General features: G+C 74.1%; 56 protein-coding genes and 1 pseudogene (2 of these 57 cut by a window edge). 28 read left to right on the top strand and 29 right to left on the bottom strand.

The window, feature by feature from the left end; all coding sequences use genetic code 11:
• The 4 genes and pseudogenes from ACZ7EC_RS12430 to ACZ7EC_RS12415 form a co-directional block, all read right to left on the bottom strand.
• A protein-coding gene (locus ACZ7EC_RS12430; RefSeq protein WP_471061519.1) for an MMPL family transporter crosses the window boundary here: on the bottom strand, positions 1–600 show its 5' portion. It extends 1557 nt beyond the left edge of the window; only the first 600 of its 2157 coding nucleotides appear in the window; it begins with the start codon at positions 598–600; its stop codon lies beyond the left edge, outside the window.
• Positions 601–785: 185 nt separating this feature from the next.
• Positions 786–1145, bottom strand: a complete 360-nt coding sequence (locus tag ACZ7EC_RS12425) for a hypothetical protein (RefSeq protein ID WP_471061516.1) — start codon at positions 1143–1145, stop codon at positions 786–788.
• A gap of 133 nt (positions 1146–1278) precedes the next feature.
• Positions 1279–1488, bottom strand: a pseudogene (locus ACZ7EC_RS12420) (class I SAM-dependent methyltransferase); the annotation flags it as partial.
• 91 nt (positions 1489–1579) lie between these two features.
• Complete coding sequence (locus ACZ7EC_RS12415; RefSeq protein WP_471061513.1) at positions 1580–2254, bottom strand: ScbR family autoregulator-binding transcription factor; 675 nt, start codon at positions 2252–2254, stop codon at positions 1580–1582.
• Between the two features lie 176 nt (positions 2255–2430).
• Between ACZ7EC_RS12415 and ACZ7EC_RS12410 the strand changes: the two genes are divergently transcribed.
• The gene (locus ACZ7EC_RS12410; RefSeq protein ID WP_471061510.1) at positions 2431–3324 is read left to right on the top strand and encodes a TIGR01777 family oxidoreductase; all 894 of its coding nucleotides are present in this window, start codon (positions 2431–2433) and stop codon (positions 3322–3324) included.
• An 80-nt stretch (positions 3325–3404) separates the two neighbouring features.
• On the opposite strand, the gene ACZ7EC_RS12405 is transcribed toward ACZ7EC_RS12410, so the two are convergent.
• Positions 3405–3908, bottom strand: coding sequence for a lamin tail domain-containing protein (locus ACZ7EC_RS12405; RefSeq protein ID WP_471061507.1), 504 nt, complete (start codon positions 3906–3908; stop codon positions 3405–3407).
• Positions 3909–4106: 198 nt separating this feature from the next.
• On the opposite strand from ACZ7EC_RS12405, the gene ACZ7EC_RS12400 reads away from it, so the two are divergent.
• Positions 4107–4976, top strand: coding sequence for a class II glutamine amidotransferase (locus ACZ7EC_RS12400; protein WP_471061504.1), 870 nt, complete (start codon positions 4107–4109; stop codon positions 4974–4976).
• Between the two features lie 11 nt (positions 4977–4987).
• Here ACZ7EC_RS12400 and ACZ7EC_RS12395 read toward each other — a convergent pair whose 3' ends face one another.
• From ACZ7EC_RS12395 to ACZ7EC_RS12380, 4 genes are all read right to left on the bottom strand, one after another.
• On the bottom strand, positions 4988–6718 hold the full coding sequence (locus ACZ7EC_RS12395) for an LCP family protein (protein WP_471061501.1): 1731 nt from the start codon (positions 6716–6718) through the stop codon (positions 4988–4990).
• Positions 6719–7019: 301 nt separating this feature from the next.
• Positions 7020–7382 (bottom strand): ArsR/SmtB family transcription factor, encoded by a 363-nt coding sequence (locus ACZ7EC_RS12390; protein ID WP_471061498.1) that lies wholly within the window; start codon positions 7380–7382, stop codon positions 7020–7022.
• Positions 7383–7536: 154 nt separating this feature from the next.
• Positions 7537–8697 carry a TerD family protein gene (locus ACZ7EC_RS12385; protein ID WP_471061495.1) on the bottom strand — a complete coding sequence of 387 codons (1161 nt, stop codon included), beginning with the start codon at positions 8695–8697 and terminating at the stop codon, positions 7537–7539.
• A 100-nt stretch (positions 8698–8797) separates the two neighbouring features.
• Complete coding sequence (locus ACZ7EC_RS12380) at positions 8798–9382, bottom strand: TerD family protein (RefSeq protein ID WP_471061493.1); 585 nt, start codon at positions 9380–9382, stop codon at positions 8798–8800.
• A 158-nt stretch (positions 9383–9540) separates the two neighbouring features.
• Here ACZ7EC_RS12380 and ACZ7EC_RS12375 point away from each other — a divergent pair, with 158 nt between their 5' ends.
• Genes ACZ7EC_RS12375 through ACZ7EC_RS12360 form a run of 4 tightly spaced genes read left to right on the top strand, consistent with a single transcriptional unit; the run spans position 9541 to position 12242 of the window.
• Positions 9541–9918, top strand: a complete 378-nt coding sequence (locus tag ACZ7EC_RS12375; RefSeq protein ID WP_471061490.1) for a BlaI/MecI/CopY family transcriptional regulator — start codon at positions 9541–9543, stop codon at positions 9916–9918.
• Between the two features lie 6 nt (positions 9919–9924).
• A complete protein-coding gene (locus ACZ7EC_RS12370) occupies positions 9925–10860 on the top strand; it encodes a M56 family metallopeptidase (RefSeq protein WP_471061487.1) in 936 nt (311 codons plus the stop codon).
• Positions 10861–10882: 22 nt separating this feature from the next.
• On the top strand, positions 10883–11818 hold the full coding sequence (locus ACZ7EC_RS12365; protein WP_471061485.1) for an ADP-ribosylglycohydrolase family protein: 936 nt from the start codon (positions 10883–10885) through the stop codon (positions 11816–11818).
• Between the two features lie 52 nt (positions 11819–11870).
• The gene (locus ACZ7EC_RS12360) at positions 11871–12242 is read left to right on the top strand and encodes an STAS domain-containing protein (RefSeq protein ID WP_471061481.1); all 372 of its coding nucleotides are present in this window, start codon (positions 11871–11873) and stop codon (positions 12240–12242) included.
• Positions 12243–12281: 39 nt separating this feature from the next.
• Here the strand turns inward: ACZ7EC_RS12360 and ACZ7EC_RS12355 are convergent, their stop codons facing one another.
• Positions 12282–12575, bottom strand: coding sequence for a hypothetical protein (locus tag ACZ7EC_RS12355; RefSeq protein ID WP_471061478.1), 294 nt, complete (start codon positions 12573–12575; stop codon positions 12282–12284).
• Between the two features lie 478 nt (positions 12576–13053).
• On the opposite strand from ACZ7EC_RS12355, the gene ACZ7EC_RS12350 reads away from it, so the two are divergent.
• Together ACZ7EC_RS12350 and ACZ7EC_RS12345 are read left to right on the top strand one after the other, a co-directional pair.
• Positions 13054–13512: a Crp/Fnr family transcriptional regulator gene (locus ACZ7EC_RS12350; protein ID WP_471061475.1), complete on the top strand. Its 459-nt coding sequence runs from the start codon at positions 13054–13056 to the stop codon at positions 13510–13512.
• 62 nt (positions 13513–13574) lie between these two features.
• On the top strand, positions 13575–14186 hold the full coding sequence (locus ACZ7EC_RS12345) for a CBS domain-containing protein (protein ID WP_471062054.1): 612 nt from the start codon (positions 13575–13577) through the stop codon (positions 14184–14186).
• A gap of 93 nt (positions 14187–14279) precedes the next feature.
• Here ACZ7EC_RS12345 and ACZ7EC_RS12340 read toward each other — a convergent pair whose 3' ends face one another.
• From ACZ7EC_RS12340 to ACZ7EC_RS12315, 6 genes are all read right to left on the bottom strand, one after another.
• Positions 14280–14879, bottom strand: coding sequence for an Rv1733c family protein (locus tag ACZ7EC_RS12340; protein WP_471061472.1), 600 nt, complete (start codon positions 14877–14879; stop codon positions 14280–14282).
• 31 nt (positions 14880–14910) lie between these two features.
• Entirely contained in the window at positions 14911–15612 is a 702-nt protein-coding gene (locus ACZ7EC_RS12335) for a CBS domain-containing protein (RefSeq protein ID WP_471061469.1), read from the bottom strand.
• Between the two features lie 192 nt (positions 15613–15804).
• On the bottom strand, positions 15805–17523 hold the full coding sequence (locus tag ACZ7EC_RS12330) for a sensor histidine kinase (RefSeq protein WP_471062052.1): 1719 nt from the start codon (positions 17521–17523) through the stop codon (positions 15805–15807).
• Positions 17524–17822: 299 nt separating this feature from the next.
• On the bottom strand, positions 17823–20201 hold the full coding sequence (locus ACZ7EC_RS12325; protein WP_471061466.1) for a phosphoketolase family protein: 2379 nt from the start codon (positions 20199–20201) through the stop codon (positions 17823–17825).
• Positions 20202–20304: 103 nt separating this feature from the next.
• Positions 20305–21162 (bottom strand): universal stress protein, encoded by an 858-nt coding sequence (locus ACZ7EC_RS12320; protein WP_471061463.1) that lies wholly within the window; start codon positions 21160–21162, stop codon positions 20305–20307.
• A gap of 158 nt (positions 21163–21320) precedes the next feature.
• A complete protein-coding gene (locus ACZ7EC_RS12315; protein WP_471061460.1) occupies positions 21321–22217 on the bottom strand; it encodes a universal stress protein in 897 nt (298 codons plus the stop codon).
• A gap of 207 nt (positions 22218–22424) precedes the next feature.
• Here ACZ7EC_RS12315 and ACZ7EC_RS12310 point away from each other — a divergent pair, with 207 nt between their 5' ends.
• Positions 22425–23075, top strand: coding sequence for a CBS domain-containing protein (locus tag ACZ7EC_RS12310; RefSeq protein WP_471061457.1), 651 nt, complete (start codon positions 22425–22427; stop codon positions 23073–23075).
• 125 nt (positions 23076–23200) lie between these two features.
• Positions 23201–23902, top strand: a complete 702-nt coding sequence (locus ACZ7EC_RS12305; protein WP_471061454.1) for a response regulator — start codon at positions 23201–23203, stop codon at positions 23900–23902.
• A gap of 175 nt (positions 23903–24077) precedes the next feature.
• Here the strand turns inward: ACZ7EC_RS12305 and ACZ7EC_RS12300 are convergent, their stop codons facing one another.
• Positions 24078–24518, bottom strand: a complete 441-nt coding sequence (locus ACZ7EC_RS12300) for a universal stress protein (RefSeq protein WP_471061452.1) — start codon at positions 24516–24518, stop codon at positions 24078–24080.
• Positions 24519–24692: 174 nt separating this feature from the next.
• On the opposite strand from ACZ7EC_RS12300, the gene ACZ7EC_RS12295 reads away from it, so the two are divergent.
• Positions 24693–24923: a hypothetical protein gene (locus tag ACZ7EC_RS12295; protein ID WP_471061449.1), complete on the top strand. Its 231-nt coding sequence runs from the start codon at positions 24693–24695 to the stop codon at positions 24921–24923.
• A gap of 114 nt (positions 24924–25037) precedes the next feature.
• Here ACZ7EC_RS12295 and ACZ7EC_RS12290 read toward each other — a convergent pair whose 3' ends face one another.
• A complete protein-coding gene (locus ACZ7EC_RS12290) occupies positions 25038–25781 on the bottom strand; it encodes a TIGR03943 family putative permease subunit (protein WP_471061446.1) in 744 nt (247 codons plus the stop codon).
• The gene (locus tag ACZ7EC_RS12285; protein WP_471061443.1) at positions 25778–26821 is read right to left on the bottom strand and encodes a permease; all 1044 of its coding nucleotides are present in this window, start codon (positions 26819–26821) and stop codon (positions 25778–25780) included. The genes ACZ7EC_RS12290 and ACZ7EC_RS12285 overlap by 4 nt, the downstream gene beginning before the upstream one ends.
• 194 nt (positions 26822–27015) lie before the next feature.
• On the opposite strand from ACZ7EC_RS12285, the gene ACZ7EC_RS12280 reads away from it, so the two are divergent.
• The 3 genes from ACZ7EC_RS12280 to ACZ7EC_RS12270 all read left to right on the top strand — a co-directional run bounded on the left by ACZ7EC_RS12280 (position 27016) and on the right by ACZ7EC_RS12270 (position 29897).
• Positions 27016–27879: a serine hydrolase gene (locus tag ACZ7EC_RS12280; protein WP_471061440.1), complete on the top strand. Its 864-nt coding sequence runs from the start codon at positions 27016–27018 to the stop codon at positions 27877–27879.
• Between the two features lie 83 nt (positions 27880–27962).
• The gene (locus tag ACZ7EC_RS12275; protein ID WP_471061438.1) at positions 27963–28376 is read left to right on the top strand and encodes an SRPBCC family protein; all 414 of its coding nucleotides are present in this window, start codon (positions 27963–27965) and stop codon (positions 28374–28376) included.
• Positions 28377–28589: 213 nt separating this feature from the next.
• On the top strand, positions 28590–29897 hold the full coding sequence (locus ACZ7EC_RS12270) for a hypothetical protein (RefSeq protein ID WP_471061435.1): 1308 nt from the start codon (positions 28590–28592) through the stop codon (positions 29895–29897).
• Positions 29898–29929: 32 nt separating this feature from the next.
• Here ACZ7EC_RS12270 and ACZ7EC_RS12265 read toward each other — a convergent pair whose 3' ends face one another.
• Positions 29930–31447, bottom strand: a complete 1518-nt coding sequence (locus ACZ7EC_RS12265; protein ID WP_471061432.1) for a hypothetical protein — start codon at positions 31445–31447, stop codon at positions 29930–29932.
• A 590-nt stretch (positions 31448–32037) separates the two neighbouring features.
• Between ACZ7EC_RS12265 and ACZ7EC_RS12260 the strand changes: the two genes are divergently transcribed.
• The 8 genes from ACZ7EC_RS12260 (at position 32038) to hypA (ending at position 38519) form a co-directional block, all read left to right on the top strand.
• Positions 32038–33612, top strand: coding sequence for a hypothetical protein (locus ACZ7EC_RS12260; RefSeq protein ID WP_471061429.1), 1575 nt, complete (start codon positions 32038–32040; stop codon positions 33610–33612).
• On the top strand, positions 33609–34682 hold the full coding sequence (locus tag ACZ7EC_RS12255) for an NADH-quinone oxidoreductase subunit B family protein (RefSeq protein ID WP_471061426.1): 1074 nt from the start codon (positions 33609–33611) through the stop codon (positions 34680–34682). Before ACZ7EC_RS12260 ends, ACZ7EC_RS12255 begins: the two co-directional genes overlap by 4 nt.
• A 97-nt stretch (positions 34683–34779) precedes the next feature.
• A complete protein-coding gene (locus tag ACZ7EC_RS12250; protein WP_471061423.1) occupies positions 34780–36573 on the top strand; it encodes a nickel-dependent hydrogenase large subunit in 1794 nt (597 codons plus the stop codon).
• Positions 36566–37135, top strand: coding sequence for a NifU family protein (locus ACZ7EC_RS12245; RefSeq protein ID WP_471061420.1), 570 nt, complete (start codon positions 36566–36568; stop codon positions 37133–37135). The genes ACZ7EC_RS12250 and ACZ7EC_RS12245 overlap by 8 nt, the downstream gene beginning before the upstream one ends.
• A complete protein-coding gene (locus ACZ7EC_RS12240) occupies positions 37132–37728 on the top strand; it encodes a DUF5947 family protein (protein ID WP_471061416.1) in 597 nt (198 codons plus the stop codon). The genes ACZ7EC_RS12245 and ACZ7EC_RS12240 overlap by 4 nt, the downstream gene beginning before the upstream one ends.
• 26 nt (positions 37729–37754) lie before the next feature.
• Positions 37755–37961, top strand: coding sequence for a hypothetical protein (locus ACZ7EC_RS12235; protein ID WP_471061413.1), 207 nt, complete (start codon positions 37755–37757; stop codon positions 37959–37961).
• A gap of 59 nt (positions 37962–38020) precedes the next feature.
• Positions 38021–38170 carry a hypothetical protein gene (locus ACZ7EC_RS12230; protein ID WP_471061410.1) on the top strand — a complete coding sequence of 50 codons (150 nt, stop codon included), beginning with the start codon at positions 38021–38023 and terminating at the stop codon, positions 38168–38170.
• 7 nt (positions 38171–38177) lie between these two features.
• On the top strand, positions 38178–38519 hold the full coding sequence (hypA, locus tag ACZ7EC_RS12225) for a hydrogenase maturation nickel metallochaperone HypA (RefSeq protein ID WP_471061407.1): 342 nt from the start codon (positions 38178–38180) through the stop codon (positions 38517–38519).
• 72 nt (positions 38520–38591) lie between these two features.
• Here the strand turns inward: hypA and hypE are convergent, their stop codons facing one another.
• The 7 genes from hypE to ACZ7EC_RS12190 form a co-directional block, all read right to left on the bottom strand.
• Positions 38592–39680 carry a hydrogenase expression/formation protein HypE gene (gene hypE, locus ACZ7EC_RS12220; protein WP_471061404.1) on the bottom strand — a complete coding sequence of 363 codons (1089 nt, stop codon included), beginning with the start codon at positions 39678–39680 and terminating at the stop codon, positions 38592–38594.
• Positions 39673–40815, bottom strand: a complete 1143-nt coding sequence (hypD, locus tag ACZ7EC_RS12215) for a hydrogenase formation protein HypD (RefSeq protein ID WP_471061401.1) — start codon at positions 40813–40815, stop codon at positions 39673–39675. Before hypD ends, hypE begins: the two co-directional genes overlap by 8 nt.
• A complete protein-coding gene (locus tag ACZ7EC_RS12210) occupies positions 40812–41117 on the bottom strand; it encodes a HypC/HybG/HupF family hydrogenase formation chaperone (protein WP_471061397.1) in 306 nt (101 codons plus the stop codon). Before ACZ7EC_RS12210 ends, hypD begins: the two co-directional genes overlap by 4 nt.
• A 3-nt stretch (positions 41118–41120) precedes the next feature.
• Positions 41121–43454 (bottom strand): carbamoyltransferase HypF, encoded by a 2334-nt coding sequence (gene hypF, locus ACZ7EC_RS12205; protein ID WP_471061395.1) that lies wholly within the window; start codon positions 43452–43454, stop codon positions 41121–41123.
• Entirely contained in the window at positions 43451–44182 is a 732-nt protein-coding gene (hypB, locus tag ACZ7EC_RS12200; RefSeq protein ID WP_471061393.1) for a hydrogenase nickel incorporation protein HypB, read from the bottom strand. Before hypB ends, hypF begins: the two co-directional genes overlap by 4 nt.
• Positions 44183–44246: 64 nt before the next feature.
• Entirely contained in the window at positions 44247–44828 is a 582-nt protein-coding gene (locus ACZ7EC_RS12195; protein ID WP_471061390.1) for a hydrogenase maturation protease, read from the bottom strand.
• Positions 44825–46594 carry an enoyl-CoA hydratase-related protein gene (locus ACZ7EC_RS12190; RefSeq protein ID WP_471061387.1) on the bottom strand — a complete coding sequence of 590 codons (1770 nt, stop codon included), beginning with the start codon at positions 46592–46594 and terminating at the stop codon, positions 44825–44827. The genes ACZ7EC_RS12195 and ACZ7EC_RS12190 overlap by 4 nt, the downstream gene beginning before the upstream one ends.
• Positions 46595–46769: 175 nt before the next feature.
• On the opposite strand from ACZ7EC_RS12190, the gene ACZ7EC_RS12185 reads away from it, so the two are divergent.
• Complete coding sequence (locus tag ACZ7EC_RS12185) at positions 46770–47264, top strand: DUF1360 domain-containing protein (protein WP_471061384.1); 495 nt, start codon at positions 46770–46772, stop codon at positions 47262–47264.
• 70 nt (positions 47265–47334) lie between these two features.
• Here ACZ7EC_RS12185 and ACZ7EC_RS12180 read toward each other — a convergent pair whose 3' ends face one another.
• Complete coding sequence (locus tag ACZ7EC_RS12180) at positions 47335–48072, bottom strand: MgtC/SapB family protein (RefSeq protein ID WP_471061381.1); 738 nt, start codon at positions 48070–48072, stop codon at positions 47335–47337.
• 201 nt (positions 48073–48273) lie between these two features.
• On the opposite strand from ACZ7EC_RS12180, the gene ACZ7EC_RS12175 reads away from it, so the two are divergent.
• The 3 genes from ACZ7EC_RS12175 to ACZ7EC_RS12165 all read left to right on the top strand — a co-directional run bounded on the left by ACZ7EC_RS12175 (position 48274) and on the right by ACZ7EC_RS12165 (position 50798).
• Positions 48274–48744, top strand: coding sequence for a DUF2267 domain-containing protein (locus tag ACZ7EC_RS12175; protein ID WP_471061379.1), 471 nt, complete (start codon positions 48274–48276; stop codon positions 48742–48744).
• 105 nt (positions 48745–48849) lie between these two features.
• Complete coding sequence (locus ACZ7EC_RS12170) at positions 48850–49218, top strand: ANTAR domain-containing protein (RefSeq protein WP_471061377.1); 369 nt, start codon at positions 48850–48852, stop codon at positions 49216–49218.
• Between the two features lie 410 nt (positions 49219–49628).
• A complete protein-coding gene (locus ACZ7EC_RS12165) occupies positions 49629–50798 on the top strand; it encodes an AI-2E family transporter (RefSeq protein ID WP_471061374.1) in 1170 nt (389 codons plus the stop codon).
• A 338-nt stretch (positions 50799–51136) separates the two neighbouring features.
• Here the strand turns inward: ACZ7EC_RS12165 and ACZ7EC_RS12160 are convergent, their stop codons facing one another.
• Positions 51137–51694, bottom strand: a complete 558-nt coding sequence (locus ACZ7EC_RS12160; RefSeq protein WP_471061371.1) for a TetR/AcrR family transcriptional regulator — start codon at positions 51692–51694, stop codon at positions 51137–51139.
• A 92-nt stretch (positions 51695–51786) separates the two neighbouring features.
• Between ACZ7EC_RS12160 and ACZ7EC_RS12155 the strand changes: the two genes are divergently transcribed.
• Both ACZ7EC_RS12155 and ACZ7EC_RS12150 read left to right on the top strand, forming a co-directional pair.
• The gene (locus ACZ7EC_RS12155) at positions 51787–52962 is read left to right on the top strand and encodes an FAD-dependent monooxygenase (protein ID WP_471061368.1); all 1176 of its coding nucleotides are present in this window, start codon (positions 51787–51789) and stop codon (positions 52960–52962) included.
• Positions 52963–53174: 212 nt separating this feature from the next.
• Positions 53175–54027, top strand: the 5' portion of a protein-coding gene (locus ACZ7EC_RS12150; protein ID WP_471061365.1) for an FUSC family protein. 308 nt of this gene lie beyond the right edge of the window; the window shows 853 of its 1161 coding nt (coding positions 1–853); it begins with the start codon at positions 53175–53177; the stop codon falls past the right edge of the window.

The following is a 54027-nucleotide window of genomic DNA, read 5'->3' as shown; positions in this document are numbered from 1 at the left end:
GATCGGCGCCCGGAAGATGATCAGCAGGGTGACCAGGATGATGGCGAAGGTGCCGAACCCGATCAGCGCCTGGCCGCGTTGGGAGGAGTCCTGCTGGTCGAGGGCCTGCGCGGCGGAGCCGCCCAGTCCGACGTCGAGGTGGGTGCCCCTGGCCAGTTGCTTGACGTCCGCGCGCAACGTCTTGGCGGCGTCGGCCTGTTTGGGCTGTCCCGCGTTCTTGCTGTCCATCTGGACCAGGGTCATGGCGTACCGGCCGTCCTTGGACGGCGGGCCGGGGACCACCTTCTGTACCTTGTCGATCTTCTTCCGGCCCAGCTCGGCGGTGATCCGGGCGACGTCCTTCTGGTCGGCGGCGGTCAGCCGGCCGCCGTCGGTGCGCTGGTAGAGCGCGATCGCGGACGGGGTGAAGGCGCTGGGGAACGCCTTCTGCTGGAGGTCCGCGGCTTTGATCGACTCGTAACTCTTGGGCAGAAAGCTGCTCTCGTCACTGTTCGAGGGCAGGCCGGGCGCGGTGGCGACGATCGCCACCGCGGCGATCAGCCATGCGACTATCGTCCAGACGGGATGTCGGACGACAGTGGCGCCAATACGTCGGAACATGCGGGAGGGTCCTCCTGTGAAGGAAGATCACCGCAGCCCGGGGAGCGGTCCCTGGCATTGATGACCCCGACCGGCTCAGGTCCGACGAGCCGGTCGAATGGTTGTCTTTGAGGATCACATCGTAATGACCGACGATGCGATCTTCGTACCGGATATTGGGGTGCGCGTACCGTGTCTCAAGCGGATCAAACCGCTCCGGAAATCCACCAGATGAACACCTCGGTGCCGGGCACCCTCTCGGCGAAGCGACCCGCCGGCGAGACACCGCCGGAAGCCGGCCGCCGACAGGATCTCCGCCTCGCCGCCGGGGGTGCCGTGCGGCAGCACCCCGCGCCCCGCGCGGCGGACCGGCCCGAGGTGTACTCCCCGACCAGTGCGGCGATGCTCGCGCGGGGCACGGCGGGGTACGGCGACTCCCCGGCCGGGCGCCGCTCGCCCTTCAGGTCGGCGAGGTGGACCAGCGCGCCGCCGGGCCGGAGTATCGCGCCGACGGTGCGGGCCACCCGCGCGCGGTCGGTCCAGTGGAAGGACTGGGCGAAGACCACGGCGTCGAACGCGCCGAGCCCGGCCGGGAGTCCCTCGGCGCGCAGCCGTGCCCAGCGGGTGTGCCCAGCGGGTGTGCCCGCCCATCCCCGCGGCGGCGGCCCGGCGTTCGGCCACGCGGATCATCTCCGGGTCGGGATCGATGCCGAGGGCCTCGCGGAACAGGGCGGCGAGCGGGAGAGTGACGGTGCCCGGACCGCAGCCCACGTCGAGCAGCCGGCCGCGGCCGCCGGCGGGCAGCGCCCCGGCGAGCAGGGGCACCAGGCCGGGGGCGTACGGCAGCCTGCCGCGCTCGTAGTGTTCGGCGGCTCCCTCGAACAGGGTCTCGTCCCACTCCCAGGTCATGCCACAGCCTTTCCTGCGGAGGCCGTTCGCAGGGAGCGGCTCGGGCCGGGGTCGCTTCGGACGGCGGTGGACCGGGCGGGGGCGGCGGAGGCTACGGCGTTTCGGCCGACGCGCCGGCGAACGCGGTCCGGGACCGGTGCCGGGCCTCGGCGATCACCCGCGCGCCGCGGTCCGGGGCGGTGTCGAGGCGGGCCAGGACGGCCGGGGTGGCGATGGCGGGCAGCAGGTGTCCGAAAAGCACCGACATCCGCTCATTCAGATCGGCCCACCCGGCGACGGCCCGCGAGACGACCTGGACCCCGGTCCACGCCCCGAAGAAGACCTGCGCGGTCTCCTCCGGCACCACCTGCGGCAGCACCTCGTCCCTGGCCCGGGCCTCCGCCAGCGAGGACGACGCCCGTTCGATCCAGACCGGCCAGGCGCTGCCGAAGACGTCGCGCCCCTGGAGGTCGGCCGAGAGCCGGACCGCGGCGAGCAGCAAGGGCTCCCGCGGCAGGCGCTCGGCCAGGGTCATCCCCGCGTCCACGAATTCCTGGAGCTTGAGTTCCCGCGGGACGTGGTACTCGGCCGTCCTCTGCTCCTCCAGCACGCCCCGCGCCAGGGCCGCCTTGGAGTCGAAGTGGAAATAGAGCGCGCCCTTGGTGACACCTGCCCGCTCGAGTATCTCGGCGATGGTCGCCGCGGTGTAGCCACGCTCGGCGAACACCTCGGCGGCGGCCCGCAGTACGACACGCCGGGTCCGCACAGCTCGCTCCTGCCGAGCCATGGACCCTCCTCCAACTGAACGTTCAACCAATCAGCCCGTACCTTACCCGACGCCCTCGCGGCCACCGGTTCCGCACGGTCGTCGTGGAGACCGGGCTGTCGTGCGAGGCGAAAGGGGCGGGTCCGGGGTTCAATCCGGGGAGAGACCGCGTTACTTCGCCGCATCAGGAGGACGCCATGCGCGTCGCGATCACCGGGTCCCATGGGCTCATCGGTTCCGCCCTCGTCCGTTCGCTGTCGCGGGACGGGCATCAGGTCGTCAGGCTCGTCCGGGAGGGGGCGGGACGCCGGCCGGGGGACGGCGGCGAGACGGTGACGTGGGATCCGGCCGGGGGCGGGGTGCGGCTGCCGGAGGTGGACGCGGTGGTGCACCTGGCGGGGGCCGGAGTCGGGGACCGGCGGTGGAGCGCGTCGTACAAGCGGGAGATCCTGGAGAGCCGGGTGCGGGGGACCCGGGCGATCGCGCGGGCGTGCGCCGGGGCGGAGGTGCCGCCGCGGGTACTGGTGTCGGCGTCCGCGACCGGCTACTACGGGGACACCGGCGAGCGGATCGTGGACGAGAGCGCACCGGCCGGGGACGACTTCCTGGCGACCGTCTGCACCGCGTGGGAGGCGGCGGCCGACCCGGCTCGGGAAGCGGGGATCCGGGTGGTGCATCCGCGGACCGGGCTGGTGGTCGCGGGCGAGGGCGGGGCGTTCGGGAGGTTGCTGCCGCTGTTCCGGCTGGGGCTGGGCGGGCGGATCGGGTCCGGCGCGCAGTACTGGCCGTTCATCTCGCTGGCCGACCACATCGCGGCGCTGCGGTTCGCCCTCGACGCCGGGGCGCTGTCGGGGCCGGTCAACTTCACGGCTCCCGAGCCGCTGCCGGAACGCGAGATCACGCGGGTGATGGCGCGCGTCCTGCACCGCCCGGCCGTGCTCCCCGCCCCCGCCGCCGCACTCCGCGCCGCGCTCGGGGAGTTCGCGACGACCCTCATGTACAGCACCCGCGCCGTCCCGGCGGCGCTGACGCAGGCGGGCTTCGTCTTCGCCCATCCCACCTTCGAACAGGCGCTGCGGTCCGTGCTCTGAGCCGCCATCACACCGACGGGCGGTGCGCCGCTCACGGAGAGCCGCGCACCGCCCGCACCGTTCACCTCAGCCGGTCACCTTCAGTGGCGGCCACCTCCGTGGCGCGGGTGGCCGGGGGCGCGGTGCCGGTTCCAGGAGACCTGGTCGACGAGGCGGCCGCGGTCGTTGCGCAGCTTGGCGGTGTCCGACTTGTCCCACACCTGGGAGCGTCGGTCCTGGTAGAGGTCGGACCGGGTGTCGCGGCCGACGCCGGTGTGGACGCGGACCGTGGCGCGGGCGCCGAGGGAGTAGTGGTGGAAGGTGAAGGTGTGCCCGGCGGCGTCCGACAGCGTCCAGCCGTTCAGGTTCACCGCCTTGCGCGACTCGTTGCTGACGGCCACCCACTGCTGGTTCAGCGCGGTGTTGGTACGGGCGCCCCGGCCCGTGCTGTCGTACCGCACGGTGCTGATGTACACCACGCCGTGCGAGCGGCCCGCGTGGTGGCCGGCGGCTGCGGCGGGCAGCGCGGCGGCGCCGACGATCGCCGCGGCGACGGCGGTGGCGGCGGTCAGCCGCCGGACGGTCGTGACAGAGGAAACGGACACAGAGGTCCCCCTTTTGCGCATGGTGCTGTGCTGGTAGTACGGGTGACGGCCGGGTGACCGCACCTCCACACTGTGCAAGCCGCCGGAGGCATCCCGAGCGGAAAACAAAATGCATTGCCCTTCCGGTATCTTCCTTTTGCCTGGGGTATGAACGGATTGACCCTTTGTTCGGAGCACGCCTTCTGTTCGGAGGACCCCGTGTGCCGCTTGTTCGGGCTGACCAGCGCTCCCCGTCGCACCCGTGCCACCTTCTGGCTGCTGGAGGCGCCCGACAGCCTCAGCGCGCAGAGCCACCGCGAGCCGGACGGCACCGGCCTCGGGTACTACCGGGCCGACGGCACACCCGAGGTGCACAAGGCGCCGATCGCCGCCTACGCGGACCGGGCCTTCGCCGAGGAGGCGCGGGAGGTGGAATCGGCCACCTTCCTCGCACACATCCGGTACGCCTCGACGGGCGGCCTGGACGTGCGCAACACGCACCCCTTCGAGCAGCGGGGCCGGCTGTTCGCGCACAACGGGGTGATCGAGGGGCTCGATCTGCTGGACCGTCATCTGGGCGAGGACCGCGCCCTGGTGCACGGCGACACCGACTCCGAGCGGTTCTTCGCCCTCGTCACGCGGGAGACCGAGGCGCGCGGCGGTGACGTGTCCGCGGGGCTCGTGGCCGCGGCGCGCTGGGTCGCCGGGAACCTGCCGCTGTTCGCGCTGAACGTCATCCTCGTCACGGACCGCGAGCTGTGGGCCCTGCGCTATCCGGACACCCATGAGCTGTACGTGCTGGAGCGGCCCGCGGGCGGCCATCACGGGTCACGTCATCTGGACCACACCGGCCGGCACGGGCGGCTGCGGGTGCACTCGGCGGCGCTGGCCGATCTGTCGTCCGTCGTCGTGGCCAGCGAGCCCCTGGACGAGAGCCCGCACTGGCGGCTGCTGGCCCCCGGCGAGCTGCTGCACGCGGGCCGCGACCTGGGCGTCACCTCGCGTGTCGTGCTGCCCGATCCGCCGGCGCATCCGCTCACCCTCGCCGATCTGCGCCCCGACGCGGCGGCCTCGCAGCGGCCCTCCTGACGACCCCCGGCTCAGGAGTCCGAGTCCGGCTTGTCCCTGGCCTCCGCGTACGCCTCGGACGGCGTCATGGAGACCCCGTTGAGGGTGACGGTCCTGTAGGGGCTGACCTTGGCGCACGCCTTGGCCTGGTCGGCGGTGGAGGCGTGGGCGTTGGCGACCGCCGTCTTGGTGTCGGAGGTGCCGCCGGAGGAGCCGCCGGGGAAAGTGGTGCCGCTCGCCCAGTCGTCGCCGATGACCAGCGTCAGGCCGGTGCCGGTGCCCTGCTTGAGGTGCGAGCCGGACAGTCCGAGCGCCTTGGCGACGGTCTGGGCCTCGCCCTTCTGCCCGGTGCCGTAGGTGAGCGTGGTGGTCGCCGACGGGCTCGGCGCGTTGGCCGTGGTCGTACCGGAGCTGAAGCCCTGGTCGGTGAGCGCGGTGGCGATCGCGGAGGCGCGGCCGGTGACGGCGGTGCCGTTCTCGACCGTCACAGCGATCTGTGCGGCCGGCACGCTCGGCGCGGTGGCCTTCTTGGTGGCGGAGGCCGCCGCGCTCTTGCCGCCGGAACCGGTGGTCAGGGACTGGTCGTCGGCGATGGCGGCGAACAGCGCCTTGGCGCCGGGGCCCACCACCACGCGGTTGTCGTTGGCCGGGTCGGCCGCCGTCTGCATGGTCGTGAAGGTCATCCGCTTGGTGGGGACCTTGTTGACGTCGGCGGCGAGCCCGATCAGTTTCTTCACGCTGTTCAGTCCGTTGTCCACGGTGAGCGCCTTGGTCGCGGCGTCCGCGAGGTCGTAGACGGCGCCGGGGTCGGTGAGGGTGCCCGCGCTCTTGAACTTCCGGATCATCGAACTGAGGAAGATGTGCTGGGAGATGGTGCGGCCCAGGTCGCTGCCGTCGCCGAAGCCGTGCCGGGAGCGGACGAACTCCAGGGCCGCGACGCCCTTGAGGGTGTGGGTGCCCTTGGACAGCTTCAGGTGCGAGTAGGTGTCGTAGACGTTGTCGCTGACGCACACCGGGACGCCCCCGACCGCGTCGGACATCTTGACCACACCGGAGAAGTCGAGCTTGACGAAGTGGTCGATGGTGATGCCGGTGAGCTGGTGCACGGTCTGCGCCTGGCAGGCCGGACCGTACTGGAGGGCGCTGTTGATCTGGCCGTAGTAGCCCGCCGTCGACTGCCCGTTCAGCGGGTTCTTGCAGGCGGGTACCCGGGTCATGGTGTCGCGCGGGATGCTCATCACGGTGGCGTTGGAGCGGTCGGCGGATATGTGCACCACCATCTCCACGTCCGCGTTGCTGCCGGTCTGCACCCCGGTGTGCGCACAGCCGCCGCCCAGCTCGCAGTCCGCCGTGCTGGTGCGCCCGTCCGATCCCATCACCAGGACGTTGATCGGGGTGCGGCCGAACGCGTCGGGCTTCTCCGTGCCGCCCTTGCCGTCGAGGGCGAAGCTCTGGATGTTGCCGTTCAGGTGGTCGTAGAACCACCAGCCGGCACCGGCGGTGACCACGATCAGCGTCGACACGGATATCGCGGCGACCTTCAGCACGCGCTTGGCGCGCGGCACCGGGCGGGCCCTGCGGGCGCGCTTCGCGCCGCGGGAGCGGGCGGCCGCGCGGGCCGCGGCCCGGCCGCCCTGGGGGCGGCCCTCGTCGGGTGCCCCCTCGGCACGGGCGGAGTCCGGCTCGGGGTCCCGCTGGCCGGGCACCCGTCGGTCACGGCGGCGCGTGGCCTGGCCGGCCGGCCCGTCCCACGGGTCGCTCATCTCCCACTCCCCTGAACGGTAGGGCCGGGCCGTCGACGCTGCGGCCTGGCATGCGCGGTGGTGTACGAGGCGGTGACGTGCCGCCCCACCTTGATTGCGTAGTTGCGCAATCTAACAAACAAAGGTTCCGGAACGGCAGGGATGCACACGAGATTCACAGGTGAGGCACCTCATCGCACCGGCGAGCCCTGGGCGGGGTGGTACGGCAGCCGGAGTCTACGCGCCCCGCCTGTGAGCGGAGCGTACAGGCGGGCGCTCTTACCCGAGCCCGGAGCCCGGTGAGTGGAAGGGCCGGTGACGCTCAGCCGCCGATCCCGTGCAGCCGGCGACCGGGAGCGGTGGTGTGCCGGGCGCGGGCGGTCAGCTGGCCGACCATCGCGCGGACGAGGGTCACGACGTCGGGATCGTCGATGTAGTAGACCTGCCGTCTGCCCTCGCGCCGGGAGCGGACGAGTCCGGCGAGCTTCAGCTTGGCCAGATGCTGGCTGACCGCGGGCAGGGCGCCGCCCACCCGGTCGGCGAGGTGCGTGACATCGCTCTCACCCTGTGACAAGGCCCACATCAGATGGAGCCGGGCTGAGGAGGCGAGCAGTCCGAACGCGGCGGCGGCCTCGGCCAGCACCTCGGCGGGCGGATCGTCGTACCCCCCGGCGTTGTCCGTCACGATCCTCTCCCGTCCCCGCCCTCAGCACAGCCGACGCAGATGCGCGGCCCCAGTGTAGGCGTCCGGAACCGCCGGCGGTCCGGGGCCGGGTCCGGACCGCCGTGGGGCGGGGGCGCGTCGTGCGACGGGCGGCGCTGGCTGCGGGGAGCGGGTGTCAGTCCTCGTAGAAGTTGTTGACGACTTCCGGTTCGTCGTCGTCGAACGCCTCGTTCAGCAGGGCGCCGCCGATGAGACCCGCCGCGCCGGCGCCGATGAGCGCGCCGGTGCCGAACCGGCGGCCGCCGCCGTGCTCCTCGTGGTCGTGGTGGCGGTAGTCGTGCGGGCGGTCGTCGTACGGCTGGGCGTATCCCTGCTGCGGGTAGCCCTGCTGGGGATAGCCCTGGGGGTAGCCCTGCTGCGGGTAGCCCGGTGCCGCCGGCTGGGGGTAGCCCTGCTGGGGCGGGGTGTAGAAGGGCGGCACCGTGGTCTGCACCCGCTGGGCGCAGGCGCCGCACGTCTGGACGGGGCGGGGCACGCCCCACTGCGGGGACCAGGTCACGGTCGTCACACCGGGGCCGTGGTTGGGGTCGAAGAAGCAGGTCATGGGGGAACTCCCGGTGGGATGCGGGGAAACGGCGGAGACGGATGCCCCCGGCGGGGCGGCCGGGGCCGGGTGGACGGGCGGGGCCGGGGCCTGGCGAGGCGCCGGTTCGGGCGCCGCCGGAGCCTTCTGCGACACCGGCACGGGCTTCGGCTCCGGCTCCGCCGCCTCTTGCAGCACCGTCACCCCGTAGTCGCCCGCGATGCCGGCGAGGCCGGAGGCGTAACCCTGGCCGACGGCGCGGAACTTCCACTCCGCGCCGTGCCGGTACAGCTCGCCGAGGACCAGCGCCGTCTCCTGGGAGAGGGCGGCGCCGGTCACCTCGTAGCGGGCCAGTTCGGTGCCGCCGTCCTGGTCGAGGACGCGGATCCGGGCGCGCCGCACCTGTCCGAAGGTGTGGCCGCGACGCGCCGCGTCGTACAGGGAGACCGGGAAGACGATCTTCTCCACGGCGTCCGGGAGACGCGTGAGGTCGATCCGGATCCGCTGGTCGTCCTCGCCGGTGGGGCGGCCCTGGCCGTCGTGCCGGACCGAACCGTCCGGGCTGCTGGGGTTGTTGAAGAAGACGAAGTGCTCGTCGGACAGGACCCGGCCGCTCGCGTCGCACAGCAGCGCGCTGCCGTCCGGCTCGTAACCGGGGTCGGTCTGCCAGCCCAGCCCGACCGTCACGGCAGTCAGGCCGGGGGCCTGCCTGCTCAGCGACACATTGCCGCCCTTGGTCAGGGTCGTGCTCATGCATGTCCTCCACAGCCACCGCGGGAATCCGCGTCCATGATGATCAACGAGTTCCGCCCGCCGGCGGTTCCACTCGCACGCAATGATTCGGCCAAGAAGGTCACAGGTGCGCGCTGATCGCGGGCAGCAGGTCCTGGAAGGTACGCCCCGAGGCCGGTGCGCCGATGGCCTGCAACTGCCAGCCGCCGCCGGTGCGATGGAGCTTCGCCATGATCTGCGCCGTGTACGCGCCGCCGCCGCTGAGGGTGTAGCGGGCGAGTTCCGCGCCGGTCCGCTCGTCGACCAGGCGGCAGAAGGCGTCCCGGACCTCGCCGAAGGTCTGCCCGGTGAAGGAGTTGACGGTGAACACGATCTGGTCGACATGGCCGGGCACCCGTGCCAGGTCCACCAGGATGACCTCGTCGTCGCTCCCGGCGCCCGCACCGCCGACGAGGTTGTCGCCGAGGTGGCGTACGGAGCCGTCGTCGCTGGCCAGATGGCGGAAGAAGACGACGTCCGCCAGCCGGCCGCCCGCGAACAGCAGGGCGGAGGCGTCCAGGTCGATCTCACGGGCGCCGGCCAGCTTGGCCAGGAACCCCTTGCGTGCCGCGGCCCGCCAGCCCAGGCCCATCCGCACGGCGTCCAGTGCGCCGCCGTCCGCCTTGTCGAGGCTGATCCGCTGACCCTTGCTCAGGTTGACCGACACGGGTCCGCTCCCTTGCTCTCGTCGCCCTCACCGGTTCGCCGATGTGAATCTACAACACTGTAGAAGAAAGCCGGCGCAGGTCCGCTCTGTACGATGTGACGCCCCTCGGGCACGAGGGGTTGAGGCACACGGGCGGCAGGCAGGAAGGGAGCACACGGGTGGCGGAGCCGGACGCGCACCGTCGGCGCAGGGCGCAGGGGGCACTGGAGACACGGGTGCTCACGGCGCTGCACGAGGCCGGCGGCCCGGTGACCGCGGGCTGGGTGCGGGACCATCTGGCGGCGGGGCTCGCCTACACGACCGTGATGACGGTCCTGGGCCGGCTGCTGGCGAAGAACGCCGTCACCCGCAGGCGCGAGGGCCGCTCCTTCGTGTGGCTGCCGGCCGCGGACGAGGCGGGCCTGGCCGCGCTGAAGATGCGCCGGGTCCTGGACGGCGAGCAGGACCGGCACGCGGTGCTGGCGAGCTTCATCACCGCGCTGCCCGAGGGCGACGAACGGCTGCTGCGCGAACTGCTGGAATCCGGCGAAGACTGAGCGCACATGGGAATCTTCGTCTTCCTGCCCCTGGTCCTGCCGCTGACCGCGTGGCCGATCGCCCGGCTGGCCGAGCAGCGGCTGCACCCGCGCACCGCGACCGTGCTGCTGACGTCGGTGTCCACCGTGATGGCGCTGTGCAGCACGGTGTGCCTGGCCCTGCTGATGGTGGTCGGCACCGCCCAACTGCCGGGCAATCCGCTGCCCGACGGCTGGTCGGACCCGGAGGTGCGCGCGAGCGTGCCCCGGCACGAGATCGCGGGCAAGGCCGCGATCCCCGCGCTGCTCGCGGTCCTCGCCGCGTGCGCCCGCACCCTGGCCCGCCATGTACGGGTACGGCGGAGGGCCCACCGGGCGCTCGCCGGGTTACCGCGCACCGGAGTGGCCGTGCTGGCGGACCCGGCGCCGTACGCCTACGCGCTGCCCGGCGGCGGGCGGGACCGGATCGTGGTGTCCACGGGGATGCTCGGCTCGCTGGCCGCGCGGGAGCGCCGCGCGCTGTTCGCGCACGAGCGGGCCCATCTCGCCGCCCGGCACCACCGCCATCTGCTGCTGGTCCGGCTGGCCGCCCGCGCCAACCCGTTCCTGCTGCCGCTGCGCACCGCGGTGGCGTACACGGCGGAGCGGTGGGCGGACGAGGAGGCCGCGCGGGCCGTGGGCAGCCGCCGGGTGGTGGCCCGTGCGATCGGCAGGGCGGCGCTGGCCGCCACCGGGCCGGCGCCCGCCCCGACACTGCCCGCGCTCGCCGCGCCGGGGCCGCTCCCCCGCCGGGTCGCCGCCCTCCTCGGTCCCGCACCCGCCGCCCGCGCCTGGCCGTCCCTGTTCACGGCGGCGGGTCTCGCGGTGTGGACCGCGGCCGCCGGGGCCGCGCTGTCCGCGATGTTCTCGGCCAACTCCGCGCTCACCCTGGCCTTTGTGCTGCACGCCGCCACACCACTGTGAGCCGCCGGGCAGAATCGGGGCCATGACCGTCACCGCGACCACGGACCGCGCCGCCGCCCGCCGCAGCTTGGAGGGCCTGGCGCTCGGCGACGCCTTCGGCGAACGCTGGTTCCCGCTCTTTCGCGAACCCCGCCGCGCCCTGCGGGAGATCCGCGCCCGGCAGGCCCCCGAGGAATCGCCGTGGCGCTGGACCGACGACACGGCGATGGCCCTCGCCCTGCTGCGGGTGCTGGACGAACACGGCGAGATCCGCCCGCGCGAGCTGGCCCTGGCCTTCGCCCTCGGCTACGACGCCGACCCCGGCCGTGGGTACGGCCACGGCATGCACCAGTTGCTGCCGCGCCTGCTCGAAGGCCCGGACCGCTGGCGGGAGTTCACACGCGAGCTGTTCGGCGGGCAGGGCAGTCTCGGCAACGGCGCGGCGATGCGGGTGGCGCCGCTCGGCGCGTTCTTCCACGGCAGCCTGACCCGAGTCGTCGCGGAGGCGACGCGCTCCGCGGAGGTCACCCACGCCCACCCCGAGGGCATCGCCGGAGCGGTCGCCGTGGCGGTCGCGGCCGCGCTGTCCGCGCGCGGCGCGCTGACCGTCGCCGAGGTGGCCGCCCTGACCCCGGTCGGCGCGGTCCGGGACGGGCTGGCCCGTGCCGCGGGGGTGCCCTTCACGACCGAGCCCCGGCACGCCTCGGACCTGCTCGGCAGCGGGCGGCGGATCCGTGCCGACGACACGGTGCCGTTCGCCGTCTGGTGCGCCGCCCGCCATCGCGACGACCTCGTGGCCGCCCTGTGGAGCACCGCGGAGGGGTTCGGCGACGTGGACACCACGTCTGCCATCGCCGGCGGCATCGTGGCCGCGCGCACCGGGGTGGCGACCGTACCGCGCGCCTGGCTGGAGCGCCGGGAGCCGTTGCCGGGAAACTGGGCGGCATTGTCCGGGGAAAACGGGGAAGGCGGCCGGTGACGGGGGTTCGGGCAGGGACCTCCAGGGACCTTCGGACAGGGCCGGGGCAAGGATGGCGGACAGGGCGGGCACCGAGGAATCACTGGACCCGGAGGGGCTGGCGGTCGGCCGGGCGGCACACGGCGGGGCTGTCGTGGTCACGGTGGCCGGCGAGGTCGACCACCGGACGGCGGGCGCCCTGCGGCGCGCGCTGATGCCCGCGTCCGCCGAGGAGGCGCCGCGCACGGTCGCCGACCTCGCCGGGGTGGGGTTCATGGACTCCAGCGGCATCAACGTGCTCATCGCCGCCCACCAGGCCCATGAGCCGGACGGCTGGCTGCGCCTGGCCGGGGTGCGCAGGCCCGTGCAGCGCACCCTGGAGCTGGTCGGGCTCACCGACCTGATCCGCTGCTATCCGAGCGTGCGGGAGGCGCTGGACGCCTGACGGGCGCCACCGCCGGACTCGCCCTGCCGGTGCGCGCCGCTACGAGGTGGCGGTCTGGTGGAACGGGGGGACGGTGGCCTCGGCACCCTTCCTGATGGACTCGACGACCTCCTGGTGCAGGTCCCGGCTGGCGCGTTCGGAGCGGCAGGGCACCGGGCTGCCGCTGAGCGTGAACCACTCGGAGGTGCCGCTGTACTGCACCGACACATCGGCCTCGCGGCCGTCCCAGGTGGTGTGGACGGTCAGGTCGCCGGTGAGGACGCCCGCCTCGACGGTGCGCGCACCGCCCCGGCCGGTGAAGACTCCGGGGGTGGTCCAAGATGCGAAGACCATGCTCTCAGCCTCTCTTCTCCGCTCCGCGCCCCCTCGACGGGTTTGCGTGTCTACGTCCCCCTCCGCTTGTCCTCCATGGTGCGCCATCTGGACGACGTTCGGCTGGGGCCGCACGGCCCCCATACCGGGTCGGCCGCACGGCTCCCCTGCGGGGTCGTCCCGCCATCGGGCGGCACTGGTGCCCCGGCGCATCTCGTGGTGTGCTGGTGGTGGCGGGGAGAGCCGTCGAGACGCGGAGAAGCGGCCGGGAGCCGCGCACCGCGCAATCAGGATCCGCGAGAAGCGGGTGGCTTTCCCCGCCCCGTCCCCCTCCGGCTCCGCCCCCGCCGCGTTCCGGCTCGGCGATGCTCCGGTTCCGTTCGGTACCCGCGCCCGTCCGTGGGCCGAACGGCCCCCGCGCCGGGTCCGGGCGACCTGTGGCGGCGCCGGGCTGACCCGCCCACGCTGGGACCACGACCCCAGGAAGGGAGCCGGTGCGATGACCTCCGCCACCACCGTGACCACGGCACTCGACCCCGGACAGCGCGATCGGCTGATGGCGCTCGCCCGCGAGGTCTCCTTCGGGGCCGGCACCCGGCTGTTCGAGGAGGGGCGGCGCGCCGACCGCTTCTGGATCGTGCGCACCGGCTCCGTCGCCCTCGACCTGCGCGTACCCGGCCGCCGGCCCGCCGTCATCGAGACCCTCGGGCACGGCGAACTGATCGGCTGGTCCTGGCACTTCCCGCCGCACATCTGGCAGCTGGGCGCCGAGACGACGAGTCCGGTCCGGGCCTGGGAGTTCGACGCCGGCCCCGTGCTCGGCCACTGCGACGAGGACCCGGAGTTCGGGCGGGCGATCGCCCGCTGGGTCGGCCGCGTGGTCGCCCAGCGGCTGCACGCCTCCCGGATCCGGCTGCTCGACCTCTACGGGCCCTACGGCAGCGGGAGCCCCGAGTGACCGCCCGGCCGCCCGCACCGCAGACCCGCGCGACCGGGGGCCCGAGCCGGGTCGGCGACGTGATGACGCGCGCCGCGGTGGCGGTGGGGCGCACCGCCCTGTTCAAGGACATCGTGGCGCGGATGGAGCAGTGGCACGTCAGCGCCCTGCCGGTGCTGGAGGGCGACGGCCGGGTGGTCGGCGTGGTCTCCGAGGCGGACCTGCTGCCCAAGGAGGAGTTCCGGGACAGCGATCCCGACCGGATGACCCAGCGGCGCCGGCTGGGCGACCTGGCCAAGGCCGGAGGGGTGAGCGCGGAGGAGCTGATGAGCACGCCGGCGGTCACCGTGCACGCGGACGCCACGCTCGCCGAGGCGGCACGCATCATGGCGCTCAAGCGCGTCAAGCGGCTGCCGGTGGTGACGTCGGAGGGAGTGCTGGAGGGCGTGGTCAGCCGGGGCGACCTGCTCAAGGTGTTCCTGCGCGAGGACCGTGAACTGGCCGACGAGATCCGGCGGGACGTGCTGGACGTGCTGTTCCCGGCACCGGTCGAGCCGCTGCACATCGTGGTGGTCGACGGGGTCGTGACGCTGACCGGCAAGGTCACGGACGGTACGCGGATCCCGCTCGCGGTGCGCATGGTGCGGGGTGTGGAGGGCGTCGTAGGGGTGGACTGCCATCTGACGGAGGGCTGAGCGCTCCCCGTGAGCAGGTTCGTACGGTACCGGTTCGCGGGAAACCTGCTCTCTCCCGGAAAGCGCCGCCGGGCGCCGGTTCCCCGGCGGCGGTCACCCGCGACCGCCGCTGAGGTTGCCCCAGCGCGGTCCTATCTGCTTCCACTCCTCGTCCCACTCGGCCATCCTGCGCCGGATGAGCCGGCCCCGGACCAGCCGTCCCGCGCACCACACGGCCGTGCCGGCCGCCGGGCCGACGAGGACGCCGGTCAGGGCCGCCTGGAGGTCGGCCGAGGCGCCGGTGACCGGCGGGGTGACGAGGTGGTCGGCGCGGTTCGCCCAGACCGTGAAGCTGCTTCCGGCGGGGGCGCCGGGGGCGACCTTGGCCCGGTCGGTGTGCACCGAGCCGTCCGCGTCGGTCCAGCGCACCGTGGCCCACACCCGCCCGTCGTCGTAGCCGCTGCCGGAGGGCGAGGTTTCGGCGGGATCGGTGAGCACCGCCGTGACGGGGTGCACCCGCGCGAGCCGGGCGGCGTACGACGCGGCGGACGCCCGAGCCGCGAGCAGTCCCGCGAGGATCCCGCAGACGAGGACGAGCAGCCAGGTGGTCAGGACGATCCAGGCTTCGACGACATCGCTGTGCCGGCGCAGCGGATTGCGCCGCCACCGCCACAGCCGTACCGGCCTGACCGCCGTGGCAGGTGTCCGTGTCATCGTCACCGCCTCCTCTCGCGCCGGCGGCCCCTCAGCGGATACCGGCCGACTCGGCGTCCGGCAGGTCCGGGTCCAGATCCGGGTGGCGCGGCGGCCCGGCCAGCGCGCACCGCACGTCCACCACACCGGGCACGGCCCGCGCGAGGCGCGCGGCGAGCGGTACGAGCGCGGGGTCCGGGACCCGGCCGCTGAGCGTCACCACACCATCGTGCACCTCCACCCGGATCCCGGCCGCTTCAGGGCCGAAGAGACGGGTCACGACCTCGCGGCCGACCTCCCCGGCGATCTCCGGGTCGCCGCGCAGGAACACCTTCAGCAGGTCGGAACGGCTCACGATGCCCACCAGGGTGCCCTCCGGGTCCACGACCGGCAGCTGCTTGACGCGGGCGCGGGCCATGAGACGCGCGGCGTGGCCGAGGGTGGCGTCCGGGGCCACGGTGACCGGCGGGGTGGTCATCAGCTCCCGCGCGCTCGCCGCTCCGGCCTTCGCCAGGTCCGCGAGGTGGCGCGTCCTGCCGTACCGGTCGAGGTCGTGGTCCCGGTACTCCTCCTTGGGCAGCAGGTCCGCCTCGGAGACGACGCCGACCACGCGTCCGGCGTCGTCCAGCACGGGCACGGCGCCGACCCGCCACTCGCGCATGGCACGCACGATGTCCTTGAAGCCCGCGCCGGTGCGCAGGGCGAGCACCCTGCGGGTCATCACGTCGTCCACGGTGGCCGGAGTGCTGTCCATGGCTTCCTCCAGGGGCTCTGGTGCCGTGCGCACGTTCAGCCTGTGGCCGCCGCCCGGCCGGTGTCATGGGCCGGGCGGCCCCAACCGGTGCCCACGGGTCCCGGCGCGCCGGGACGAGGGCCGCTCGTCTGGATCACGCACGGCGCGCAGGCCCCGGCACCGCTCCCCCCGGTCCGGTCCGGGCGGAAGTCGCTAGGCCGGGGCCAGCGGGACCCGCCACTCCAGTGTGGCGCCGCCGCCCTCGCTTTTCGTCATGTCGAGCCGGCCGCCGAGCCGCTCCGCGCGTTCCGCCATGTTGCGCAGCCCGCTGCGGCGGCCCCCGGCGGGGATGCCGACGCCGTTGTCGCGGACCCGCAGGCGCACTTCGCGGCCGTCGGCGGCGAGCAGCACCTCGGCGCGGTCGGCGTGGGCGTGCCGGGAGATGTTGGTGAGGGCCTCGGAGAGTACGGCGACCACGTGGTCCGCGATCTCGCCGGGCACGTCGGTGTCGAGCAGGCCCTCCATGCGGACGCTGGGCGCGAAGCCGAGCACCGGGGCGGCCTCGCCGGCCACCCGGACCACGCAGGCGCGCAGCCCGCCGGCCGCGGCGCCCTCGCGGGCGCGCAGCCCGAAGATGGTGGACCGGATGATCTTTATGGTCTCGTCCAGGTCGTCCACGGCGCGCATCACCCGCTCGGCGGCCTGCGGGTGCTCGATGAAGCGGCCCGCGCTCTGGAGGGTCATGCCGGTGGCGAAGAGGCGCTGGATGGCGAGGTCGTGCAGGTCGCGGGCGATGCGGTCGCGGTCCTCCAGGAGCGCGATCTGCTGGGCGGCCTGCCGGCGCTGGGCCAGCTCCATCGCGATCGCGGCCTGCGCGGCGAAGCCCCGCAGCATCTCGGTCTCCTTCCCGGAGAACGCCGGCCGGTCGCTCTCGCGGGCCAGCAGGAGCACACCGCGGGCGCCGCCCTCGCCGGTGCCGATCGGGACGGCGACGGCGGGGCCGAGGCCGTCGAAGCGCGGCGGCTCCTGGCGGACACGGGCGTCGTGGGCGACGTCGTCGCTGGTGACCGGGGCGGCGGCGGTGAAGGCGAGGCCCATCAGGCTCCGGTCCAGGGGCAGCACGAGCCCGCGGTGGGCGTCGGCCTGGGCACCCACGGCGATCTCCACGCCGAGCGCCTCGGTGTCCGGCATCGGCATCGCGACGGCGGCGAGGGCCGAGCCGGTGATCTCGCGGGCGTGTTCGGCGATCAGGTCCAGGGCCTCGGCGCGTTCGCTGCCGGACATCAGACTGCGGCTGATCTCGGCGTTCGCCATCAGCCAGCGTTCGCGCAGCCGGGAGTCCTCGTAGAGGCGGGCGTTGTCGATGGCGACGCCGGCGGCGACGGCGAGGGTGGCGAGGACCGACTCGTCCTCCTCGTCGAAGTCGGTCCCGCCGCGCTTCTCGGTGAGGTACAGGTTGCCGAAGACCTGGTCGCGGACGCGGATCGGGACGCCGAGGAAGGTGCTCATCGGCGGGTGGCCGGGCGGGAAGCCGTACGACGCCGGGTGGCTGGAGAGTTTCGGCAGGCGCAGGGGCTCCGGGTGGCGGATCAGCTCGCCCAGGATGCCGTGGCCCTCCGGGTAGGGGCCGATCTCGGCGATCCGCTCCGCGGACAGGCCCACGGTGTGGAACGCGGCGAGGGTCGTGCCGTCCGGGCCGATGACGCCGAGGGCCGCGTACTCCGCGTCCACCAGCGCCGCCGCGGCCTCCACGATGGAGCGCAGGACGTGTTCCAGGTCGAGTTCGCGGCCGACGGAGAGGACCGCCTCCAGCAGGCTGTGCACCCGGTCGCGGGTGCCGCGGGCCGCGTCGATCCTTGCTTGCAGCTCCTCCAGCAGCTCGTCCAGCTTCAGCTGCGGCAGCCGCACGCCGGGCTCCTCCGTTCCGGTCACCACGCCCTCCACTCCCCACCGGCCCAGGCCGCGAACCGACGGGTTCCGAAGGACACGTTAGCCGCTGGGAACAGGGAAGGGATACGCGGCCGTGCCCTCGCCGGCCTGTGATCCCCGGCGTGCCGGGGGCACGTGCCGCGGCCGGCGGGCCGGGGCCGTACGGCCCCCGGTACGGGTCCGAACGGCACTCGCGAGACGCCTGCGAGCCGGGTGAGAGTGTCCTCGGGAGCGGCACCGGTCCCCCGCGGTGCCGCTCTCTCGCGGCGCTGGCCCCGCCCGCCCGGTGGCGGTTCCTGACCTCAGCCGCCCCAGGTCCACTCCGCGACCTCCGGCAGGTCCGTGCCGTGCGCGCGGATCCAGTCGTGGTGGCGGCTGCGGGCGTCGGCCATGGCCTGCCGGACGGCGGCGGCACGGACCGCGAGGCCGGGGACGCGGTCGATGACGTCCATGACGAGGCGGTAGCGGTCGAGGTCGTTGCGGACGACCATGTCGAAGGGCGTGGTCGTGGTGCCCGACTCCTTGTAGCCGCGCACATGCAGGTTCCGGTGGCCGGTGCGGCGGTAGGCGAGGCGGTGGATCAGCCAGGGGTAGCCGTGGTAGGCGAAGATGACGGGCTTGTCGGTGGTGAAGAGGCCGTCGTACTCGAAGTCGGTCATCCCGTGCGGGTGTTCGTCGTGCGGCAGCAGCCGGGTCATGTCGACCACGTTGACCACCCGTACCGCGAGGTCGGGCAGGTGCCGGCGCAGCAACTGGGCGGCGGCCAGCACCTCCTGGGTGGGGACATCGCCCGCGCAGGCAAGGACGGCATCGGGTTCGCCGCCGTTCTCCGTGCCCGCCCACTCCCAGATCCCGGCGCCGCGCGCGCAGTGGGCGCGGGCCTGGTCCATGGTCAGCCAGTCGAAGCAGGGCTGCTTCCCGGCGACGACGACGTTCACGTAGTCGCGGCTGCGCAGCACATGGTCGGCCACCGACAGCAGGGTGTTGGCGTCCGGCGGCAGATAGACGCGGACCACCTCGGGGCTCTTGTTGAGGACGTGGTCCACGAAGCCGGGGTCCTGGTGCGAGAAGCCGTTGTGGTCCTGGCGCCAGACGTGCGAGGTGAGCAGGTAGTTGAGCGAGGCGATGGGGGCCCGCCAGGACAACTCGCGTGCTGTCTTGAGCCACTTGATGTGCTGGTTGACCATCGAGTCGACGATGTGCACGAACGCCTCGTAGCAGGAGAACAGTCCGTGCCGGCCGGTGAGCAGATACCCCTCCAGCCAGCCCTGGCAGAGGTGTTCGGAGAGGATCTCCAGCACTCGTCCGTGCCGGTCCAGGTGCTCGTCCACCGGCAGGACGGCGGCCTGCCATGCCTTGCCGCTGGCGTCGAAGACTGCCTGGAGCCGGTTGGAGGCGGTCTCGTCCGGGCCGACGAGGCGGAAGTCCCGGCGCTCGCGGGTGTCCGCCATGATCTGTTCGAGGAGGCCGCCGAGGATCCGGGTGGGTTCGTGCAGGGCGGTGCCCGGCTTGTCGACGGCCACCGCGAAGGTGTCCAGGGGCGGCAGCGGCAGGTCGCGCAGCAGGACGCCGCCGTTGGCGTGCGGGCCGGCCCCGAGGCGCCGGGCCCCCTCGGGGACGCAGGCGAGCACGTCGGCGCGGGGCCGGCCGTCCGCGTCGAAGAGTTCCTCGGGCCGGTACGAGCGCAGCCATCGCTCCAACTGCCTCAGGTGTTCGGGGTTTTCGCGTACGCCCGGCAGCGGCACCTGGTGGGCCCGCCAGGTGCCCTCGACCGGCACGCCGTCCACCTCGGCGGGGCCGGTCCAGCCCTTGGGGGTGCGCAGCACGATCACCGGCCAGTGCGCCCGCTCGGTGTCTGCGTCCTCGCGGGCACCGCGCTGGATCCGCGCGATCCGGTCCAGCGCGTCGTCCAGGGCGGCGGCGAGGGCGCGGTGCACCTCGGCGGGCTCGTCGCCGCTGACGTACAGCGGTTCGTGGCCGTATCCCCGCAGCAGGGCGTCGAGTTCGCTCTCGGGGAGCCGGGAGAGCACGGTCGGGTTGGCGATCTTGTAGCCGTTGAGGTGCAGGATGGGCAGGACGGCGCCGTCGTGCACCGGGTCGAGGAACTTGTCGGAGTGCCAGGACGCGGCGAGCGGCCCGGTCTCCGCCTCGCCGTCGCCGATCACGCAGGCCACGAGCAGGCCGGGGTTGTCGAAGGCGGCGCCGTAGGCGTGCGCGAGGGAGTAGCCGAGTTCGCCGCCCTCGTGGATGGAGCCGGGCGTCTCGGGGGCCACATGGCTGGGCACGCCGCCGGGGAAGGAGAACTGCCGGAACAGCAGCTCCATACCGGCCCCGTCCCGGCTGATGTCCGGGTAGGTCTCGCTGTAGCTGCCCTCCAGCCAGGAGCCCGCGAGGACCGCCGGGCCGCCGTGCCCCGGCCCCCACACGCACAGCGCGTCCAGGTCGCGGGCCTTGATGACACGGTTGAGGTGGGTGTACACGAGGTTGAGTCCGGGCGAGGTGCCCCAGTGGCCGAGCAGCCGCGGTTTGATGTGCTCCGGGCGCAGCGGCTCGGTGAGCAGCGGGTTGGCCATGAGGTAGATCTGGCCGGCGGCCAGGTAGTTGGCGGCGCGCCAGTGCGCGTCCAGGGAGTGCAGCTCCTCCTCGGTGAGAGCGGCTTCCCGTGAGGCGGCCTCGGTCATGAGGACTCCGATCGGCGTCAGGTTCGTACGACGTCAGGGGTGCGCGTGCGATGTCGGCGGGGTGCGTGCGTGGTCGGGGTTGCGGAGTCGTCCGCGGGCGCGGTCAGTCGGTCTCCGGTACGACGGCCACCGGGCAGGCCGCCTGGTGCAGTACCCCGTGGGCGACGCGGCCGAGCCGGGCGCCGAAGCGGCCGGTGCGGCGCCGGGCGCCGACGACGAGCAGTCCGGCGCCGCGGGAGGCGTCGACGAGGACGTCACGGGCGTGTCCCTCGGCGGTGCGCCGATGCTGTTCCAGCTTCTCGGGGACGTTCCGCAGGGCCTCTTCCAGAGCCTCGGCGGCCTCCTGTTCCTCCGCGTGGGCGGGTCCGCCGGCGAGCAGCGGGTGCCCGGTGGTGGCGTGCGCGGGCCGCCGCCATGCCCGCACGGCCTCCAGGGGCACCCCGCGCAGCGCCGCCTCCTCGGCGGCGAACCGCACGGCGGCCGTCCCCGCGGCCTTACCGGCGACGCCGAGCACGACACGGCCCGGCCGGTCCTCGGGCGCTCCGCGCAGCACGATCACCGGGCAGTGGGCACGGGCGGCGACGGACAGGCTCACGGAGCCGAGGAGCAGCTCGGCGACGGCGTTGCGGCCCCGGCGGCCGAGGACGACGAGGCGGGCGGTGCTGCTCTCGTTCACCAGCCCGAACGACGGTTCGTCGGCCAGCACCGAGGTGGTGAGCCGCAGCTCCGGGTGGTGCCGCCGGGCCCGGCGTCGGGCGGCGTTCATGATGTCCTCGCCCATCACCTCCTCGGCCGGTCTCCCGACCTCCTGGGCGATGAGGGAACCCTCGTAGCGCTCCCAGAGCGAGGCGTAGACGAGGCGGAGCGGTGCCCCGCGCAGGGCGGCCTCCCCGGCGGCCCAGTCCACGGCGCGCAGGCTCTCCTCGGAGCCGTCGACGCCGACGAGCACGGGCAGGTCCATCGTGTTCACTCTCCCTGGTAGGGGTCGACGACGAGGCGGGCCCGCACTCCATCGTTGACGGATTCACCGGTGCGCGCGAGCCGTACCGCCCCGTTTCGGCCGTTTCGACCACCGGCCTCGCCGCATGCGGCCACTTGTCCCGCGCCGCGTGGGCCGCCTCAGCTGTGGGCGACGACGGCCACGGGTGCGGCGACGTGGTGCAGGACGGCGTGGGTGACATGGCCGATGTGGATGCCGTACGGGCTGGTGCGGACGCGGCGCCCGACGACCACCAGGCAGGCGTCGCGAGCGGCGTCGATCAGGACCGGCGCGGCGTTGCCGGCCCGGCTCGTCTCGTTCACCTCGACGTCCGGGTACTTCTGCCGCCAGGGCCGCAGCGCTCCGGTGAGCAGGGCGGACGCCCGGCGTCCGAAGGCGGGCACGACCGGCGGGTCGGCGGGGATGCCGTACGCGGCGTACGGCGGTGGCGTCCAGGCGTGCACGACCCGCAGTGCGGCACCGCGGCGCGCGGCGGCGTCGAAGGCGAACTCCAGCAGGGCGTGGCTCGGGCCTTCGGGGTCGTCGATGTCGAGACCCAGGACGACAGGCCGGAACGGGGTCGCGGCGGACGGGATGCCCGAGGGGTCGGGCCGGTGTTCGTCGGCGGCCGCTTCACCCGCACGGACCAGCACCACCGGACGGGTCGTGTGGGCGATGACGGACAGCCCGGCCGAACCGATCAGGAATCCGCCGAGCCGGCCGAGACCGCGGGAGCCGAGCGCCAGCAGTTCCGCGCCGTCGGCCGCCTCGGCGAGGGCCTGCGCCGGTTCGCCGGTGACCTGGTCGGTGACGACCTCGACGGCGGGGTGGCGCCGCCGCAGGCCCGCCGCGCTCTCGCGCACCTGGCGGTCCCATTCCCCGGCGGCGGCGCGGTCGGCGCCGGTTTCCGGTTCGGGTCCCCGCACGTGCAGGATCCGCAGCGGCAGCTCGCGCAGCGCCGCCTCGCGCGCCGCCCATTCGACGGCGGCCCGGCTCTCGGGCGAGCCGTCGAGGCCCGCGGTGACGGTTCGGGTCATGGTTCCACCTCTCAGGGGCGTCGCCTCGGGGGCAGGCGCGGCGATTCCAGCCTCGGGCGGGACCGGCGAGACGGCCAGGGGCCACCGGGGCCACGCGGGGGCCGGGCGGCCCCTGTGCCGACCGGGCGCGCCCGGCGCACGCTGGGAACAGCGGGACTCCCGGCGGGAAGCCCGCGACGAGAAGCCACGAGAAGCCACGGAGCCACCATGTACGGCACTCCGCACATCGTCAGCGACGTCATGACGACCACCGTCGCCGCCGTCGGGCGGCGCGCTCCCTTCAAGGAGCTGGTGGAGATGATGCAGGACTGGCAGGTCAGCGCCTTGCCGGTGATCGAGGGGGAGGGCCTGGTGGTGGGCGTGGTCTCGGAGGCCGACATGCTGCCCAAGGAGGAGCTGCGGGACGACCCGGCCGAGGAGTACCGGCGGCTGCGGCCGGCCGCCGACATGGCGAAGGGCGAGGCGATCACCGCCGGGGACCTGATGACCTCCCCCGCGGTCACCGTGCACGCCGACGCCACCCTCGCCGAGGCCGCCCGGACCATGGCCCGCGCCCGCGTCAAGCGGCTGCCCGTGGTGGACGGGACCGGGATGCTGGAGGGTGTCGTCAGCCGTGCCGATCTGCTCAAGGTCTTCCTGCGCGAGGACCGGGAGATCGAGGAGGAGGTGCGGCGGGAGATCGTGGCGCGGCTTTTCCCGCCGCCGGACTCGGCGGTGGAACTGCGCGTGGAGGACGGCGTGGTGACGGTGCTCGGCCGGATCCGGGACACCTCCCTGGTCCCGGTGGCGGCCCGGCTGGTGCGCGCGGTCGAGGGCGTCGTGGACGTGCGCTTCGACCTGGCGCCCGGCCGGGCGTGACACCCTGGGGAAGGGGCCGGTCTCGGGAAGTGGGGCCGATCGGCCCTGGTGGGCGCGGCGCCGTCCGGCGATGATCGGCCGGGTGACAGGCCAGTCTGTCTGCTTTCCGGGAACGAGAGGTCGAGATGACCGGGACACGCACCTTCACGGCACAGGACCCGATCCGGGTCTTCCTGCTGGACGACCACGAGGTCGTCCGGCGCGGTCTGGTGGACCTCCTGGACGCCGAACCGGACATCTCGGTGGTCGGCGACGCCGACACCGCCGCGCACGCGCTGGTCCGGGGTCCCGCCCTGCGTCCGCACGTCGCCGTGCTGGACGTCCGGCTGCCGGACGGGGACGGCATCTCGGTCTGCCGGGAACTGCGCGATCGGATGCCGGAGCTGGCGTGTCTGATGCTCACCTCGTTCGACGACGAGGACGCCCTGCTGGACGCGATCATGGCCGGCGCGTCCGGGTATGTGCTCAAGCAGATCAAGGGCTCGGACCTGGTGTCCGCGGTGCGCACCGTCGCCTCCGGCCAGTCGATGCTGGACCCGGAGACCACGGCCCGGCTGATGCGCTCGCTGCGCGCCGAGCCCGAGGAGTCGCCGTCGCTGCCGCCGGAGCTGGCGAGCCTGTCGCCGCGCGAGCGGGACATCCTGGCGCTGATCGGGGAGGGCCTGACCAACCGTGAGATCGGCAGGCGGCTGTACCTGTCGGAGAAGACGGTCAAGAACCACATCTCGCGGCTGCTGGCCAAGCTCGGGGTGCAGCGCCGCGTCCAGGCCGCCGTGCTCGCCTCCCACCTGGAGCCGCAGGGCACGGGGGAGCACTCCGCCCGCTGAGCCTGAGAAGGCCCGTCTGTTCCGGGGCGGTCGGGGTACGACGGCCACCGGGCACTGGGCGTGGTGCGGCGACCGGTGCGTCACGCGGCCCCGTTGGAGCCCGGCGGGTCCGCGCTCCCGCCGTGCCCCGGCGGCCGGGAGACCCTGCCGGCTCCCGTAGCCCTGCTCTCTGGGCTCAGGTCTCCTCGGAGCGGACGATCACCACCGGGCAGGTGGCATGCGCCGCCACGCGCTGGCTGACGGAGCCGAGCAGGGCGCGGGCGAAGCCGCCCCGGCCCCGCCTGCCGACGACCAGGACCTCGGCGCCCTCGGCGGCCCGGAGCAGGATGTCGGCGGGGTTGCCGTGGGCCAGGCGGGTGCGCACCCCGGCGGCGGCGTCAGCGCCGAGCACCTCGGTGAGCTCCCGCGCCATCTGCTCGCGGGTCGCCTCCTCGTCGAGGTACATGTCCACCGCCGGTGCGGACCAGCCGTACAGCGGCACCTCCCAGGCCGCGACGGCCTCCACCACCCCGCCGACGAGCGCGGCGTAGCGCACCGCCCAGCGCACCGCCTCGAAGGAGGACGGCGAGCCGTCCACCCCCACCACGATCCGGGGCTCGGAGACGTCCTGGTCCATTTGTCCCACCTTTCTGCGGCGGCGCCGGCCACGGCTGCAGCCTCCCGCGCTCCACGCTGCGCGAGGTGCCGCCGCTCCGCCAGAAAAGAGCGTCCGTTCGGCCCTGCCGCGAGGCGCCGGGGCGGTGCATCCTGCCGTAGGGGGGAACCGGGAGGTACGGGAGGTGAGGCACGGATGGGCAAACAGAGCAGGAAGAACGGCAAGGCGAAGGCCGCGGGGCGGCGTACCGGACGCGACTGCGGGGCCCCGCTGCCCACACGCCGGGGCGCGCGTCCCCGCACCGGCAACGCCACCCCCGGCGCGGGCCACTGGCGTGGCCACGGCCCCGGCAACCAGTGGCTGCTGCTGCCCGGCGGCACCTGGCGCCGGGTCGAGACGATCCGGGTGCGCGCCCTGTTCGGCTGAGCGGACGCCCCTCCCCCGGCCCGCGGTGATCGTCCGGGGCCTTTCGTCCGGATCAGGCCGGATCAGGGCGCGGCGCCAGGCCCCGCGCGCCCGGCGAGATCCGAAGGCGAGGCCCTAGCCCGGCGTGATCGGCAGATCGTCGGAGAAGGCGTTGATCGGCTGGGCGATCGGGGTGGTCCGGCGGACGTCGAGCGCGGCCGGCGCGGAGCGGGTGCCGAGGGTGCCCGCAGGGTGCCAGGTGCCGGTGACCGCGAGCCAGGTGTCGGCCGGGGGTGCCGCGGAGCCGTACACGTGGATCTTGACGGTCTGGGAGTCGGCGGCGCAGCAGGTGAAGATGATCCGGGTCAGGTACCAGCCGTCGCCCGCCGCGTCCGGGGTGACGAAGCCGGTCAGGCGGACGGTACGGCCCTGGATGGCGCGGCTGCGGTCCTGCTGGACGCGCTTGGTGAAGTCGGTGAGGGTCAGCGGCAGCGGGGTGGTAGCGGGCAGCGGCCCGAAGCCCTTCTTCTGCACGGCGACCGGCTTGGCGCCGGAGCGGGCGGCGGTGTAGGCGCCGAGGGCCGGCGGGGCGAAGAGGAGCAGGCTCAGCGCGGGCAGGAAGAGGAGCCAGGCGACCCTGGGCGTGCCGGAGTGGTCGTGGCCGTCGTGGCAGCCCTGGTTCTCCTGGCCGTGCCCTGTGCCCCCGGTCCGGTGGAAGGCCGCCGCGGTCCCCAGCAGGAGCAGGACGACGCCGGAGGCGATCAGCACGGGGCGCAGTCCGGGCTTGACGTAGCGCAGGTACGTGTCGCCGAACAGGGTGATGCGCAGCAGGCCGAGGCCGGTCAGTTTCAGCAGCAGGATCGGTACGAGGCGTCTCACAGCAGGGCCCCTCCGGTCAGGGCGCTGGCGGCGACGGCCACCACCGTGGTCGCCGTGCAGAACCGCCAGGCGAAGGCGCGGCCGAAGGTGCCCGCCTGGAGGGCGATCAGCTTCAGGTCGACCATGGGCCCGACCACCATGAACGCGAGCCGGGCGGTCGGCGAGAACCCGGTCAGCGAGGCGGCGACGAACGCGTCGGCCTCCGAGCAGACCGCCAGCAGGACGGCGAGACCGGCCAGGAAGACCACCGAGAGCCAGGGGGTGCCGGAGAAGGCGTCGAGGACGGCGCGCGGCACGGCGACGTTGAAGGTGGCGGCGGCCATGGCGCCGAGCACCAGGAAGCCGCCGGCCTGGAGGAAGTCGTGCTGGAAACCGGTGCGGAACTCCCGCCAGCGGCTGTGGCCGTGGGCATGCCCGGTGTGCCGGTGGCGCAGGGCCGGGCGCAGCCACTTCTCGTCGCCCCGCCAGAGCCACAGCCAGCCCATCACGGCGGCCGTGCCGAGGGAGGCGAGCAGGCGGGCCGCGATCATCGCCGGGTCGCCGGGGAAGGCGACGGCGGTGGCGGTGAGCACGACGGGATTGATGGCGGGCGCGGACAGCAGGAAGGCGAAGGCGGCGGCCGGGGTGACGCCCCGGCGGATCAGGCTGTTGGCGACCGGGACGGAGGCGCACTCGCAGCCCGGCAGCACCGCGCCGGCGACGCCGGCGACCGGCACGGCGAGCGCGGCCCGCTTCGGCAGCACGCGGGTGAACAGGTCGGTGGGCACGAAGGCGTTGATGGCCCCGGACAGCACGGTGCCGAGCACGAGGAACGGGAGCGCCTGGACGGTGATGGCGAGGCAGACGGTGCGCCAGGCCCCCACGGCGGGCTGGTCCAGCCATCGCGTGCCGCCGAGGAGGAGCGCGGCCGTCGCGCCGGCCGCGAGCAGGGCGGCCGCGCCGAGCGGCCAGAGCCGTGGGCGGCGCACGGACGGAGGCGGCGGGACGGGGAGGACCGCCACCCCCTCCCCCGCGGCAACCAGTTCATCCGTTTTTTCCATGATCACTCCGGATGTCGGTGTCCGGCCGACGATAAGCGAGGACCGGGGCCGGCCCGCGCATACACGCCGCCGCCGCAGTGCCCGTGCACCGCTTGGCCTCCCCCTGGTGTCTCTTCTCACAAAACGGGGCGAAACGGGGCCGGAGTGACGGCAGCCACTTCGCACGGGGCCGGATGGGTCTACGTTCGGATGCCATGTCCTCGCACCCGCGCCGCACGGCCGGCGTCCTCCTGGCCTCGGTGGCCGCCCTGCTCACCGTCGGCATCCCGGCGGCGACCGCCGCCACGCCCACCCCGCAGCCGAAGCCGACCGCCCCGGACCCGGCTTCGAAGGCCCCGGCCTCCGGGACCGCCGCGCCGGACGCCACGCCTGCGCGAACCCCGGCGCCGGTTCCCGACCCGCGCGCCACCGTCGCCGTCCTCGATCTCGACGCGGGCGGCGACTCGCCCGTGATCCAGGGCGAGGACCGCGCCTACGACACCGCCAGCATCGTCAAGGTCGACATCCTGGCCGCACTGCTGCTCACGGCGCAGGACGAGCACCGGACGCTCACCGACGAGGAGCGCGGACACGCGGAGCCGATGATCCGGCGCAGCGACAACGACGCGGCGAACGCCCTGTGGAAGAAGATCGGCCAGGCCCCCGGCCTCACGGCCGCAAACGAACGCCTGGGGCTGAGGTCGACCACGGCCGGTCCCGGCGGCAAGTGGGGGCTGACCCGGACGACCGCGAGCGACCAGATACGGCTGCTGCGCACGGTCTTCGACGACGGCGCCCCGACCCCCCTCGCCGACGGCTCCCGCGCCTACATCCGCACGCTGATGGCCGGGGTCCTGCCCGAGCAGTCCTGGGGTGTCTCGGCGGTGAACGCGGCCGGCACCGAGCTGAAGAACGGCTGGCTCCAGCGCACCACCACGGGCCTGTGGGACGTCAACAGCATCGGCGCGGTCACCCTCGGCGGCCGTCGGTGCCTCGTCGCCGTCCTCTCCGACGGCAGCGCCTCCATGGGCGACGGCGTCTCGCTGGTGGAGCGCACCGTCCGCGCCGCGGTGGCCTGACCGCCGGGCGGGGCGCTTTTCGGCCGCCGCGGAAGGGGCACGCGGTCGGGGTACGGCTTTCCGACCCGAGGGGCGATGCCACCATGAGCGAGTACGAACGTTCCCGCACGATGCCCGCCCTGCCCGAGCACGTCTTCGACCAGGCGGCCAATCTCGACCAGCTGGACTCCTGGCTCCCGGACGCCCTGCACGTGGCCCCCGAGGAGCCGCCCGCCGTCAGCGTGCACGAGGCCGGTTCCGGCGAGGACACGCCCGCCCTGCTGCGGGCCCGGCCCGACCAGATGCGACTGGAGTGGGGCACCCGCGAGCAGGGCGAGTACGCGGGCTGGCTCCAGGTGGCGGGCATCGGCAGCGGCGCCAGCGAGGTGACCGTCCATCTCTCCTTCTTCGACACCCGCCACGATCCGGGCGAACGCGCCGCCGCGCAGGCCCTGGAGGACAGCCTGCGCCGGCTGGAGGAACAGGTGCGCCTGCGCACGGACAACACGGCAGGCTGAACCGCCCGCGGGGAGCACGGGCGGGAGCACGGGCAGGACGGGCGGGGACGGGGCGAGGGCGACGGCGACGGCGACGGCGACGGCGACGAGTGGCCGCGACCGGGGCGATCTCTCGTACAACCGTTCCGGCGGCACAGACGTCTCACAGGAAGGGGAACCCCCGTTCCCTCACCGATCGTTCGTCCGCCACTGTCGTTCCAGTCAGAGGATTCCATGCCTTTCAGCTCTCCCGGCCCCCGTGCGGTGCGCCAGACCGCGGGCGCGTTCGGCGCCGTCGCCCTGATCGCGCTGTGCGCCGCGCCGGCCGTGGCCGCCGACGGCCCCGCGACCGGCCTGGCGCTGGGCACCATCGCACCGTTCGACAAGGTGAAGCCGGGCAGCGAGCTCCCGTTGTCGCCCGTCTTCACCAACACGGGCAGCGCGGCGCTCGACAAGGTCTGGCTGTCGTACTCCGTCACCCGTGGTCTCAGCCAGACCGCGGTTCCGTCCAACTGCCTGAGCTACACGGTCCCTTCGACCGACGAGCAGCCGGGCCGGGCGCAGGTGGTGTGCGAGTTCGACCAGCCGGTGCAGCCGGGTGCCGTCTACGCCCCCGAGCGCCCGCTGACCCTGAAGGCCCTGGACCGCGCCCTGTACGACCACATCCAGGTGGCGGTCGACTCCTCGGCCCCGGCACCGGAGGACGGCGCCTCCGCCCCGGTGCACGGCACGGCCGCCGCGCTGAAACTGGTCGAGCGGACCGGTGAGAAGGCCCCGCCGGCCGGCGCCGCGCCGAGCGCGGACATCGCGGTGACCGCCGCCAACTCGGCCGACTTCCAGGTGGGCGGCGCCCAGTTGAAGGGCAAGGTCGGGCAGACGGTCACGCTGCGGGTCACCTTCCGCAACGCGGGGCCCGCGTGGGTGCTGCCGCAGCCCGCTCAGCGCGCGGCTCATGTCCTGGTGACGCTGCCCGAGGGCACCTCGGCGGCGCGGACCGACGCGCGGTGCACGAACACCGGGGCCGAGTCCTACGCGTGCGGCACCGGCGCGCCCTGGGTGAACGAGCACGAGAGCACGTCGTACGCCTTCAAGGTGAAGATCGACAAGGCGGTGCCCGGCGCCCGCGGCTACGTGGAACTCGGCTCGGAGCCCCGGCCGTTCGACCATGTGAAGAAGAACGACACCGCCCGTATCGCGCTCGCCGTCACCGGCGGCACGGACACCTCGGGCGGCGGCTCCACCGGGGACGGCGGCTCGCAGGGCGGCGGCGACTCGACCGGCGGCACCGGCTCGACGTCCACGGGCGGCACCGGCAAGGGCACCGACGGCGGTACCGCCACCACGGGCGGCACCACCGGCAGCACGACCGGCACCGGCACCACCGGCGACCTCACCACCGGCGGCTCCGGCAGCACCGGCAGCAGCCTCGCGAGCACCGGCGCCGGTCCGGCGCTGCCGCTGGCGGGCGCCGCCGGCGCGGCCGTGGTCATCGGCGCGGGTGTCGTGGTGGCCGCCCGCCGCCGGGGCGGTCGCGAGGACTGATCCCCGCCCGACCTGACCGGCGGCGACGCCGGTCAGGTCCCCGAGCCGCCGAAGCCCTGGGTCGTGTACGCGCACTCGGTGTAGATGTATCCGGGGCGCAGCTTCGCGGTGTCGGAGCCCGCGGTCGTCGCCCGGCCGCCGTTCGGTTTGTGTACGAAGTACGTGGTGCCGACCGGGAGTTGCAGGGTGCGCTGCGGGTAGTCCCGGCCGCCGGCGCAGGGCTTGAAGGTGGACATCAGCGTGTCGGCGAGCAGGTACGACCGGCAGCCCCCGCAGGCCTTCAAGGTGAAGCTGCCGGTGACCGGGCCGGTGTAGAGGACGGTGACGTCGTCCGGGCTGTCGTTCTTCACCGTGACGGAGATGCTGCCGCCGGTGTCGGTGGTGGGCAGCTTCTTGCCGGCCGCCGGGATGGTCTGGGCGACCTCGGCGGCGATGGCGATCTTCTGGGCGAGCGCCCGGTTCCTGTGGTGCGGGTGCCCGGCGACGAACGTGTCCATGGTCTGCTGGGCGCTGCTGAAGTCGCCGCTCCTGTACTGCTGGACGCCGCAGTCGTAGGCGCCGTCGTCGCCGCTGCGCCCGGCTCGGGAGGCGGCGGACGCGAGCCCCCCGCCGGGGTCGCCCGCGGCCGTCTTCAGGTCACCGATCCTGGTGTCGAGCCGCTGCAACTCCTCGACGGCCGCGCAGGACCCGGAACCGCCCACGCCCTGCTGTGCCTTCCTGACGGCCGCGTCGACGGCGGGGACCACCTTGGCCGTCTGCGCGGAACGCGGGAACGTCTTCATCAGGTCGCCGAAGCGGGTGACCCAGTCCTGGTCGCCCGAGGACAGGCTCTGTGAGCCGCACTCGTACAGCGAGGTGGCGAGCCGGTCGTCGGGCCAGCCGGCGAGCGATCCGATCGTGGACTCGGGCAGCTCGCCGGGCACCGAGCGCAGGTAGGTCAGCGGGGCCACGGCGGAGCAGTAGTCCTGGCTGTCGTAGGGGGCGGCGACCTTGGCGTAGTAGGTGCGCAGGCTGGCGGGGACCTTGCGGGCGGCGCGGGAGCCGGGGTGGTCGCCGACGAGCCGGCGGTAGACGCCGAGGACCTCGCGGTAGTCGGGTTCTGCGGTGCTGAAGGGCTTGCCCGCGTCCGCCGCCACCAGGCGGTCGGCGCCGGCCAGCCGGTCGAGGAGGGCCTGCTGTACGGCCTCCTCGCGGGCGTCCTGGTACCAGAGCGCACCACCGGCCGGCACGGCGAGCAGCACCAGCCCGAGCAGCAGCGCGAGGGGCGCGCGGCCGGACCGGACGAGGCGGGTGCGCAGCCCGACGTACGCGCCGTGGGCGGCCGCCAGCAGCAGGAGCAGGACGTAGAGGGCCAGGATGGCGCCGGGGACGCCGTCGGCGTCGGCGGGCAGGGCGACGACCAGCAGGATCGCGGTCGCCACCCAGCAGGCGGCCATGAGGAGCCGGCGGCGGGTGAGCGCGTAGCCGAGACCGAGTCCGCTGAGGTTGAGCAGGGCGACGGCGACGGCCCGGCCGGTGTCCGGGGGCGCGGGCGGCGGACTCGCGGGCATGGGCGGCACGCCGAAGCCCTGACCGGGAGCGCCGGGACCACCCGGACCGCCGGGACCGACCGGTCCGTACGGCCGTGGTCCCGCTGGGGCTCCAGCACCGCCGGGGCCTCCGGGTCCGCCGGGACCTCCCGCGGGGCTCCCGAATCCGTCGGGCGCTGCGGGCCCGCCAGGACTCCCGAGCCCTCCAGGCCCCCCGGTGGCACCGGGGGCACCGGGCCCCCGGTCTTCCCCGGCCCCTGCCGCGTCTCTCGGGCCCTCCGGACCCCCGAAACCACCGGACATGACGACTCCCCCCGACTCCGACGACCCCCACCGTGCGTGGCCTTCGATTCTAGCGGCCGGCGAACCCGACGGAGCCCCAACGCCGGTTCATGGCAAGGCACTTGAGGCTCATACCCACCCTCCGCCCGCAGGGGGCGCACCCGGCGACGCCGGTCCGCCGGTCCGCCACCCGGAGGCGGCCACGTCGCCCGACCGGCCCAATGCGGGTGCGTCGGACGAGCGCGAAGTCGCGACCGATGTGACCGTTACGAGAGAAATGTCCGGGTGTGCGAGGGACCACCCGGCTGCCCCAGCGACGAGGAGGCGGGATGCCGGACCAGGTCGGCGTGCGCGAACCCCTGCTCACGGACGGTGACGCCGAGCACGCGTGCGCGTTCGAGCAGCTGGGCGCCGTCGCGGACGCCGTGCTGTACGAGGGGTACCTGCTCTACCCGTACCGCCGGTCCTCGGCCAAGAACCGCGTCCGCTGGCAGTTCGGGGTGCTGCTGCCCCGCGACTGGGTGGAGCGCTTCGGCCCGGTGGCGCCCGGCGTCTCCGGCTCCGCGGACTCCTGGTACCAGCAGACCGAGTGCGTGGTGCGCACACCGGCGGACGACGCGGTCGTACGGCTGCGGGTGCGGTATCTCCAGATGCAGCACAAGCAGGTCGAGGACGCGAACGGGGCCCCGGTGGAGTCCCTGCGCCTGGACGACGGCACCACGCATCTCTCCTTCGACGAGGCGATCGCGCGCGAGACCGAGTTGGCGGTGCCGCTCACCGAGCTGCTGGACGGCGGTCGTACCGTCGCGGTCGGCGCGCCCGCCGGGGACGAGTACGAGCCGCTGCCCTCGGGCGCCGGACGGATCGTACGGCGGCACCGGGAGGTGCGGGCGGTGACGGCGGTGGCCGCCGAGCCGCTCGCGCCGGGCCTGTACCGGCTGCGGGTGCGCACCGAGAACACGGGCGAGCCGGCGGACGTGGGGGCCTGCCGGAACGAGGCGCTGCGGGAGGCGCTGATCGCCACGCACACGGTCATCGGCGGCGAGGGCCTGGAGTTCGTCTCGCTGATCGATCCGCCCGAGGCGCTGGCCGGGCAGGCACGGACCTGCCGCAACGCGTTCACGTTCCCCGTGCTCGGGGGCGCGCCGCCGGAGTCGGACGACGGCGCGGGCGAGACCGGTCCGGCGATGCTCTCGGCACCGATCATCCTCCCGGACCATCCGCAGGTGGCGCCGGAGAGTCCGGGCGATCTGCACGACGCGGCGGAGATCGACGAGATCCTCACGCTGCGGACGATGCTGCTGACCGACGAGGAGAAGGCGGAGGCGCGGGCCACCGATCCGCGGGCCGCGCGGATCCTGGACCGGGTCGACAGCATGCCCCGCGAGGTCTTCGAACGCCTGCACGGCGCGATCCGCTCCCTGACCCCGGCGGCTGCGACCGGGTCCCGGCCGGCCGGCTCGACCCGCACACCGGCCCCGGCAGCACGCCCCGGAACCACGGCCCGCGCGGCATCCCCCGGCCCCGGCACACCCGAACGCCCCGCCTGGTGGCAGGAAGGCGGGGACGAGGGACTGTCGCCGACGACCGACACCGTGCTCGTGGCCGGGATGCCCGTCGGGGCCGGCAGCCCGGTGCTGCTGCGGCCGCGCACGCGCGGGGCCGACGCCCAGGACATGTTCCTGGACGGGCGGTCCGCCACCGTGGCCGGGGTCTTCCACGACGTGGACGGCGGCGTCCGGCTCGCCGTGACCGTGGACGACGATCCGGCCGCCGAACTGCACGGCTGGTACGGCCGTTTCCACTACTTCCGGCCCGACGAGGTCGAACCCCTCGCAACCACGGGCACCCCGGCCGGCCCCGGCCGGGCCCACGACCGACTGCGACGGAGGCCGCAGAGATGACCACACAGAGCGGTACCACCGAGGCCCGCGCCGACGCTCCGCAGGGCTTCGACGAGATCACCATCCTGTGGATCTCCGAGGGCATGAGCTGCGACGGCGACACCGTGTCGCTGACCGCCGCCGGGCAGCCGTCCATCGAGGACGTGGTGCTCGGGCTCATCCCCGGCCTGCCGAGGGTCAACCTCGTCAACAAGGTCCTCTCCCCGAGCCTGGGCGGCGAGGACTTCCTCGCCCCGTACCGCAAGGCGGCCCGCGGTGAACTGGAGCCCTTCATCCTGGTGATCGAGGGCTCGATCCCGAACCAGAACATCATCGAGGGCGACGGCTACTGGACGTCGTTCGGCAACGACCCGGCGACCGGCGAGCCGCAGACCCTCAACTGGTGGATCGACCAACTGGCGCCCAGGGCCTGGGCGGTGGTCGCGGCCGGCACCTGCGCCACGTTCGGCGGCATCCACGCCATGGCCGGCAACCCGACCGGCTGCATGGGCCTCGCGGACTACCTGGGCTGGGAGTTCAAGGCGCGCTCGGGCCTGCCGGTGGTCAACGTGCCCGGCTGCCCGATCCAGCCGGAGAACTTCATGGAGACCCTGGTCTGGGTGCTCCAGCACGCCGCCGGCACCGCTCCCCCGCCGCCGCTGGACCACATGCTGCGCCCGCAGTGGCTGTTCGGCAAGACCGTGCACGAGGGCTGCGACCGGGCCGCGTACTACGAGCAGGCCGACTTCGCCAAGGACTACAACTCCCCCAAGTGCCAGGTGAAGGTGGGCTGCTGGGGCCCGGTCGTGAACTGCAACGTGCCCAAGCGGGGCTGGATGTCCGGCATCGGCGGTTGCCCGAACGTCGGCGGCATCTGCATCGGCTGCACCATGCCCAGCTTCCCCGACGCCTTCATGCCGTTCATGGACGAACCACCGGGCGGCACGCTCTCGTCGATGGTCATCAAGCCGTACGGGGCGGTCATCCGCCGACTGCGCGGGCTGACCAACGACATGGTGAACCACGAGCCCCGCTGGCGGCACAACAAGCAGAAGCTGACCAGCGGTTACGACCCGCACTGGCGCGCGTGACGCCGCTGCCTCCCCGGCCGCGCCCCGTCCCGCCACCCGACCGCCGCACCCCGCCATCCGCCCCGCCCGACCCGAACAGCGAGGGACAGTACCGCAGATGACCACCACCGACGCGCGGACCTCAGGACGCAAACCCGCCCAGCTCGTGGACATGTCCTGGGATCCGATCACCCGGATCATCGGCAACCTGGGTATCTACACGAAGATCGACTTCGCCAACCGTGAGGTCGTGGAGTGCCACAGCACCTCGTCGCTGTTCCGCGGCTACTCGGTGTTCATGAAGGGCAAGGACCCGCGCGACGCCGGGTTCATCACCTCACGGATCTGCGGCATCTGCGGCGACAACCACACCACCTGCTCCAACTACGCCCAGCAGATGGCCTACGGCGTCAAGCCGCCGAAGCTGGCCGAGCACATCACCAACCTGGGCGAGGCGGCGGAGTACATCTTCGACCACACGATCTTCCAGGACAACCTGGTCTTCGTGGACTTCTGCGAGGCGATGGTCAAGGCCACCAACCCCGGTGTGCTGGCCCGCGCCGAGCGCACCGACGCGCCCCGCGGCGATGTGCACGGCTACCGCACCATCGCCGAGATCATGAAGGCCTTCAACCCCTTCGAGGGCGAGGTCTACAAGGAGGCGCTGAAGGTCAGCCGGATCACACGGGAGATGTTCTGCCTGATGGAGGGGCGCCATGTGCACCCCTCCACGCTCTATCCGGGCGGCGTCGGCACCATGCCGCAGCCGAGCGTCTTCACCGACTACCTCAGCCGGCTGATGCGCGTCATCGACTTCGTGAAGAAGGCGGTGGCGATGAACGACGACGTCTTCGACTTCTTCTACGAGGCGCTGCCCGGCTACGAGGAGGTCGGCAAGCGCCGCATCCTGCTCGGCTGCTGGGGCGCCTTCCAGAACCCGGACGTGGTCGACTACCGCTACGCCACCATGAACGAGTGGGGCAAGGCGATGTACGTCACGCCGGGCATCGTGGTGGACGGCAAGCTGGTCACCAACAACCTGATCGACATCAACCTCGGGCTGCGCATCATGCTGGGCAGCTCCTTCTACGAGGACTGGGTGAACGAAGACCCGTTCGTCACCCACGACCCGCTGGGCAACCCCGTCGACATGCGCCACCCGTGGAACCAGACCACGGTGCCGGTGCCGCAGAAGCGGGACTTCGAGGGCAACTACAGCTGGGTGATGAGCCCGCGCTGGTACCACCCGGCCACCGGCGAGCACCTCGCCCTGGACACCGGCGGCGGCCCGCTCGCCCGGCTCTGGTCGACCGCGCTGAGCGGCCTGGTGGACACCCCGTACGTGAAGGCGACCGGGGGCGGCATCCGCATCACCCTGCCCAGGGGCGAGAAGCTGCCGGAGACCACGCTGGAGTGGCGCATCCCGAAGTGGAGCAACACCCTCGAACGCGACCGGGCCCGGCCGTACTTCATCGCCTACGCCGCCGCCATGGCGCTCCAGTTCCTGGAGGAGGCCATGGGGATGCTGCAGAGCGGCGACACCAAGGTCTTCGAGAACTTCGAGGTGCCGGACGAGTCGATCGGCTGCGGTTTCCACGAGGCGGTGCGCGGGGTCCTCTCGCACCACCTGGTGATCCGGGACAAGAAGATCGCCAACTACCACCCGTACCCGCCGACCCCGTGGAACGCCAGCCCCCGCGACATCTACGGCACGCCGGGTCCCTACGAGGACGCGGTACAGGGCCAGCCGATCTTCGAGGAGAACGGGCCCGACGACTTCAAGGGCGTCGACATCATGCGCACGGTGCGCAGCTTCGACCCCTGCCTGCCGTGCGGGGTGCACATGTACATGGGCAAGGGCAAGACCCTGAGCACCGTGCACTCGCCGACGTACGGGGCCAACCATGGCTGATGGGGCCGGGCGCCTCACGGACCGGGAGGTGGAGGCCCGGCTCGCGCGGCTGGACGAGGTGCTGGCCGGGCTGGAGCACACGCCCGGCCCCGCCCTGGAAGCGGTGCGGCTGCTGACCGAGGTCTACGGCGAGGCCCTCGGCCGGGTCCTGGACGGCGCGGACGAGCGGCTGGGCGCGCGGCTGGCCGGTGACGAGCTGGTCGGGCACCTCATGGTGCTGCACGGCGTCCACCCGCAGCCGCCGGCCGAGCGCGCCGAGCGCGCGGTCGAGCGGCTCGCGCCCGCGGTGCGCGAGCGCGGCGGCGACCTGGTGTGGGCCGGGGTCGAGGGCGAGGCCGCGCGGGTGCGGCTCGACTCCGGTTCCGGTGGCGGCTGCGGCGGCGGGTGCGGTGGCGGGGGCTCCGCGGACATCGCGGCGGCGGTCCGGGAGGCCGTGCTGGCCGTGGCCCCCGAGCTGACCGACGTCGAGATCGTGCCGGCCGGCGAGGAGCGCAAGGCGGCCCCCGCCTTCGTGCCGCTGAGCACGATCAAGCGCCGGTCCGTGCCGCAGGAGGCCGGGTGAGCGCGGACGGGGCGCTGGCGCGGGTGATCCGCTCCGCCGCGGAACGCGCGGCCACGGCCGACGCGGAGAGCTGCGAGCTGTGCGCGGCCCCGGTGGCGCGGGAGCACCCGCATCTGTACGACACCGGGGCCGCCGAGGTGCGCTGTGTGTGCGGACCCTGCTCGGTGCTGTTCGCGGACGGCGCGGCGGGCGAGGGCCGCTACCGGCTGGTGCCCCGGCGCAGGGTGCGGCTCGCGCCCCTGGACACCGGAGTGCTGGGCGTGCCGGTGGGGCTGGTGTTCTTCGTGCCCCGCTCCGACGGCACGGTCACCGCGCAGGGGCCGAGCCCGGCCGGGGCGATGCGCTGGGAGGTGGACGCGGACGCCTGGCGGCGGCTTGCCGCCGAGGTCCCGCAGGTGGCGTCCATCGCCCCGGACGTGGAGGCGCTGCTGGTGAACACCGTGCGGGGTCTTTCGGAGCACTGGATCGTGCCGGTCGACGACTGTTTCCGGATGACGGCACTGGTCCGCCGCGAGTGGCGGGGCCTCTCCGGTGGCGGGCGGGTCTGGCCGGCCGTAGAACAGTTCTTCAGGGACCTCACCGAACGGTCGTAGTCGTACGACCTGGAAGGAGAGCGGACATGGGCACCATCCGAGTGGGCCGAGCCCAGGCGAAGCCCGACACCCCGAGCCATGTGCCCGGACTGCACCAGGGCAACAAGGGCCCGTACCGGGAGCAGACCGGACACCACCGGGACGGCAGCTCCGACGCGCGCCGCTCCACCGGTATCCACTGGAAACGGCATGACGCCCTGGGCGAGAGCATGCCGAACATCTCGCCCGGATGAGAGAACGGAAAGTGACCGCCATGAGTGATTGCAGAAGAAGAAGGCGCACGCGAGCGGGGATGTCCGGACGGCAGCTCCTGCTGCTCCAGGCCGCGCTGGCGGGCGGCGTGCTCACCGCCCTTGTGATCAAGGAGTTTCCGGGCATCGTACGGGAGTTGCGGATCTTCCGGATGACCGGTGGGCCGGGCGCGAACCGGCGCTACCCCTGAGGCGGCCGTGCACGAACTGTCGATCGCGGCGGCGATCGTGGAGCAGGCCGAGGAGATCGCCCGCGCGGACGGTGCGGACCGGGTGTCCGCGGTGACCGTCCGGGTCGGCGAGCTGTCCGGGGTGGTGCCCGACGCGCTGGACTTCGCCTTCGAGGTGGCCCGCGACGGTACGGCGCTCGCGGACGCCCGGCTCGTGGTGGTGCCGGTGCCCGCGCTGGCGTGGTGCGACGGGTGCGCCGAGGAGTTCGCGGTGGGCATACCGCCGTTCTTCTGGTGCCCGCACTGCGACCGGCCGTCCCAGGAGCTGCGCAGCGGACGGGAGCTGGAGATCACGGGCGTCGACAGCTAGGGCCGTCCGTCCGGAAGCGGTCCGGCCCCCGCCGGGGACGGCGGGGGCCGGGCCTTTCCGGGTGGCTGCCGGTCAGCAGATCCGGGGCAGCTGCTCGCCCAGCGGCAGGTCCACGACGCGGGTGCCGCCGAGGCCGGTGGCGACGACGACCATGCCCGGATGGTCCGCCACGCACTCCCCGATCAGCGCCGCGCCGGTGCCCTGCGGGTGGGCGTGCATCGCGGCGAGCACCGCCTCGGCGTGCTCGGGCGGTACGAAGGCGACGAGCCGGCCCTCGTTGGCGACGTACAGCGGGTCCAGACCCAGGAAGCCGCAGGCGTTGGCGACCTCCTCCGGGACCGGGATGGCCCGCTCGCGCAGCAGCACCCCGGTGCCGGAGGCGCGGGCGATCTCGTTCAGGGAGGCGCCGAGTCCGCCGCGGGTGGGGTCGCGCAGGACGTGCAGGTCCTTCGTGACCGCCAGCATGGCCGCGACCAGACCGGCCAGCGGGGCGGTGTCGGAGGTGATCTCCACGCCGAACTCCAGGCCCTCGCGCACGCTCATCACGGCCACGCCGTGCTGCCCGATCGGGCCGCTGACGATCACCGCGTCACCGGGCCGGGCGCGCTGGGGGCGGATGTCGACACCGTCGGGGACCAGGCCGACGCCCGCCGTGGTGACGTAGACGCCGTCGCCGTGCCCGGACTCGACCACCTTGGTGTCGCCGGTGGCCACGGTGACGTCCGCGGCCCGCGCGGCGGCGCCGATGGCGCGGGCGATCCGCCCGACCACGGCCAGTTCCACGCCCTCCTCCAGGACGAAGGCGGTGGACAGGTGGGCGGGCCGGGCGCCGCTCATCGCGAGGTCGTTGACGGTGCCGTTGACGGCGAGGTCGCCGAGGCTGCCGCCGGGGAAGAACAGGGGTCGTACGACGTAGGAGTCGGTGGAGAAGGCGAGCCGGGCGCCGCCGAGTTCGAACACGGCGGAGTCGGTGAGGGCGGCGAGCACGGGGTTGCCGTAGGCCGGGGCGAAGATCTGCTCGATCAGCTCGGCGGAGAGGGCACCGCCGCCGCCGTGGCCCATGACGACGACCGGCTGGTCGTGCAGCGGGGCGGGGCAGGTCCAGTTCGCCGGGTCGACGGCCGTGTCCGGGGTGGCGGCGGGGGTGGCGAGGTCAGCCAACGGGGTTCATCTCCTCCCGCGGGATGCGCGATCCCTGCGGTGCCGGGGTGTTCATGCGGCGGTAGAGGTAGTAGGCGGCGCAGGCCCCCTCGCTGGAGACCATGGTGGCGCCGAGCGGGGTGCGCGGGGTGCAGGCGGTGCCGAAGGCCTCGCACCCGGTCGGCTTGAGCAGCCCCTGGAGGACCTCGCCGGCCCGGCACACGGCCGGTTCCTCGGTGCGGATGCCCGAGACGTCGAAGCGGTGCTCGGCGTCGTAGGCGCGGAAGGCGTCGGTCAGCCGCCAGCCGCTGGCCGGGATGCGGCCGATGCCGCGCCAGTTGCGGTCGGTGACCTCGAAGACCTCCTCCAGCATGCGCAGGGCGGCCGGGTTGCCCTGCTCGCGCACGGCCCGCGGATAGGCGTTCTCCACCCGGTGCTCGCCGCGCTCCAGTTGGTGCACGGCGCGCCGGATGCCCTCCAGGATGTCGAGGGGTTCGAAGCCGGTGACGACGACGGGGACGCGGTGCTTCCCGGCGAGGTCCGGATACTCGGCGGTGCCCATCACGCTGCACACGTGCCCGGCGGCGAGGAAGCCCTGCACCCGGCAGCTGGGGGCGGTCATGATCGCCTCGATGGCCGGGGGGACCCGGACATGGGAGACCAGCAGGCTGAAGTTGGCCACGCCCAGGCGGCGGGCCTGGTGGACGGCCATGGCGTTGGCGGGGGCGGTGGTCTCGAAGCCGATGGCGAAGAACACGACCTGCCGGTCGGGGTTCTTGCGGGCGAGTTCGAGCGCGTCCAGCGGGGAGTACACCACGCGTACGTCGCCGCCCTCGCCCTTGACCCGGAACAGGTCCCGGTCGGTGCCGGGCACCCGCAGCATGTCGCCGAAGGAGCAGAAGATCACCTCGGGGCGGGAGGCGATCTCCAGCGCCTGGTCGATGACGTCCAGCGGGGTGACGCACACCGGGCAGCCGGGGCCGTGGATCAACTCGACTTGCTCCGGAAGCAGTTGGTCGATTCCGTGCCGGATGATGGAGTGGGTCTGGCCGCCGCAGACCTCCATCAGGGCCCAGGGGCGGGTGACGGTGGCGCGGATCTCGTCCAGCAGGCGGCGGGCCCGCTCGGGGTCGTTGAACTCCTCGATGTACTTCACCGGACCTCGCTCTCGTCCTCTTGGCGGGCGTTCTCCTGGCGGGCCGCCTGTTCCCACGCGTCGCCGAACTCCTCTTCCAGCAAACCGAGTTGGTCGAACAGCTCCAGGGAGGCGCGGGCCGACTCCTCGTCGAGGCGCTGGAGTGCGAAGCCGACGTGCACGATCACGTACTCGCCGACCCGCACATCGGGCAGGTATTCCAGGCAGACCTGTTTACGGACGCCGCCGAAGTCGATCAGGCCGGTGAGGGGGTCGGCCTGGTGGTCGATGGACACGACCTTGCCGGGCACTGCCAGACACATGGCTCACTCCGTCTCGTGGTGGGGTGCGGTGGCCGCGACCATCAGCTGGCCGAGCGCCAACCCGCCGTCGTTCGGGGGGACTTCGCCGTGCCGCAGGACCGTGAAGCCGTCGGCGCCCAGCAGGGCGGCGCACTTGTCCTCCAGCAGGGCGTTGGCGAACACCCCGCCGGTCAGGGCGACCGTGCCGAGGCCGGTCGCGCCGCGGGCCCGGCGGCAGATCTCGGTGACGGCGCGGGCCACGCCCCGGTGGAAGCGGGCGGCGAGGACCGGGGCCGGGGTGCGGCGGCGCCGGTCGGCGAGCAGTGCCCGCAGCATCGGAGCGGGGTCGCAGGCGAGGGTGGCGCCGCCGGTGAGCCCGAAGGGGTACGCCACCGCGTCGGCGTCCCGCGCGCCGAGGGCGGCGGCCTCCAGCTCCAGCGCGGCCTGCGCCTCGTACCCGGCACGGTGGCACACGCCCGCCAGGGAGGCCACGGCGTCGAAGAGGCGGCCCATGCTGGAGGTGGGCACGCAGGCCACCTGGCGGTCCAACTGCTGGCGCAGCAGGGCGAGTTCGGACGGGGTGCAGGCGGTGACGCTGGGCAGGTCAGCCTCCCAGGGCAGGCCCGCGGCCCACAGCCGGGCCAGGGCCAGCCGGCAGGGGTTGGCCACGCCCGCGTCGCCGCCGGGCAGCGGGGCGGGGGTCAGGTGGGCGAAGCGGCGGTAGCCGGTGTAGTCGGCGAGCAGGATCTCGCCGCCCCACACGGTGCCGTCGTCGCCGTATCCGGTGCCGTCGAAGGCGACGCCGATGACCGGAGTGGTGCCGTCGAGGCCGTGTTCGGCCATGGCGGAGGCGATGTGGGCGTGGTGGTGCTGGACGAGTCGCAGCGGGAGCCGGGCGCCCGCGCGTCTGCGGGCCCAGCCGGTGGAGTGGTAGCCGGGGTGCCGGTCGGCGGCGATCAGCCGGGGGGTGACATGGGTCAGCCGGGTCAGCTGCCGCTCGGCCCGCCGGGCGGCCTCCAGGGTGGCCAGGTCGCCCATGTCGCCGATGTGCGGCCCGAACCAGGCGAGGTCGCCCTCGCCGAGGCAGGGCACGTTCTTCAGGTCACCGCCGATCGCGAGCGCGGGCCGGACCGGGACCGGCAGCCGCAAGGCGCGCGGGACGTAGCCGCGCGAGCGGCGCAGCACCTGTTCGGTGCCGTCGGGGCGGACCCGCAGCAGGGAGTCGTCGCAGGGCGCGGCGATGGGCCGGTCGTGGGCGAGCCAGGCGTCGGCGAGCCCCGCGAGCCGGGTGAGGGCCTCGGTGTCGCCGGTGACGATGGGTTCGCCGGAGCGGTTGCCGCTGGTCATGACCAACACGCGGGGGCCCGGCGGGTCGCCGGGCAGTCCGAACAGCAGGGTGTGCACGGGGGTGTAGGGCAGCATGATCCCGAGGTGCGGGCTGCCCGGACAGACCTGCGCGGCCAGTTCCCCCGCCGGGGTGCGGCGGCGCACCAGCACGATGGGGCGGCCGGGCCCGGTCAGCGCGGCGCGCTCGGCGGGGGTCAGGACCGCGAGGCTCTCGGCGACCGACAGGTCGGCGCACATCACGGCGAACGCCTTGCCGCCGCGCTCCTTGCGGCCGCGCAGCCTGGCGACGGCCTCCGGGTCGGTGGCGTCGCAGGCCAGGTGGTAGCCGCCGAGTCCCTTGACGGCTACGATCCGTCCGGCGGCGAGCAGCTCCCGTGCCGCCGCGAGGGCGTCCGCGTCCCGCGCCGGGCGCACACCGGGGCCGGTCAGGACGAGCCGCGGGCCGCAGCGGGGGCAGGCGACGGGCTGGGCGTGGAAGCGCCGGTCGGCGGGATCGCCGTACTCGCGGGCGCAGTCCGGGCACATCGGGAAGCCGCTCATGGTGGTCGCCGCCCGGTCGTACGGCATGCCGGTGGCGATGGTGAAGCGGGGACCGCAGTGGGTGCAGGTGACGAACGGGTGCCGGTGTCTTCGGTCCGCCGGGTCGGCGAGTTCGCGCAGGCAGTCGGCGCAGGTCGCGGTGTCGGGCGGGAGCTGGGCGCGGCCGGCCGCCCGCTCGGTGGTGCGGATCGCGAAGGGTCCGGCGGCGCCCGTGGGGGGCAGGTCCTCGTGGGCGACGCGGGTCACCGTGGCCAGCGGCGGCGGCCGGTGGGGCAGCAGCGCGCAGAACCGGTCCACCTCCGCCACCGGGCCCTCGACCTCGATCAGCACGCCGTCGCCGGTGTTGCCGACGAACCCGGCCAGGCCCGTCTCGGCGGCCAGGCGGTGCACGTACGGCCGGAAGCCCACCCCCTGCACGGTGCCGTGCACGGTGAGCCGGCGGCGGACCGGGCCGGTCGCGGGAGCGGTCATGCGACGGGCGCGGACTCGGTGTGGGGGTGGTGGTGTCCGTGCGGATGCGGGGCGAGGGGCGGCCGGTGCGCGGGGGCGCCGTGCCGGGCGGCGAGCGCGTGGTCGAGGAGGGTGCCGACGCCGTCCCCGGTGCGGGCGCAGGACCGTACCATTTGCACGCCCGGATTGACCCGCTGCACGTTCGCCCGGAAGGCGCTCTCGTCGAAGCCGGCGGCCTCGGCGAGGTCGGTCTTGGTGATGACGACGACGTGGGCGGAGCCGAAGGCGGTCGGATACTTCAGCGGTTTGTCCTCGCCCTCGGTGACCGCCATCAGCACGATCCGCAGGGTCTCGCCGAGGTCGTAGGAGGCCGGGCAGACGAGGTTGCCGACGTTCTCCACGAACAGCACCGAGGTGTCCTCGGGCAGCCAGCCGGTGAGCCGCTCGCGTACCTGGCGGGCCTCCAGGTGGCAGAGTCCGTCGGTGAGGACCTGTTGGACCGGGGCGCCGGAGCGGGCGAGCCGGGTGGCGTCGTTCTCGGTGGCCAGGTCGGCGGTGAGCGCGGCCACGGGCACGCCCCGCGCGACCGCGTCGGCGAGCATCCGGCCGAGGAGTTCGGTCTTGCCGCTCCCCGGACTGGAGAGCAGGTTGACGACGGCCACCCCCCGCCCCGCCAGTTCCTCGCGCAGGCGCGCGGCGAGGTCGTCGTTCTTCGCCAGGACGGCCTGTCGGACGTCGGACCGGCACATGGGCGCTGCTCCTCGGGTCGGGTGGCTGGGCCCCCGAGGCCGCGTCCCGCGCGGCCTCGGGGTGTCACCGATCTTCGGCCGTCGCGGGCGCGTGGGCGGGCAGCGCAGCCGGGTGGACCGGGCCGTTTTCCATCGAGCGGCCCAATGAGGCGGCCGGTGCGTCCGGGTCGGCCAGCAACAGCGGGACGAGCCGGTGCAGCGCGGTGACGGCGGGCTCGACGGCGCCGCGCACGGGCGCGCTGAGTCCCGGCAGGATGTCCTCGTCCCCGGCGGGCAGCACCTCGGGTTCACAGGCCAGCACGAGGACGCGGGGCAGCGGCTCCTCGCCCAGGTGGGTGGCCAGGGCCAGCACCTTCGCGGGATCCATGCCGTGCGCCTCCGGCGGGACGGTGCCGTCGGGGGGTTCGGCCTCGATCAGGGACAGCGTGCCGGGCCGCCGCCCGCGCCGGGCGGCGTCCACGAGGACGGCGGTCCGGCACCCGCCGAGCAGGTCGTAGGCGAGGTCCAGGCCGCGGATGCCGTAGTCCCGCACCCGCGCCCCGGCGGGCAGGGGGTGCTGTTCGAGGGCGCGGATCACCTCGGGTCCGAAGGCGTCGTCGGCGAGGAAGATGTTGCCGACACCGGCGACGAGCAGGGGTGCGGTCATCGGGCGACCCCCGCGTCGGTGCCGCCGGTCCGGCCGGTGCCGCCGGCTCGGCCGGTGTGCGGGCGGGCCGGGTCGGTCGGTGCGGCGAGCGGGCGGGGTGAGCCCGCCGGGGTCTTGCGGACGAAGGCCGCCCGCAGGGCGTGGTACGGGGCGTGCGGGTCGAAGAACAGGGCGTGCATCCGGGTCAGTTCGGCCCGCCGGTACTCCGCGAGGGGCCGGTGCCGTTCGTCGGCGGCGCGGGCGGACGCCTTCGCGGCGATACGGCGGTCAAGGCCGGGGTCGGCGGCGAGGGTGGCCGCGAGCCGCCGCACCGCCGGGGCGAACGCGCCGGGCGCGGCCGGTACGAGCCGGTCCACCAGCCCGAGCCGTTCGGCGCGCGCGGCGCTCACCGGCAGCGCCTCCCCGGTCATCCGGCGGGCCTCGTCCGCGCCGACCCGGCGGGGCAGGGTGTACGTCCAGAACTCGGAGCCGTACAGGCCCATGCGCCGGTAGTGCGGGTTGAGGACCGTGCCGGTGCGGCACCACACCTGGTCGGCGGCGAGGGCGAGCATGGCGCCGCCCGCGGCCGCGTTGCCGGCGAGCGCGGCCACCACCAGCCGGTCGGTGGTCCGCAGCACCGCCTCCACCAGGTCGTCCATGGCGTGCAGGTTGACCCAGGACTCGCGGCCGGGATCCGGGGCGGCCTCGATGACGTTCAGGTGGATGCCGTTGGAGAAGAAGTCGCGCGGCCCGCCGAGCACCAGGACGCGGGTGGGACGGGTGAGCGCGTGCTCGTAGGCCGCGAGCAGTCGGCGGCACTGGCCGGTGCTCATCGCGCCGCCGGGGAAGGAGAAGCTCAGCAGGCCGACGTCGCCGTGCTGCCGGTAGCGGATGTCGGTGTAGGTGCGCCGGGCCTCGGGCAGCTCCAACGGGGCGGGGATCTCCGGGAGTTCGAGGGCTTCGCGGGCTCCGAGGACGTCGGTCGCGGGACGGCGGAAGGGTGCCGGGTCGCCGGAGTTCCTGCGCGGGCGCAGTTCCGGGATCCAGACCGCGCCGTCCCGCGTGGCCCGGCAGACCGCTCCCGCCCGCCGGGCCAGCAGCTCGCCGGGCCGGCCGCGCAGTTCGTCCTCCGGGTGGCCGCCGTGCAGGAACAGCTCCCGGCCGCGGAGTTCGTCGAGGACACCGGGCCGGGAGTCGGCGCCGCGCAGTTTGCGCAGCACCGTCTCGGTGTCGTCGCGCGCCCAGTCGATGCGCCGCCGCTCCTGGCGGAAGGGGTCCCGCCAGACCACGTCGATCGACGGGTCGCTCTGCGGGCGGGGCTTGAAGCCGCCCTCCGCGTGCCGGCGTACGGCCGTGAGGACGGCGGCGACGGCGGCGTCGGCGACCTCGTTGCGGTACAGGTCGCTCTTGCCGACGGGCGCGACGCGGAACGGCTCGGCGGCCCAGACGGGCCCCGCGTCCATGCCGGACTCGGCCTGCAGCACGGTCACGCCCCACTCCCCGGACTCCCCGGCGACGGCCCAGTCCAGCGCGGCGGGGCCCCGGTCGCCGGGCGGTCCGGGGTGCACGATCAGACAGGTGTGCTCCCGCCACACGTCCTCCGGCAGGGCGGTGGTGAGCATCGGGGCGATGACGAGGTCCGGGCGCGACTCCCGTACGGCGGCCCGCACCGGCTCCTCGCCCTGCGCCGCCAGGACGGCGTCCACGCGGTGTCCCCGGTCGGAGAGTTCGGCGTACAGGCGCTGGCAGAGGCTGTTGAACGCGCTGGCCACGAGCAGGATGTCCATGAGGCGGCATGCTCGCCCCCGCGCCCCGCCCCAGCGAAGGACCGCCACGGGTTTTCACTCCTGCCGACGGATGCCCTTGCGCCATCCGGACCGCGCGTGTCCGCGCCGTGTCGCCCCGCCCCCTTAGGGAACCCGGTCCCTGCTCCCGGCGGAACCGAACGGCTATGGAGGTCCCATGACGACGCAGGCCGCAGCAGGCTACGACGAGCGGGGCGAGGTGCCGCTCACCGGCTACGCCGCCCTCGCCTCGGTGTTCGCGGCGGGCACCGGCACCTTCGCGCTGCTCGCCCGGCGGCGGGGGGTACGGCTGCCCGAGCAGGTGCCGCCGTGGGACGTCGTGCTGCTCGGCACCGCGGCTTACAAGGCGTCCCGGATGCTGGCCAGGGACAAGGTCACCAGTTTCGTGCGGGCGCCGTTCACGCGGCGGACCGGCGAGGGCGAGGCGAACGAGGTCCTGGACGAGCCGCGCGGCCAGGGTGTCCGGCGGGCGGTCGGCGACCTGCTCGCCTGCCCGTTCTGCGTCTCCGCCTGGGCCGCCGGGGCACTGGTGTGCTCGTACGCCGCCGCGCCCCGGTTCACCCGGCTGGCCTGCGGCGGCTTCGGCGCGCTGACCGTGGCGGACTGGCTCCAGTACGCGTGGACGTGGACGCAGCGGACCGCGCAGGACTGAGCGGCACCACGCGGCGGACGACCGGCAGGGCCGGGCTCCCTGCCTGCCGGCCGTCCTCCCCCGACGGCCGTCATTCCTCGTCGGGCGCCGGGATCAGTTCTATGTCGAGCACGCCCTCGTCCTGGAACAGCTCCGAGGTCAGCCGGGCCGGGTCCCGAGTGCCCTCCAGTTCGAGGAGGACGCGGGCGGCGTCGTCCGTGCGGCCGGGCAGCCGTTCGACCTTGACCTGCACGATGCGGAAGCCGAGCCGGGTGCAGGTCTGCATCAGCCGGGGCAGCAGCGCGGAGCCGGTGCGGTAGGTCAGCCGGGCCTCGAAGGCGGTGGAGGTCGTGCCGGGGACCAGCCGGCCGGAGAAGTAGGAGTAGCCGCGCACCACCAGGAAGTGCAGGGCCGTCACCGCCAGCGCGAGCACGGGCAGCCCGCCCCCGCAGGCCATGCCGACGGCGCAGGTCAGCCAGACGGTGGCGGCGGTCGTCAGGCCCCGTACCGCGTCCCGTCGTACGAAGATCAGGCCGCCGCCGATGAAGCCGATACCGGAGACGATCTGGGCCGCGACGCGGGAGGGGTCGAAGGAGACGTTCTCCAGGCCCAGTACCGCGGTGAAGCCGTGCTGGGACACTTCCATCATCAGCGCGCTGGCGATGCCGACCAGCGTGTGGGTGCGCAGGCCCGCGCTTTTCTGCTGGGCGGCGCGCTCCCAGCCGATCAGGGTCGACAGCACCAGGGCGAGCCCCAGCTCGGCCAGCTGCCGGGGCCCCTGGCCGTTGTGTATGTCCCACAGCGGTGCCGCCAGCCACACTCCCGCCATGCACACCTCGCATGTCTCGCGTTCGATTCGTCCTGCCGCTGGCGCCTACCCCCGAGGTGGTCTCCTGACGCTACCGGGACGGCCCCGGCCGCGCCCCTCGGCATTCGGCCGTCGACGTGGGTACCCGGCCGGGGCGGGCGCGTTCCGGCGGGGCTCGTGAGACGCCGGGACGCGGCGGAACCCGAGGAAGGGGACGGACGCATGCGGCACGACGAGATGATCGGGAAGGTGCAGGCGCTCGCCCGGATGCCCGACCGGGGCTCCGCCGAGCGGGCGGCGCACGCGGTCGTGACGACGCTGTCGGAACGGCTGCCGTCCGGGCTGGCCCGGCATGTGGCCGCCCAGTTGCCGCCCGACATGGCGGACGCGATGCGGCGGGCGGCGGACGCGGACACGACGTCCGCGCGGGAAGGAGAGCCGGGCGACCCGCGTGCGGACGGCTCCGGCGCCGCGGGCGAGCGGTTCGGGCTGACCGTCTTCGCCGGACGCATCGCCGACCGCGCGGGCACCGACGAGGACACCGCGCTGCGGGACGCCGCCGCCGTACTGGAGGTCCTGGACGCCGCGCTGGCCCCGGAACTGACCGAGCGGATGGCGGACGCGCTGCCGGCGGACATCCGGGAGCTGCTGCCGGTGGAGCGGGCGAAGGAGGGGCTGGAGGGGGAGCGCTGACGGGAGCGGGCGGCGGTACGGTCACGGATGGCGATCCGTGTGCGTGCGCGCAGGCAGGGCATACGTAGCAGCGACCGTCCGCCGCCCCGCCCGGAAAGGTGCTCGATGGCCTTCTTCGCCCTCTCCCGGCAGCAGCCGCTGACCCTGCTCTCCGCCACCGACCTGGCCGCGGCGCACGACCGGCTGGTGGAGCGGAACCGGCAGCTGGAGCAGGCGGTGACCTCGCACGCGGTGATCGACCAGGCCATCGGAGCCCTCGTCGTCCTCGGCCGCATGACGCCGCAGGAGGCGTGGCGGGCGCTGCGCGACGTGTCCCAGCGCACCAACATCAAGGTGCGTGCGATCGCCGGACACGTCCTCGACCACGCACGGGGCGGTGCGCTCCCCGAGGCGGTCCGCGCCGAACTCGCCGCCGCCGTCGCCCGCCACCGCGCGGACTCCGCTCCGGAGCGGGTCAGCGACGTCCGGGCCTGACCCGGCGGCGCCGGCGCACGCGAGCGGCACGGGGCTTGGACGGACGGGTCACCCATCGGTCCTCGACCTGATCGAGCCCGAACAGCAGCAGACTGAGCACGGGGAGCAGCAGAACCGCGACGGTGATCACTGGAGGTAGCCCCCTCCTGGCCGACGACACCCCGCGAGTGCCCCGGTACCGACCCGCCCACCGGGGAGAGTTGTGGAGGTCCCGTGACCGCCACCGCACCGGGGCCGCGTGGCCCACGTCCACTGTCACATCACTCGCCTCCTGTCACATCTCCAGGCGGACGCGCGTCATCTCCGTGGTGTCACGTTCGCGGGCGGGGGGTGACCCGTGTGCGGGCGTTGGGCGGGCCGGGTGGGTGGGGCTGTGCTTACGGTGCCTCCAGGAGCGTGCGACGGGAGCGATGGTGGGCGATGCGCGGCGGCGGGCGGCCGGGCCGGGGGGAGGCGGGCGCCGGGCGGGGCTCGGCAGCCGGCCCGCGTACTCGGTGCGGCTCGGGGCCTCCCCGCGCCCCGAGCCGCTGGAGCCGGTGGCCGAACGCACCGTGCCCTGGCTGCGCGTCGCCGCGGCCTACTCCTGGCGGCTCATCCTCGTCGGCGTCGTCGTCTACGGCGTCTTCAGCGTCCTCGGCAGCTTCCAGCTGATCGCCGGCGCCCTGTTCCTGGCGCTGGTCGTCACCTCGGTGCTGCGCCCGCTGGCCGACCTGCTGGACCGGCTCCTGCCGCGTCCGCTGGCCGTCGCCGCCGCGCTGGTGGGCAGCCTGCTGGTGTTCCTCGCGCTGCTCGCGCTGGTGGGCAATGCGGTGGCGGGCGAGTCGCCGCGGCTCGCGGGCGAGTTCAGCGGCGGTGTACACCGGATCGAGGAGTGGCTGCAACGGCCGCCGTTCCGGCTGAGCCCCGGCCGGCTCTCCGCGCTCGAACGCCAGGTGACGAACTACCTCGCCGCGCACCGCTCGAACCTGCTGAGCAGCGCCGTCAGCGGTCTCGGCCGGGTGGTGGAGCTGGTGACGGGCGGGGCGCTCGCGCTGTTCGCCTCGGTGTTCTTCATCCACTCCGGGGAGCGGCTGTGGTCCTGGGCGCGCGAGGAGCTGCTGCCGGCCGGGGCGCGCACGGCGTGGGACCGGGCGGGGCAGGCGGCCTGGCGGACCTTCGCCGGGTACACACGCGGCATCATCATCGTGGCCGCCACCAACGCCGTGCTGGTGGGGGTGGCGCTGCTGTTGCTGCGGGTGCCGCTGGCGCTGCCGCTGACCCTGCTGGAGTTCTTCGCCGCGTTCGTGCCGCTGGTGGGCTCGCCGGTGGCGCTGGCGGTCGCCACGGTGGTCGCGCTGGCCGGGCGGGGGCCGCTCACGGCGCTGGCCGTGCTGGCGCTGATCGTGGTGATCGGCCAGCTGGAGGGGCATGTGCTGCACCCCGTGGTGATGAGCTGGGCGGTCCGGCTGCATCCGCTGGTCGTCGCCGTGTCCGTGCTCGCGGGCAGCATCGTGGCGGGGGTGATCGGCGCGATCGTCGCGGTTCCGCTGGTCTCGGTGGTGTGGGCGGTACTGCGGGCGCTGCGGGCCGTACCGCCGTAAGGAGCCGCCGGGGCGGATCGGTGGGCCGGGCCGTGATCGAACAGGGGATCACTTGTTCCCTCGAACAGGTGGGCGTCGTTCATCAGACCGCCTCGACTACGCCGACCGGGTGATACTTACGTTGTGCGAGTGACGGGCTGCAGACCGTATTCGAGCACGGGTCCCACTCAGAGATACAGCGCAAGGAGCAGCACGACCATGAACATCCTCACGAACGTCCTCGCCGGCCTCGTCCACCTCGTCGGATGGCTGGTCTGACGCCGAGGGCCAGGTGAAGCAGAGCGGCGCCGTCTCCCCGTCCCAGGGAGGCGGCGCCGCCGTCGTGCCGCCGGGCGGGCTCAGCGCAGGGCCGCCGCCACCAGCGCGGCGATCTCCGCCTGCGGGACGCCGCCGCCGTTGACCAGCCGGTCGAAGACGAGCCCGTCGATGCAGAGCAGCAGCCAGACCGTCCGTTCCTGCGCGTCCGCCACGCCCTGCGCCGCGAGGAAGTCGCACACGGAGCGCCGCGCCCGGTTCTCGCGCGGCACGAGGATCTCGCGCAGCACGGGATCGTGGACGCTCTCGACGGCACAGGCATAGCGCGCGAGCGTGCGCCGCCGCCCGTCCCCGGTGAGCCGCGCGTGGCTCAACTCGCCTATACGAGCGACCAGTTCAGCGGCGGACCGGGGTGCCGGCAGCCGCTCCCCCATCCGCTCCAGCTCCGCCTGGTCGAGCGCCACCAGCCGCCGTACCAGCGCGGCGAGCAGGGCCTGGCGGGTGCGGTAGTAGGCGGAGGTGGTGCCGGCGGGCAGGCCGGCCGCGCGGTCGACGGCGCGATGCGTCAGGCCCCGGACACCGGTGTCGGCGAGCACGGTGATGGCCGTGTCGGCGAGGAGAGTACGTCGGTCAGTGGACACCCCTTCTTTCTACACCCCGCCTTCTACAACTGTAGAACCACGCGGTACGGTCTTCTACAGCTGTAGAAACGCCAAGGCGAAGGGGGCCCGGCATGGGCGACACGGCGGTGGTGGTCGGGGGCGGCATCGGCGGGCTGGCGGCGGCCGTCGGGCTGTGCCGGATCGGCTGGCGGGTGCGGGTCGTGGAGCGGGCGGCGGTGCTGGACGACGCGGGCGCGGCCATCTCGCTGCACGCCAACGGGCTGCGGGCGCTGGACGCGCTCGGCGCCGGAGCGGCGGTGCGGGCGGCGGCGCACCCGCAGTACACCGGGGGCACCCGCACCCCCTCGGGCCGCTGGCTCGCGCACATGGACGGCCGGGCGCTGGAGCGGGCGCTGGGCACGCCGATCGCCGGCATCCGGCGCTCGGTCCTGCACCGGCTGCTGCGCGCCCGGCTGCCGGAAGACTGCCTGCGCACCGGCGCGACCGTGGCCACGCTGTTCCGCTCCGACCCCGCCACGGTGGGCGTGCAGCTCCCGGACGGCGTCATGGCGGCGGACCTCGTGGTCGCCGCGGACGGGGTGAACAGCCGGCTGCGCGCCGAGCTGTTCCCCGACCACCCCGGCCCCGCCTACAGCGGCTCCACCGTGCTGCGGGCCGTCACCCGGCACCCGCTGGCCCTGCCCGCCGACTTCGAGCTGACCTGGGGCGCCGGCGCGGAGTTCGGGCACATCCGCCTCGCGGACGGCCACGCCGAGTGGCACGCGGTACTCAACTCGCCGCCCGGCGTCCGGCACGCGGACCCGCTCGGCATGCTGCGGCGCCGCTTCGCCCACTGGCACGAGCCGGTCGGCACCCTGCTGGCGGCGACCCGGACCGAGGACGTGCTGCACCATGACATCACCGAACTCGCCACTCCCCTGCCCTCGTTCGTCTCCGGCCGGGTCGCCCTGCTCGGCGACGCGGCGCACGCGATGACCCCGAACCTGGGGCAGGGCGCCTGCCAGGCTCTGGAGGACGCGGCGTGCCTGGCCGCCGCGCTCGCGGACGCCCCCTCGATCCCCGCGGCGCTGGCCCGGTACGACGCCGAGCGCCGGCCCCGCGCCCAGGCGGTCGCCCGCGCCGCCCGCCAGGCGGGCCGGATGGGCCAGCAGCTCTCCCACCCGCTGCCCGTCGCCCTGCGCAACACCGCCCTGCGGCTCGTCCCGGCCAGGGCGGCCATGCGGACCATCCTGCGCCATGCCGACTGGACCCCGCCGACGATCCCGGCGGGGCATCACACGCCGTGACGCCGTCCACACCCGACGCCGGCCGCCCCGTCCGGGCGTGCGCCGTGATCCCGGTCCCGCCGCGCGGCCGTTCACGGCGGTCGCGCCCGTTACCCGACCCTCCGCGTCATGGCGCCGAAGCCGTCGTGACATCCGGCACATCGCCCCGCCAAACACGCCCTTCCGTCGAGGAGGCATGCGTAGGCCCCGACCCGCTGGTCACCCGGTGGCCTATGCGAAATGGGCGTTCTGAGCAGGCCGTACGACGGGTGGTGGGCGCGGTCCGGCTCGATCTGTCGGCCGCGGCGGGGAGTCTGCGCCGGGCCTGTGCCCGGCCCGGCCGGGAGCGTGATCTGGCCGCGCAGGCACTGAAGGCGGCGCTGGCCGCGTGGCTGACCTGGCTGATCGCGGGCTGGTGGCTGCACGCGCCGGTGGCGTTCGTGGCGCCCTGGGTCGCGGTGGTCCTGGTGGAGTCCACGGTCTACCGCTCCATCACGCACGGCCTCCAGCAGCTCGGGGCCATCACCGCGGGCACGATCGCGGCCACCGCCGTCGGCCTGGTGCTGCACAGCACCGCGGTGGCGATGGCGGTGGTGCTGCCGCTCGCGCTGCTGCTCGGACACTGGCGGCGCCTGGGCAACCAGGGCATCTACGCGGCGACCGGTGCCCTGTTCGTCCTCACCGACGGCGCCGTCACCGTGGCGACCTCCGCCGACCGGATCGCCGCGGCGGTCTTCGGCGCGGGAGTGGGCATCGCGGTGAACGCGCTGGTCCGCCCGCCGCTGTATCTGCGCGACACACGGGCGGTGCTGCGGGACGCGACCGAGGAGGCGCACGACATCCTGCACACGGTGGGCGACGGGCTGGCCTCCGGGCACTGGGACGCCGAGGAGGCGGGCGCCTGGCACGAGCGGGCGCTGCGGCTGCACCGGCACGTGGACGAGGCCCGTTCGGCGGTCGACCGGAGCCGCGAGAGCCTGCGCGGCAACCTGCGCCGCCGCGGGGCCGTACCGCCGCCCGGCAAGGGCTACGACGACGCCATCACGGTGCTGGACTACGCGGCCGTGCACATCGCCGGGGTGACCC

Source organism: Streptomyces sp. NPDC037203, from assembly GCF_055605065.1.
Note: the sequence above shows the minus strand (reverse complement) of the source record. Positions and strands in the feature narration are given on the sequence as shown.

What these genes read in the sequence shown, in the direction of transcription:
- ACZ7EC_RS12305 (WP_471061454.1), top strand. Translation starts at nt 23,201, where the DNA reads ATGACCGGGACACGCACCTTCACGGCACAGGACCCGATCCGGGTCTTC.
- ACZ7EC_RS12230 (WP_471061410.1), top strand. Translation starts at nt 38,021, where the DNA reads ATGTCCGGACGGCAGCTCCTGCTGCTCCAGGCCGCGCTGGCGGGCGGC.
- ACZ7EC_RS12295 (WP_471061449.1), top strand. Translation starts at nt 24,693, where the DNA reads ATGGGCAAACAGAGCAGGAAGAACGGCAAGGCGAAGGCCGCGGGGCGG.
- ACZ7EC_RS12275 (WP_471061438.1), top strand. Translation starts at nt 27,963, where the DNA reads ATGAGCGAGTACGAACGTTCCCGCACGATGCCCGCCCTGCCCGAGCAC.
- ACZ7EC_RS12310 (WP_471061457.1), top strand. Translation starts at nt 22,425, where the DNA reads ATGTACGGCACTCCGCACATCGTCAGCGACGTCATGACGACCACCGTC.
- ACZ7EC_RS12260 (WP_471061429.1), top strand. Translation starts at nt 32,038, where the DNA reads ATGCCGGACCAGGTCGGCGTGCGCGAACCCCTGCTCACGGACGGTGAC.
- ACZ7EC_RS12180 (WP_471061381.1), bottom strand. Translation starts at nt 48,072, where the DNA reads ATGGCGGGAGTGTGGCTGGCGGCACCGCTGTGGGACATACACAACGGC.
- ACZ7EC_RS12315 (WP_471061460.1), bottom strand. Translation starts at nt 22,217, where the DNA reads ATGACCCGAACCGTCACCGCGGGCCTCGACGGCTCGCCCGAGAGCCGG.
- ACZ7EC_RS12190 (WP_471061387.1), bottom strand. Translation starts at nt 46,594, where the DNA reads ATGGACATCCTGCTCGTGGCCAGCGCGTTCAACAGCCTCTGCCAGCGC.
- ACZ7EC_RS12335 (WP_471061469.1), bottom strand. Translation starts at nt 15,612, where the DNA reads ATGGACAGCACTCCGGCCACCGTGGACGACGTGATGACCCGCAGGGTG.
- ACZ7EC_RS12345 (WP_471062054.1), top strand. Translation starts at nt 13,575, where the DNA reads ATGACGCGCGCCGCGGTGGCGGTGGGGCGCACCGCCCTGTTCAAGGAC.
- ACZ7EC_RS12385 (WP_471061495.1), bottom strand. Translation starts at nt 8,697, where the DNA reads ATGAGCACGACCCTGACCAAGGGCGGCAATGTGTCGCTGAGCAGGCAG.
- ACZ7EC_RS12245 (WP_471061420.1), top strand. Translation starts at nt 36,566, where the DNA reads ATGGCTGATGGGGCCGGGCGCCTCACGGACCGGGAGGTGGAGGCCCGG.
- ACZ7EC_RS12320 (WP_471061463.1), bottom strand. Translation starts at nt 21,162, where the DNA reads ATGGACCTGCCCGTGCTCGTCGGCGTCGACGGCTCCGAGGAGAGCCTG.
- ACZ7EC_RS12350 (WP_471061475.1), top strand. Translation starts at nt 13,054, where the DNA reads ATGACCTCCGCCACCACCGTGACCACGGCACTCGACCCCGGACAGCGC.
- ACZ7EC_RS12185 (WP_471061384.1), top strand. Translation starts at nt 46,770, where the DNA reads ATGACGACGCAGGCCGCAGCAGGCTACGACGAGCGGGGCGAGGTGCCG.
- ACZ7EC_RS12175 (WP_471061379.1), top strand. Translation starts at nt 48,274, where the DNA reads ATGCGGCACGACGAGATGATCGGGAAGGTGCAGGCGCTCGCCCGGATG.
- ACZ7EC_RS12280 (WP_471061440.1), top strand. Translation starts at nt 27,016, where the DNA reads ATGTCCTCGCACCCGCGCCGCACGGCCGGCGTCCTCCTGGCCTCGGTG.
- ACZ7EC_RS12360 (WP_471061481.1), top strand. Translation starts at nt 11,871, where the DNA reads ATGGCGGACAGGGCGGGCACCGAGGAATCACTGGACCCGGAGGGGCTG.
- ACZ7EC_RS12155 (WP_471061368.1), top strand. Translation starts at nt 51,787, where the DNA reads ATGGGCGACACGGCGGTGGTGGTCGGGGGCGGCATCGGCGGGCTGGCG.
- ACZ7EC_RS12195 (WP_471061390.1), bottom strand. Translation starts at nt 44,828, where the DNA reads ATGACCGCACCCCTGCTCGTCGCCGGTGTCGGCAACATCTTCCTCGCC.
- ACZ7EC_RS12395 (WP_471061501.1), bottom strand. Translation starts at nt 6,718, where the DNA reads ATGAGCGACCCGTGGGACGGGCCGGCCGGCCAGGCCACGCGCCGCCGT.
- ACZ7EC_RS12270 (WP_471061435.1), top strand. Translation starts at nt 28,590, where the DNA reads ATGCCTTTCAGCTCTCCCGGCCCCCGTGCGGTGCGCCAGACCGCGGGC.
- ACZ7EC_RS12255 (WP_471061426.1), top strand. Translation starts at nt 33,609, where the DNA reads ATGACCACACAGAGCGGTACCACCGAGGCCCGCGCCGACGCTCCGCAG.
- ACZ7EC_RS12340 (WP_471061472.1), bottom strand. Translation starts at nt 14,879, where the DNA reads ATGACACGGACACCTGCCACGGCGGTCAGGCCGGTACGGCTGTGGCGG.
- ACZ7EC_RS12250 (WP_471061423.1), top strand. Translation starts at nt 34,780, where the DNA reads ATGACCACCACCGACGCGCGGACCTCAGGACGCAAACCCGCCCAGCTC.
- ACZ7EC_RS12210 (WP_471061397.1), bottom strand. Translation starts at nt 41,117, where the DNA reads ATGTGTCTGGCAGTGCCCGGCAAGGTCGTGTCCATCGACCACCAGGCC.
- hypF (WP_471061395.1), bottom strand. Translation starts at nt 43,454, where the DNA reads ATGACCGCTCCCGCGACCGGCCCGGTCCGCCGCCGGCTCACCGTGCAC.
- ACZ7EC_RS12410 (WP_471061510.1), top strand. Translation starts at nt 2,431, where the DNA reads ATGCGCGTCGCGATCACCGGGTCCCATGGGCTCATCGGTTCCGCCCTC.
- ACZ7EC_RS12365 (WP_471061485.1), top strand. Translation starts at nt 10,883, where the DNA reads ATGACCGTCACCGCGACCACGGACCGCGCCGCCGCCCGCCGCAGCTTG.
- ACZ7EC_RS12170 (WP_471061377.1), top strand. Translation starts at nt 48,850, where the DNA reads ATGGCCTTCTTCGCCCTCTCCCGGCAGCAGCCGCTGACCCTGCTCTCC.
- ACZ7EC_RS12370 (WP_471061487.1), top strand. Translation starts at nt 9,925, where the DNA reads ATGGGAATCTTCGTCTTCCTGCCCCTGGTCCTGCCGCTGACCGCGTGG.
- ACZ7EC_RS12355 (WP_471061478.1), bottom strand. Translation starts at nt 12,575, where the DNA reads ATGGTCTTCGCATCTTGGACCACCCCCGGAGTCTTCACCGGCCGGGGC.
- ACZ7EC_RS12325 (WP_471061466.1), bottom strand. Translation starts at nt 20,201, where the DNA reads ATGACCGAGGCCGCCTCACGGGAAGCCGCTCTCACCGAGGAGGAGCTG.
- ACZ7EC_RS12300 (WP_471061452.1), bottom strand. Translation starts at nt 24,518, where the DNA reads ATGGACCAGGACGTCTCCGAGCCCCGGATCGTGGTGGGGGTGGACGGC.
- ACZ7EC_RS12285 (WP_471061443.1), bottom strand. Translation starts at nt 26,821, where the DNA reads ATGGAAAAAACGGATGAACTGGTTGCCGCGGGGGAGGGGGTGGCGGTC.
- ACZ7EC_RS12235 (WP_471061413.1), top strand. Translation starts at nt 37,755, where the DNA reads ATGGGCACCATCCGAGTGGGCCGAGCCCAGGCGAAGCCCGACACCCCG.
- ACZ7EC_RS12165 (WP_471061374.1), top strand. Translation starts at nt 49,629, where the DNA reads ATGGTGGGCGATGCGCGGCGGCGGGCGGCCGGGCCGGGGGGAGGCGGG.
- ACZ7EC_RS12415 (WP_471061513.1), bottom strand. Translation starts at nt 2,254, where the DNA reads ATGGCTCGGCAGGAGCGAGCTGTGCGGACCCGGCGTGTCGTACTGCGG.
- hypB (WP_471061393.1), bottom strand. Translation starts at nt 44,182, where the DNA reads ATGTGCCGGTCCGACGTCCGACAGGCCGTCCTGGCGAAGAACGACGAC.
- ACZ7EC_RS12265 (WP_471061432.1), bottom strand. Translation starts at nt 31,447, where the DNA reads ATGCCCGCGAGTCCGCCGCCCGCGCCCCCGGACACCGGCCGGGCCGTC.